This is a genomic window from Microbulbifer maximicatervae (SeqCode), from assembly GCF_052467385.1.
In genome coordinates, this window is the sequence record NZ_CP174311.1 from 379,650 (window position 1) to 437,320 (window position 57,671).

The window sequence follows — 57,671 nt, forward strand, 5'->3', positions numbered from 1 at the left end:
GCACGATTCAATTAAAGAGAGCTTGCAGCTCAACATGGGGCCTGTGTTCTTAACTTCGATCACTACCGCCATTGGCTTTTTGTCGATGAACTTTTCCGATGCGCCTCCCTTCCACGATCTGGGTAATATTACCGCGATGGGTGTGATGGTGGCTTTCTTCTTATCGGTTACCTTACTGCCTGCATTGATGGCGATACTGCCAGCCAAGAGTCGCGCCAGTGAATCCAAAATTGGACGCTCCATGGATACTCTGGGAGATTTTGTGATTCGCCGCCAGCGCCCGATATTACTCGCGGGAGTCATTGTCTCGTTGGGATTACTGGCAATGATTCCAAACAATGAGATTAATGATGACTTTGTTGGTTACTTTGATGAATCTGTGGAGTTCCGAACCGATTCAGATTATATCAATGACAACCTATCTGGTATTTACCAGCTGATTTACTCGATCGAATCCGGTGACAACAATGGTGTTAGCAATCCGGAATTTCTTGCCAATCTGGAGCGTTTCACTGAGTGGATGCAGGCCCAGCCCGGGGTGCGCCATGTCAATACCATTGGCGATACTTTCAAGCGCTTGAACAAAAATCTGCATGCTGACGATCCGGCCTACTACAGGTTGCCCGAAGACCAGGAATTGGCAGCCCAGTATTTATTACTGTACGAGCTGTCTCTCCCCTATGGCTTGGATTTAAATAATCAGCTGAATGTGGCTAAGTCGTCGACGCAGATTATTGTAACTCTCGATAATCTCAAGTCGAAAGAACTCAAAACGGTAGCTGATGCCGGCAGTAATTGGCTGGAGAAAAACATTGGTGTAACTGCCTATGGTGTAGGTCCGGCGATCATGTTTGCCAATATTGCCGAGCGCAATATGGAGGGCATGTTGGTGGGCACTCTGGTTGCGCTGGTGTTAATTTCTGCACTGATTGGTATTGCCCTGCGCAGTGTTAAACTCGGTTTCTTAAGCTTAATTCCCAATTTGTTGCCGGCCGGCCTGGCATTTGGCCTCTGGGGTGCACTGGTAGCTGAAGTCAATGTGGCTGTCACTATGGTGACCGGTATGGCACTGGGTATTGTGGTAGATGACACAGTGCACTTCCTCAGTAAATACCTGCGCCAGCGCCGTGCAGGCTATAACGTGGAGGATGGACTGCGTTACGCCTTCTCTTCAGTGGGTGTAGCGATAGTTGTGACCTCAGTCATTCTGATTGCCGGATTTATGGTGTTGGCCCAGTCCTCCTTCGGTATGAATTCTTCCATGGCACTTCTGACCGCAATTTGCATTTTGATGGCCTTGCTGGCGGATTTCCTACTTCTTCCGATTCTCTTGATGAAGCTCGATGCCAAGGCATACGACCCCGCTATTACCTCTATTGAAAATAAGGAGCAAAACTATGCAACCCAGCCGCTCTAATAAACCGTTTTTGACACGGGCCCTAGCAGGTGCCCTGGCTCTGGCAGCTTTATCTGTTTCTGCCAGTGAACTGGATCTGGCCGCAGAAAAAGGTCTGGAAATTGCCAAGGAGGCGGACCGCCGCGACTTGGGATTCGGCGATCTCAGCAACAGCCTAACAATGACCCTGCGCAATAAATATGGTGAGGAGAGTGTGCGGGCTATGCGCACCAAAACTCTGGAGCAGGAAAATGACGGAGATAAATCCCTGGTGATTTTTGACAACCCTCGGGATGTAAAGGGCACAGCATTTTTGTCCTTTACTCATAAAGTGGGCTCCGATGACCAGTGGCTCTATTTGCCTGCTTTAAAGCGAGTAAAGCGTATTTCCTCCAGTAACAAGTCTGGACCATTTATGGGTAGTGAATTCTCCTATGAAGATATCGCCTCACAGGAGGTGGAGAAATACACCTACAAATATCTGCGCAACGAGTCTTTCGATGGCCGCGATCACTTTGTTCTGGAGTTGGACCCGGTTGATCCTAAATCCGGTTATTCCATTCAACACCTTTGGGTTGATACAGAGGAGTACCGCGCATGGAGAACCGACTATTATGACCGAAAAGGGGACCTGATGAAGACCCTCACGATTTCCGACTACAACCAGTACGGCGATCAATACTGGCGAGCCAATAAAATGGAAATGGTTAATCATCAGACTGGTAAATCCACAGAGTTGTTGTACGGCGACTGGGTATTTGGCAATGGTTTTACCGATCGCGACTTCACCAAAAATAGTCTCTCCAGGGCGAAATAGGGATTGCGCCCATGGTTAACCGAAAAATACTCACTTTGTTGCCACTATTGGCGGCGTTGAGTCATATGGCTGGAGCAAATGAGTTGAGCGGTTATGCGGGCCTGGAGGCCCGCGCATTCACCGCAGACCCTTTGGATTCAGCACAAAGTGATGCCGGTCTTTCTGCGTCTTTAAATCTCGAGTACTACCGGGATTTTGACGATGGAAACCAGCGTGTTGTGGCCAGTGTCTTTGGGCGCTGGGACAGTGAGGATAGCGATCGCAATCACGCGGATCTCGGCGAGCTTTACTGGTGGAAAGCTTACGATAGTTTCGAGCTTTACGCCGGGGTGCGCAAAGTATTTTGGGGAGTTACTGAAACCGTGCATTTGGTGGATGTGATTAACCAGGATGATGCGCTGGAAAATATCGATGGTGAAGACAAGCTTGGCCAACCCATGATTAACCTCCTGATGGAGCGTGATTGGGGAACACTGGAGGTGTACGGTTTACTGGGCTTTCGCGAGCGTCAGTTTGCTGGCCGGGAAGGGCGATTGCGTGCTCCGCTGCCGGTGGATAAGGATGCTGCGGTCTATCAATCTGACCGGGAGGAGAAGCATATAGATTGGGCCTTGCGTTACAGCCATGTACTTGGAGATTGGGACCTGGGCCTCAGCCATTTTTCCGGTACTAATCGGGATCCATTATTATTGCTTACGGAAGATGGCTTGCTTGCGCCTTACTATGCACAGATCGATCAGACGGGTGTGGACATCCAAACTACCCGTGGAGATTGGTTGTGGAAGTTTGAAGCTATTTCATTTAAACCTCGCGGTGAAGATCGCCAGACAGCGGCTGTCGGCGGTTTCGAATATACATTTTACGGTATTGGCGAAACGATCTCAGATCTTGGGGTATTAATGGAGTATCAATTTGATGATCGTACCGGACCTTGGTCTACGGCCAGTCAAAATGACATTGCAATAGGTGCGCGATACGCCCTAAATAATACCCAGGATACGGAGCTTTTATTTGCCGTAAGTACCGATTTGGATAACGGTAGTCGTTTTTCCAATCTGGAACTGACCCACCGACTAAATGACCGCTGGTTAATGGAAGCAGAGGCGCGTTTTTTCGGTAATGCCGATGAAGAAGACCCTACCTACAATTTGCGCAACGACGACTATTTTCAGTTGGAATTACGTCGCTATTTTTAAAAGTTAATTCTCACAGGAATACCCCCATTCCCACCCCAAAGAGGCAAGAAGTTTTGGGGTGGGCTTTTTTTAGGGAAGTGTATACTGGTCCAGAATTGTGGATAGCTGTTGGTAACTGTTTTTGCCTGCTGTAGTACTGCCCGTGCCTTTATTCAGGGCCACTACGCCACGGCTTACCGCCATAACCATCGCGGCGAGGGCGGCACAATCGACACCGGCCTGCAATTGGCCATCGTCAATAGCCTTTTGCATACGGGTTTCGATCCGGTTCAGCATATCATTGGTACCCTTGGCTACCAGATCAGCGAGAAATCCTTCACTGGCGCCCACCTCCATAGCTGCCATAGTAGCGATACAGCCTTCAGGAGTTTCAGAGCTCTCCATACCTGACTGAAGCATTTCCAGGAAGCCGCCCATGGCTGTGCGGAAGTCCGGGTGGTTCAAAGTATCCATAGCATCGCAGGCATATTGGGTGTGGAAATGTTCCAGACAGCGGCCGTACAACCCTTCCTTGCTTTGGAAGGTGTTGTAGATACTGGATTTATTCAGTCCCATGGCCGATTCAAGATCCGACAAGGAAGTTGCTTTGTAGCCTTTTTCCCAGAAAACGCGCATGGCCTTGTCTAGTACTTGTGACTCATCGAACTGCTTGCGCCCACTCATTTATCGTTACCAAACCTCAAAAAAATGATAGTGACACATCAATCTGGGGTGGGCAAGACAGGACAGGTTTTTGACTGATATTTCACTAATGTGGATGGTTAGTCAGAGAGCTTGGCAGTCTTTGAGCCGGGAGAGCGTGACCAAGGCTTCTGAATTAGAGGGCAAGATTGTCGATGGTGGCGGACCAATTTGGAACAAAGGTATGTTCAGCATTTAGGTTAGGGGTGAGTTACCGTATGGAGTGTTACTATCCAGTTTCCTCTCTTTGATATTTCACCTATGATTTCCCCGTTCAATAATTAGGGGAGAGAGGAAGCATTATGGGAATTTTTGAAAAAGCTAAGGAGCTTGGTGAAAAAGTTAACGAGTCAGTAACTGCATTCAGTAGCGATGAAGTCCTAGCAAATACTGTGATTAAGGCTGTTGAAAAGCAGGAAAAGGTCAATGCTATTTTGAAAGCCAAGGGTTGTAATTACCGGGTTGCCGATATTGACCTGGGTATGGGAATACCGCCGACGGTAACTTTTGGCGTAAGGCGAGTGGATGAACCTGGTGGTGAGACTTGTGATGAAGCAGTCAGTGAAAATTCACAGGTGCAAGTGGGGGCTGACAGAGAATAATAGTTATCCTTGAATCATAAATCGAAATGTGTAATTAGAGTGGCAACTGTGGATATTTTTCGAAGTAGAAAATTTACAGGTGAAGAACCCTGGGCATCTAAATTAATCGCCAATATGAATGGCATTACTACCCGGTTGCATTGGACTGATAAGCCTTATGTTTGGCATATCAATGATGGACAAGAAGTTTTTGCTGTACTCGATGGCTGCGTGGAGATGTTTTTTAAAATAGAGGGAAGGATAGAGTCCACCCTGTTGGAGCCTGGTGATATATTTTATGCTTCTGAAGGCACTGAGCATGTGGCACATCCTATCGGAGAGGCCCGCATTTTGGTAGTCGAGTCTGAGGGTAGTATTTAAGGGGAAGTTTATGTCCTGCTGGGCCTTAAAGAAGACATTACACTCGAAATATACTGTGAAAGCATCCCTGTCGGCTCACAATTGGGATCTGCATTCAAGCGATCTCTAGCGTAAGGTGTCTGCTTTTTCAGGATGACTGTATAGGTCGATTTCTTGTCATTTAAATACCAATATTACTGAATGTAAAGCGGTAGAATCAGTAATATTGGAAAGTGACTGTAGACTGTATAGGGCTAGGTATAAATAGACGATAAATTGAAAAATATCAATTGGGCTAATTTTAATATCCAGCTTATCCGATATGAGGTTCATACTGCTCGTCTGCAGATTTTATTAGATGGTACTAATTACAATACTTCAGGTAGTTTTAAGAGGTGAAATGGGTCGGAGTTATGAACAGATATTGAGAAAATAAGGCTCTTAGATCTATTTGGTGCAGTTCCTGCCCATGGAAGATGTAGTGAAAGTTATTTTCGTTCGAATTTCCAATTAAAAACTACAAAGAAACGTCATACTCACGCTACTTGCTGTACCGATGGTACTTTCAGGAAAGGTGACATTTCTGAACGTGAAACGGTACAGTTTAGCTAATGAGAAAATGCAATCGTCGATAGCCTCGTCGTAATTTTTATTTCGGTAAGTTCAATGTAGAATTTTTCAGGCAGACGTTCCCAAGCAACCATGAATATATGGTTGTTAAAGATGTCGTTTTTATCTGTAAATCAGAAAACACGACTGAGAAATCAGGCAGGTATTACAATGATGGTTTCGGAGCCTCACACCGTGGCCTTGAAATCTCTATGATTAGCGTCACTGACCTGAAGTCGAATACTGTTAATGCCATGGATGCCCAGCAGGTACTGTACGAAGAAGGTTTATCTCAAATTGAGCTATATACTCACCATACTTTCTAATATATACCAAAATTCCTTTATCTAAATATTAATTATCTTGCTGCAGATACTTTCTACACCAGGGCGAAATATATTTTGGTCATTATTTCAGTCAGGTTAAATCTCGTTGTTAAGTAGCGATCTGACGCTGACTTGCGGTAGCTGTATGAAAGTGCTTACAGCAGCACAGGTTGACCAAGAAGATACGATGGAACGGTTGACTTTGTTGCCAATTTGAGTCGTTTTAAACATGTTGGCGCTCCGAATAATATAATTGAGGTTTACGCAAAGACTCCTATGTCAGCTTATTGAAAAGAGCTACTCGGGTTGTGATGCTAAAGTTTATTAATGGCGACAAAGATGATCGCTCACTGCTGTATTCGACAGGCGCAGAACTGGATGACCTATTGCAAGTCAAGATTTCAAATAGAATTTTCATTTAGAGATGCCAGACAGTATCCAGGTCTAATCTACTGCCAGTCATCACGAAAATAGGCTATCAATCTACAGGTAAATGCAGCATTGACATTCCTAAATTTAAATAAAATAGAAGAAATAGACGAAGCAACGGTTATTAAATTGCCTGTTGGAAGCGCCATAAGTTTAACTGGCATCTCATGGACATAATTTTCAACGACTTAGATCTGGGGCTAAGATGTGAAAAAATTGCCAGTATTTACGAACTGCATAGTGATTACGGGGCTATAGGCGGATAGCGCGATCCGAAGTATCACGATTTAAGACTAAGAAGATAGTCCTGCTGTGGTTCCGAGGGGCTGCTATAACAGTTTTGTTTCATCGATAACCTTAACAACTAAGACTTGAGTATGGCTGATGATGGAGATGGCAATGTGGTAAATTACCTGTCAACAAATATCAGCGCGGCTCTGGTTGTTGTCGACATGCAAAACGATTTTTGTTGCGCGGGGGGCTATTACGACCGTAGGCGACAGGGTTCCAGCAATATTGAGCTTGAAACTCCGTCACCAAGTAGAGATTGGAGTCCGCGGATCATCCGCAAAGGTGATGATCTGAAAAAGGTAGTTAATAATATTATTTTATCTATGAGGGTTGCCAAAGAGAGAGAGATTCCTGTTCTTCTGTTGAAGACAGTTATTAAGCCAGATCATAAATATCGTAATTCTTTTCTTCGTGGCGAGGAAAATAGAGGTAGGTGTCACTACCCGTGTAAGTTAGGTACTTGGGGTGCGGAAATAATAGAGCCTATTTGGCAGATGGCAGAAGAGGGTGTAGTTGTAGTTGATAAGCATGTTTATAACGGCTTTGTTGGTACCTCCCTGGAAGAGGAATTGCTAAGTTTAGGGGTTGATACGGTTTTTATTGTTGGCGTGGAAACACACATATGTGTCCTGGCTACTGCGCAAAGTGCTTCATTTCGCTTCAAGACGTATGTTTTGGAAGATGCTGTTTGGAGTGCCAATTGTGAGCTTGCTAAGCATGCACTTTCAATATTTAAAGATGGTTATGGTTATATCGCTGACCACAAGATTTTGTATTTTGTGGGGGTATCACATGGCTCGCCATAAACAATATTTTAGAGTTGGTTTATCTTGAATATAGTTTTCTGTCTAAACTATTTCGAATAGCTTGCCATATCCTAAAAATTTTGCGCAGTTTTAGGCGGTAAAGCAGGTCGGTCCTTGGGTAGGCCCTGAGGAAAATAAGGTTCGATCCTTCCGGGTACCTCGCTAAGATAGTAAAACTGTCAAGCGAGGTTAAGTATGAAAACAAAAAGTACACGAAAGAAATTCAAGCTGGAATTCAAGAAAGGTGTCTGAGCTCTAGTCTCTGAGCAAGGATATTCATTTTTTAGGACTGCAGAGGCTGTAGGAACCAATACCAGCAACCTGCGACGTGAGGTAAAGCAGTTGTGTATGGAGATAATTTCTTTCATGGGGAGGTTGTCTTCCTGTCGATATTACTAATGAGCCCACTCCCCGATCTCTGAAGACCTTTTGCTCTGCTGGCGCGTCAGTATCCTATGCATTGGCACTACTTCAGTGACCCCCCGGTGGGGATTAACCTTAAACAAGGCGGCCTCGGTGTGTAGCCATTTTTTTTATCGTGTTAGTTTTTTGTTTGTCCTTATCAGTGCAATTTAAGACGGGGATTCATTGCACGGTTGGCCTTGCTAAGTAAATAGAGCAGTATGGCCTTGGGCCAGCCGTGGATCGCCGCCAAGTGCATTTGGTAAAGGGAGTGGTAGGCCAAACTGGCAATACGGCCCTCAAGAGTAAGGTTTCTTCTTACAAAAGGACCCCTTAAGTTTCCTACAGCAGTGTTTGTACTAAGAGAAACAAGCGAACCACGATCCCGGTAATAGAAGTGCCCCAGGGATTTATTTTCTATCAGGGCGATCAGGTTGCTGGAACAGAGCTTGGCCATCTGTTGCGCAGCTAGTGCACGTGATGGTACACGCTGCTTGTTACCGTCGATACAGCTGGCACAATCCCCTATAGCAAAGACATTGGGGTCATTTTTGCTTTGCAGGGTGGTTTTCACCTCTACCTGGTTGAGTTGGTTGGTGAAGAGACCATCCAGCTGAGTGAGGAACTCCGGTGCCTTAACCCTGGTGACCCAGGCTCGAATTGCTGCTGGTATTTCTCTGCCGTCATCGGTAGTGAGGCTGTTGGCACTGACACTGGTAATATGGGAGTTAGTAAGTACACGAACCCCCATTTTACATAGTTCGCACTCGGCGCTTTTGCCCAATTTTACCGGTAATCTCGGTAGTAGATGAGGCTCGGCTTCGATTAAGGTAATGTCAATGGCACCGGTATGGATACGCCCATATTGACCAATCTGTCTAATAGCCACCACCAGCTCGGCAGAAAGCTCGACCCCGGTACAGCCACCGCCGATAATAGCAATTTGTAATGTCCTATCGGGGTGTGTTTCTAGACATAAAAAGTAATCGAGCAGTTGCTTGTGAAATTTGTGTGCCTGCTCAATGCTGTCGAGAGGAATGCAGTGCTCGCGCACCCCTTGTGTATTGGAGTCATCGCTTATGCTGCCAACACAGATCACTAGATAGTCGTACTCTAGCTCGCGCGGAGGTATTAGCTCGCAGCCTTTGTCATTCAGCACCGCCCCTAGGGTCAAAATCTGGCGCTTCCTGTCGAGGGATTGCAGTGAGCCGAGCTGGAATTCATAGCCATTAGAGCTGGCGTGAATATGGTAGTTAAGAGCATCCATGCTGGTATCTAATGTGCCAGTGGCCACCTGATAGATTAGGGGCTTCCAGATATGGGTGCGATTCTTATCGACTAAAGTGATCTGAACAGATGGGGCCTTACGCTTAAGCCCAAACATCCGACTGGAATTAAAATGGCGTCCAAGTCGAGTTGCTAAATGAAGGCCGCTGGCTCCGCCACCGATGATCACAATCTTTTTCATGAAGGTTGGTCATCCTGTTTATTACTTAAAAAGTTGACTCACTAATCTTTTTATAACTCTTGTTGTATATAGGTGCTTGTCGGTGTGAATTTTGACGTCATAAAACTCAGAATTAACGGCGATAAAGTAATTTAGGCTAGTACGGGATTATCACACTTGGCTGTGTTCCGCTTCGTTATCGCGGGTAAGTAACTGCCGTCATTAGCCATTTCTACGCAGGTTTACCTTTGGGTGTGGCTTCTCATTGCTACTGATCACATCAATGATAGAGGCTTGGCTGCAACTCTCTACGGTAGTGCGCACACACAGGGCTCCACTTTGTCTGCCGCCTCTGCAGCGAACAGGCCACCACAGTCCTATGGATCTATGAACAGGGCCCAATGTCGCAGGGATTGCCATTCTTGCAGGTTTTATTCAAAAGCCGCGATACAGGTACGCGCCCAGCAACGGGTTAGTAGCCCACATTCACAACGCTATGGCGTGGGCGTGGGAAATCTATCTCTATTGAGTAGACGCCAACCTTTTGGATAGGGTAGGAAAAAAATGGTGAAAATACAGAGTGAAGAACATGTATATTGAATACACAAGAGATTTCAAAGTTAGAGTGGTAGTTCTCATTAATCAACTGAAAGTAGAGAAGGCAAATTGGTCGAGAGGCCCAGCCGTAGAATAAGTATGACAAAGGCAGCGAAATCTCAATCTCAATCTCAATCTCAATCTCAATCTCAAAATGATGATAATGAGATAAAATGTTTAAGAAAATAGGTTAAGAAATTATAGAAGGAGGAAGCTTCCCTAAAAAGTGGGAAGTATTTCTGAAAGATTCGCGTGGGCAGCCCTTAATCCGTAGGGAATTGGTGTCAGGTACCTATGTAGATATTTGAGCGATTCACCCCAGGAGTTTTATAAGTGGCTTCACCGTGATGAGAGTGATCGAGACATAGAAAATTGGCGAACTCTAGAAAGCACTTTCTCTCATGAGAATGCTATAGAAGGAGCGCGCGTAGCTTCCTACTGTGAGTATGAGTCAGTTAAATATACAACTTGGCTTCAGGTACTATAAAGGAATTATTGATTTTCTGAGCTAAGAATAACTAAGCTGTATTAGTTCAGACCAAATCTGACACATCCTCTTGAAAAAGAGGGGTTTACCGGTTTTGATGAAGGTGCCTAAACCTAAAAGCAAAACCAAGGATAAACCCCATGATCCATACTAATGATCGCATCATCAAACACAAGACCGGATTGCTAAATCTGGCAGAAGAACTCGGCAATATCTCCAAAGCTTGCAAGATGCTGGGTGTGTCGAGAGACACTTTCTATCGCTATAAGGAAGCCGTTTCAAGTGGCGGTGTGGACGCCCTTCTTGAGAAGAACCGGCGTGTGCCCAACCACAAGAACCGTGTTGACACAGTCATTGAAGAGGCCGTGTTAACTTATGCCCTCCAAGAGCCTGCCCATGGGCAGGTTCGAGTTTCCAATGAACTGCGTAAACGCGGTGTATTTGTGTCCCCTAGTGGCGTTCGGAGTATCTGGTTACGGCATGACCTGGCTAACTTCAAATTGCGATTAAAGGCACTTGAGGCCAAGGTCGCTGAGGAGGGACTGATCCTCACAGAGTCACAGGTTCAGGCTTTGGAGAGAAAACGGCATGATGATGAAGCCTGCGGTGAAATTGATACTCAACACCCAGGTTATCTGGGCTCTCAGGATACCTTCTATGTAGGAACCTTTAAGGGCGTCGGACGTGTTTACCAACAAACCTATGTCGATACCTATGCAAAGGTGGCTCATTGCAAGCTGTACACCACCAAAACGCCAATCACTGCGGCGGACCTCCTGAATGACCGTGTACTACCGTTTTATGCCTTACATGATCTACCAGTGCTGCGTATCCTAACTGATCGCGGTACGGAGTATTGTGGCAAATTGGAACAGCACGACTACCAGTTATATCTAAGTGTGAACGAAATAGAACACACTAAGACAAAAGCCAGACATCCACAAACTAATGGAATCTGTGAGCGCTTCCATAAGACCATTTTACAAGAGTTCTACCAACCCTCATTACGCCGCAAGATCTATGGATCAATAGAAGAGTTACAAACGGATCTGGACGAGTGGCTCACATATTACAATAATGAGAGAACTCATCAGGGTAAGAAGTGTTGCGGTCGAACACCGTTAGCAACTCTTGAAGATGGAAAAAGCATCTGGAAGGAAAAGCTCGTAAACTGAATTTGACCTGACAGAGCATCTCCTGAGAAACCGGTAACTGTCAGATCAAGTCTGAACTACTACAACTAAGCCTCTGTACGCATTCTCCTTTCTATCGTTCCTTCCTATTAATTTTCCTTAAGATCTCGCATTTGTTTTTGTAGGCTTTCCGAATCTGTATTAATACTCTCTACCGGTTGCCCTGCGATAACAAGAACTTCGGGAAATAAGCGTCGTTTTCTTTTCTTTTTAAACTGCTGCACTGAATTCTCGGCTTGGGAACCGGCTCCATGTAAGGCAATGGGAATAACCGGAACAGACTTGCGCTTTAAAATTTCCTCAAGGTCTTTCAGAAATGGCTGCAACTCGCCATCTTCGCTGATTTTTCCCTCAGGAAAAATACAGAGTAATTCCCCATTTTCCAGGCTCTCCACTATGGTTTTGTAAGTGCGTTCACGGCTATTTGGATCATCGAGATCCAAGCCTATGGGAATGGCATCGCTCATATGCAAGATACAGCGCAGTAAGCGGGATTTATAGATTTTAGGATGTGCGATAAAGCGCACATAACGCTCGACGGTATCCGCTAATATTATTGGATCTAGAAAGCTGATGTGATTACTAATAATCAGGGCGGGTCCTTCCCTGGGGATTTGATCTAGTCCTTTCTGGTTGACTCGATAGAGGATTCGCGCAGGTAGCAATAGCAGCCCGCGCATGATGAACTCTGGCAGCTTGGCAAAAATCAGGGTGACCACAATCAGATTTAGTAAAGCGATAATGATGAAATATTTGGGAATAGAGATCTTTAGGATATCCAGGAAAGTGATACTCACGAGAGTAGCTGTCACCATAAATAACGCATTGACCATATTGCTGATTGCGATAATCTGCGAGCGGATCTTTACACTTGATCGGTCTTGGATCATTGCGTACAAAGGAACAGTAAAAATACCGCCAAAAATACCAAGTAGCGCCATATTGAGAAGGATCCAATAGGAACCATGATGGTTAAAAAATTGAGTCGGGTTTGCGTTGGGAAGTGTTTGAAAACTATCGGATTGGAGACCCAGCGCTAATCCAGCGCAAGTGATGCCAATAGCACCCAATGGCACTAAACCCGATTCGATACGACCTCGGGATAGCCAGTTGCACAGCAACGACCCCAAGGCAGTGCCTACAGTGAGGCTGCTCAGTAAGAACGTGATAACATCTTCGTTTCCACCAAGAGTATCGCGGGTAAAGTTGGGAATCTGCGCAAGGAATGCGGTGATTGTCAGCCAGAACCAGGAAATAGCGAAAATGGAGTAAAACACTGGAGGTGTTTGCCATGCCAAGTACATGACACGTATGACGTGTGCCACCGGGTTCCAATTGATGTGCAGTTTAGGGGATGAAGGCGGGGCTTTGGGAATTGCGCAGCTTGCCAGAAAACCAATGAGGGCCATGAATATCAAAATGACCGCGATAAATGTCAATCCGTGTTGGCCGGGATGGGTAAATCCGACCAATATAGTGCCGACAATTGTTCCGGTCAGGGTACCAATAAAGGATCCCATTTGGATCAATGCATTGCCAGCAAGTAGCTCACTTCTATTTAATTGCTGGGGTATCAGGGAAAACTTTGCCGCACTGAAAAGTGTTGAGGATGTGCCATAGCAAAAAAAGACCACCAGGCTCAGGGCATAATGCTGGGTAAACATCGCAATAATTCCCACGATACCTATGCCTATTTCGGTCAATTTGTAGATTCTGATGAGCTTACTTTTATCGAACTTATCGGAGATTTGTCCTGCCAAGGAGGAAAAGAGGAAGTAGGGAAGAATCATTAGGCTAATGGCAATATTGATCAGCGTGTTAGCTTCCTCTTCAGCCATACGAAATGCCAGTATGACTATTAACCCATTTTTGTACATATTACGACTGAAAACTGCAACAATCTGGGTTACAAACAGCGGCAGGAAACGCCGCGTACCGAGCAGCTTAAACTGGTTTTGAGCCATTATTTATCGCTCTTGTGGGCAGTGCTCCGCATGGTGGCTGTGGCGCTATAGATTGCTGGTTAAAGGCTCAATGAAGCCTATGGCAGCTATGGCATTTTGGCTGAAATCCGAATCTGTACCTGAATATAGCGAATTCAGTAAACTGCCCGAAGTGTTGTAATTAAATTCTACGGTATAAAGCTCAGGGACTGATGGAAATTATCGGTTTGGATAAAGGTTTTAAGTTAGGATAGGTAATTCATGTTGGAATTAAGGCCAAATTGCGAGAGCTGTGATAGAGACCTACCACCGAGTTCAGAAGAGGCGATGATTTGTACTTACGAGTGTACCTTCTGCCGCTCCTGTGTTGAGGTGCTGCTAAAAAATGTGTGCCCAAACTGCGGGGGTAACTTTTGTTCACGACCGATTCGCCCGCAAAGTGCACGGCGCAGTGGGGTGGGCATCGAATATCAGCCTGCTTCAAAAAAGCGGGTGAATACGCCTTACAGCCAGGAAGAGATCCAAGTATTCGTTCAGCAAGTAAAAGGTATCCCGCCAGCGGACAGGTAAAAAGGTGACTGAAAGCATTTAGGTAGTTTCGAGCAATGCATTTCGGCAGGTCTATCTGTATCAAGCTGGGGTCATGCGGTTTCTTTATAGGGTGAGTTGTCCTCTGTAGTAAGCTTTGGGGCTGGCAATATTTTGTCTGACGCCTTAAGTTATATCGCCTTTTTTAGGGGGAAGTTAGAAGGATAACTATGACGAGTATCGTAGCGGATATCGGTGGGACCAACGCCCGATTTGCCATCGCCAAGCCTGTAGCAGAGGGTTACCAGCTGGAAGAACTCAAAGTCGTTGATTGCCAACGCTTCGAGGGATTTGATGCAGCACTACAGCACTGGCTCGATGGGTTAAACCAGCCGTGCCCGGAAAAGGCGTGTATTGCAGCAGCCGGTCCGCTGGAGATGACTCCAACAGGTGGAAAGGTTTATATGACCAATCTGGGCTGGACTATTGACGCCGGGGAGCTGGCGCAAGAGTTTAGCTTTCCCCACCTAGAGCTGATTAATGATTTTGCCGCCTTGGCTCAGTCTCTGCCCCGTCTGGCCGAATCAGATTACCAGGTACTGCGCGATACTCCCCGGCAGGCAGGTGCCCCTATGGCGGTGCTCGGTCCCGGAACCGGCCTCGGTGTTGCCGGACTGGCTGAAGCCGATGGCCGATACCATGTGCTGGCGGGAGAGGGTGGGCATGCCAACCTGACAGTCTCCACTGAGCGTGAATTGCAGTTGCTGCAAATCCTGATGAAAACCCAGTTACCCGTTTTCAATGAATGGGTTTTATCGGGCAATGGGCTGGTTAATCTCTATCGCGCAGTTTGCGAGCTGAACGGAGAGATTGCTGAGGACCTGACGCCCCCCGATATCAGCGCCCGTGGCCTTGAAGGTTCAGATCCGCTGTGCCGTGAAGCTCTGATAGATTTCCTCAATTTCCTCGGCAGTGCGGCCGGGGATGCGGCTTTGTATATGGGCGCGCGTGGCGGGGTATTTTTGGGTGGTGGTATACTGCCCAGGATCGCTGAATTGCTACCTGAGAGCGAGTTTGAGCAGCGTTTCCTGACGAAAGGGCGTGTCGCTCAATGGATGGAGGCCGTTCCGGTATACGCGTTGAATGCGGGTTATCAGGCCTTGATTGGCGCTGCAGTACAGCTTGAGGGGTAATTGCCCGGTACTTTTGTTGGGTTATGGCCTGACAAACGTGTATTAAATACACCTGTGATTGATCTCACACTTTTTCCCGTCTCCTCCCCCCTCGGGGGAGGATGTTATGGATTAGGGGCCGCCCTAGGATGCAGGGTCTCAACATAACGATAAGTCCAGGGAGAAGATGATGAGTCTATCCAATAAAGGTAAAGGGGCGCTCAGACCCACTTTGCTATCTGCTGCCATCGCGGCCTCCGTGTCCACCTCGGTTGGGGCCTATGCGCAGGAGCAGGAAACACTGGAAGAAGTAACAGTTACCGGTATTCGCACCAGCGTTTTGGACTCCGTTGAAGCCAAGCGCGCCGCCGATGTTGTGGCCGATGTGGTAGATGCGGGCGCTCTGTCATCTCTTCCCGACCAATCAATCGCCGATGCCCTGGGTCGTCTGCCCGGCGTAACCACCGTGCGATCCAACGGTCAGTCCTCACAGCTAAATATCCGCGGTATGAACGGCGACTTCCTGCAGACCACCCTGAATGGTCGTGAGCAGGCCTCTACCAGTGGTTATACCGAAAGTACTCGCTGGATGTCTTTTGACCAGTACCCTGCTGAGCTGATTAATCAGGCGGCGGTTTACAAGACTCCGAAAGCCTCTCATATTGAAGGTGGTGTAGCGGGCTCTGTAGAGCTGAAAACAGCCAATCCTCTCGACGCCGACAAAGAACACAACTTTAATGCCAATGTGCGTATGTCGTATAACGACGCAGCAGACGACGTCGGTGCCGACGAATTCGGTGAGCGCGTCACGCTGTCGTACATGGGTAAATTTATGGATGACAAGGTGGGCGTAGCCCTGGGTTATTCTCACCTTGAGCAGCCGAACAGCTTTGTAAAGTCCCGCACGGGTGCAGACGGCCAAATCGGTTATGAGCCGGGGAACGATTTCGATGGTGATGGCAGTGAAGATGCTTTACCGCGAGCGTTCCAGTGGCAATCCGGTGATGGTACCGATACTCGTAATGGTTACCTGGCCAGCGTCGTTTTCGAGCCTACCGATAGCTTCAAGGCCCAGTTAGATTATTTTAAGTCTGACTTTGAGCGTGTTGATACTCGCCACGGTATTACGGTTGGTGGCCTGGCCAATACAAACTTTTACACCCTTTCCGATACCGAAGTGAATGGCGGTGTGGTTACCGATGGTACGGTAATTATTACCGACCCTAAGACAACTGATGATTCCAGCCCCTGGTTTGAATCCCGCTCTGAGGATCAATCCACCCAGGCTGACAGCGATAGTATTGGTCTGAACCTGGAGTGGAATTTAGGTGATCGCCACACCCTGGCCGTTGACTACTCCTACAGTAAGGGCACCAAGACGCGCAAGGACCAGATTGTGTCCATGCACGCTTACGACCTGACCTACGATGACGATGGTAACTTAGATACGTGGGAGGAAGCTGCTGGGCAGAGCTTTGCCTATTCCCTTAATGGCGACGGTATTCCCTCAGGCGTTTTCTCCGGTGTAGATTTCACCGATCTGGATACCATGCGTTTGTCGCGCTACGAAGAATACCCCCACGAGTACACTGATAAGGTTGAAGCCTTCAAGTTCGATTACAAGTTCGATTTGGAGTGGCGAGCCATTGCCTCTATTGAGGCAGGATTCCGTGTCTCTGAGCGCACTTTTGACTCTGAGCGTGGAGCCTTCCTTTACGGTAGCCGCGATGGCCAATTCAATGGCTACTGTGCGGATAACCTGTCCGACATCGATTGTGAGCCGCAACTACTGGACGGCTATGTCAGTGTTGAATCCACCAGCGGGATACCACAGTTCGTAGTCAACGATATGGATGCCCTGGCTTCCAGTATTTTTGGAGCCGGTAACTACGAAGGTAAAAAGGTATTTAGCCAGGACTGGACTTTCGTTGAGTCCGGGACGATGAAAGAGGAAGTTTTTGCCTACTACTTGATGGCCAATATCGATACTCAGCTGGGGAGCATTCCAGTAACTGGTAATTTCGGTGTACGGGTTGTTGAAACCGATGTGAAGTCCAGTGGTATCCAAAATGTGGGTGCTGGCAATGGTATCGAAATTACTGATGACGTGGGTGTAACTTCAGATAGCTTCGACTATGTTGAGTACGGCCCCGAATACACAGACACCCTGCCTTCCCTTAACTTGAACTTTGAGCTGACCGAGCAGGACTACATTCGCTTTGCTGCAGCTAAAGTGATGGGTCGTCCACCGGTTGGGCAGCTGAAAGGCGGCGCTGGTTCCTGGAACAGCGTTAATAACGAAACGAACGATACTGAATACAATGTATGGACCAAAGGTTCTCCCTACCTCGATCCTTTCCGTGCAAACCAGTTTGACCTGGCTTATGAGCACTATTTTGAAGATGGCGGTGCGGTAACTGCAGCCATTTTCTGGAAAGATATCGAAAGCCTGGTAGAAAAGCAGTATATCTACCTGGATAGCCAGGCAGATCGAACGGCGCTGTTTGATTCCCTGGGCATTGAAATTCCCGTTGGTCTGGAAGCCGGCGCTTTCGAAACTTACGTGAACAACGACAAGGGTGGTTATATTCGAGGCATTGAGCTTGCGGGTACCAAAACCTTTGATCAGCTGCCGGGTATTTGGGCTGGCTTGGGTATGACCGCCAGCTATTCATATACTGAGAGTGAAACCGAAGTGAGTGGCGGTAACCTCTATGGTGAAAACCTGCCGTTGCCGGGCCTCTCTGAAAATGTCTGGAGTACTACAGTATTTTGGGACATCGGTAATTTCAGCTCCCACGTCAATGTTCGCTATCGGGATGAATTTATCCTGATTATGCCGATACCGGGAGGCTCTACTCCGGCCTTAGCTGAGGCGTACACTACTGTTGATGCTCAGATATCCTATGCATTCGATAATGGTATCGATGTGGTTTTCTCAGCGAACAATCTTACTGATGAGGCTGATGTGAAATCATATGGAGTAGATGGCGTCCTCGGTGAATACACTGAGTTTGGGCGTCAGTTCTACCTCGGCTTGAATTATAGCTACTAAGTATCGCTGATTCTTTCGGTGTAAAACTGAAGGTGTGATAAGAAACCGCCCGCTGAGCTACGCTTGCCGGGCGGTTTTTTTTTTAATATTAAAGGGCCCGACAATAAGTGCGGTACCGAGTTTTTGAGAGTCGCCATGAGCAATCAACGCAAAAAAATAATTATTCTTGGCGGGGGCACCGCTGGCTGGATAACCGCTAATCTGATGGCGACCCATTGGCAGAATAAAGGGTTTGAAATCACCCTGGTGGAATCACCGGATATTGGAATTATCGGTGTGGGGGAGGGATCAACTCCGCCGCTAAAAGGTTTTATGGAAACTATAGGAGTTAGCGAATCTGAGTGGATGCCAGCTTGTAACGCTACTTACAAAGTGGGAATTACCTTTAGGGGTTGGTCGGTTAAACCGGGCTTTACCGAGTATGTTCATCCCTTTGTCGGCCAGCCTGATCAATTTACTATCCCGGCATTTTTTCATAATAGTTATCTGCGCAGGAAAGGCGTTGATTTGGAGGGACATCCGGATCACTTCTTTCTGGCCACAGAGATGATCCGGCAAAAATTATCTCCAGTCGCGCCGGAAAATTTCCCTTTTGAAATTGCCTATGGCTACCATTTTGATTCTGGTTTATTGGGCCAGTTCCTGCGTCGTGTTGCAGAACAGAAAGGCGTTCGCTATAAGGTGGCGACAGTGGCTGGCGCCATGCTCGATGCACAAGGGAATATTGATTACCTGAAAACTACTGATGGTGAGGTTCTCAAAGCGGACCTGTATGTGGATAGTTCCGGCTTTCGTGGAAGTCTTATACAACAATCCCTGAAGGTTCCTTTTATTAGTAGCGCTGAGAGTCTGTTTAACGATTCTGCGGTTGTATTTGCTACGGACCAGGAAAGGGAGTATGCACCGCACACTATTTCTACTGCGATGAAATATGGCTGGGCCTGGAAAATCCCCCTGACTAATCGCAATGGCAACGGCTATGTTTACAGCTCTCGTTTTGTCGACGATGACAAGGCAGAAACGGAATTTCGCGCTCACTTGGGTTTGCTGGACAGTGATGTCGAGGCGCGTAGATTAAAGTTCAAGGTGGGACGGGTTGCCCAACATTGGGCCAAGAACTGCCTTGCGGTGGGGCTCTCCCAAGGCTTTATTGAGCCTTTGGAGGCAACGGCGCTTGATATGGTTCAGGAGACTGTTGTGCGCTTTATAGAAGCCTATAACAATGGTGATCATACTGATACATATAGGGATGACTTTAATAATCGTATCAGCGCTCGTTTTGATGCGGTGCGGGACTATATCGTCTGTCACTACCGTATTAGTTCGAGAACAGATACGGATTATTGGATTGCCAATGGCACTAATGAAAAGATATCTCCCTCCCTGCGTTCAATCTTGATGTCCTGGATGGCAGGCAAGAATATTACTGATGAACTACTGGATCAAAAACTGGATGTCTATTTCCCGAATGTATCCTGGAATTGCCTGTTGACTGGCAAGGGTATTTACCCGGGACAGGAACAGTTACGTCCAGGTAATGAGTTTGCACACAAATATAAACTGGAAGAAATCAAGGATTTTAACCGCCGCTGTGCTCTGAACTTTATGCCGCACATGGATCAGTTAAATCAATTAAGGGTGAGGTAGAAGAAAATCTGGAATAGTGCTCGGGTTATCTCTGAGCACTATTCCACTTCAATCAGATAGGGAGGTGAATCGTTTTTAATTAATAAATGACTATTCGCTATCCTTTACTTCTATTTTCTCTGATTCTTTTATACGTAGTATGTGCTTTTCTCCACGCTCACCACGAATTTTAACCCGATCTCCAGATTTCATACCTTTGAGCTTGGCCTCATCGGCATCCAGGAAAAAGTAGCGGCCAGTCTGCTCATCTTTCAGGGAAAACTTACGCTCGGATTTTCCCGTTTCAAAATCTTCAGAGATAATTTCTTCCAAGGTGCCAGTTACAATCTCCTCTGCTTGTACAAACAGGGAGAAGCTCAATGCAAACGCTATTAGAATGAACTTTTTCATAGTATTTATCCTACGGTAACGGATTTACAGTCTAATCACTGTAACTGACTAAGATAGTGGCCGACTGTTTGTCTGAGGCCACAGATTGAAACTCAATGGTTAAGCCAATATTTGAGTCGGTAAAGCTATCTCCTGGCTCCTTGAGTTCTGCTACATGGTTAAAGAGTCTATTATCGAGATAATGAACGGATACTGAATTTTCCATATGAGACGATGGGTTCAGTATGTCATGGCTAACATGGTAGTTCACGTAGTAGTAGTCTTCTCCATTCCGACTACCCGCACTCTCAACTTTCAGCTGCTGGGGCAGATTTCCTGAGAGCTCTCCCGCAGTCAGCTCAATAGCCTCAATCTCCACCTCTTCTGTGCTGCCGGCGGTCTGGGTTACCGTTTGGGTATATTCGGGGAATAAATCATACCAGCCCATGTACTCTCGGTGACCACTGCCAAATAAGCGCGAAGTCCAGGCATTCCCCATAAAGCTCCCATCTGTTCCATACTCGCTTTCGCCACTATCGAAGGTATCGCTATCATTGTTGTCATCATTGCCGGCATGGCTGAGTCCAATGGAGCGGGCTGGTCAGCACTTAAAGTGCCACCGTCCAGGCTATCCGGAATGTTGTAACTGATACAGTCAATGGAGCTATCTTCATTGCTACCTTCTCCATAGCAGTAATGTTCCAGGGAGCTGTCACTGATGAAATGACCCAGGAATTTTAGATGTCCCAATGAATTCTATAGATAGGAATTATCGAGAGAACCCTCATCGAGGGTCATATCTGCAATATCAGAGATGTCAATAGTATACGTAGGTGCAGCATCAGAGAAGTTTATGAAAATGAATACGATACTGCTTTCATCTGGCTCTAAAGTGACAACATAGAAGATATTAGATTGAGTAGTGCCATCGCTAAGTTGAAATGAAATAGTATCTTCTGTGGTCTCACCATTATTAAAATTATCTACGGAGTCATTCAGGCTGTATTCCCAGTCCTCACTGCGAGATAATTCTAAATCACCGTATGAGCTGTGAATAGTTTTCTCAATGAACTCCGGTGTGTTCCCATCGAAACCCTCTCAATGGAATGTACTTGAAGCAATTTCCTTCCCTTCAACAATTAGAGTGGCCAGCGGGGTTAAAAGTATAGGTATCATAGTATTCAATGATGGAAATGGATATGGTCGCTTCTGAGTCACTGGAGCCAATGCCAATACTGAATTTGTCGATAGCTATTTCTGCGTCTGCAATGAGGTCGGATAGCTCACTGTTCAGAGTGTAAATCCAGCTGCCATGAGATTGTGATCTTGTCATCTTCATTGACGTTGCCACCGCTTATGCTAGGGGAGCCATCGCCCTTGGAGTTTGCTCCTGAATCGCTATCGCTGCTTACAGGAGTGCCGTCAGGTTCGTTGTCATTGGAGCTTCCGCCCCCACTGCAAGCAGCAAGAAATACAGATAAACTGATAGCCGTGAGTAACTTCAGTGAATAGGTCATATCGCCTCGATAGATCCGTTAAACCAAATGTAATTGGCGCGGAGTATAAAGAGCTGTCAGTCATATTCTGTGATGGCTGGCTTGCTTTTGAGGCTGATCTTTTGCTTGAGCAAAAAATGGTGCTATCGGTCGCACCTAGAAATTTTTGTCAATAAAAATAAAGAAAATAGGTCGGAAAATAGTTGGGGATTTTAAGGTAGGAAAAAGAGTGGTTTGGGAGGCTGTTGGCAAAATAAAGTTGAACGCGGTCAACTATTCGCTGTGAATAGTCGACCGCAAAAATAATCTTATTCTGCAGGGAGTCCACTCAGAAACTGTTTTAAGTGTGAGACATTGCACTCTTCTGTGTCAGTGCAGTTTTTCAGGAATTGTTTCAACTGTTGGTCGTCACTTTGTTCGGTAGCCAAATTCAAATAGTAACGTACCTGATCAAGGTTTTTGCCTGGATTTTCGTCTTGACTATAGGCCTCAGCAATTTTCAGTGAAGCTATGCCATGCCCTCTCTTTGAGGCTTCCTCGTAGAGTGACATTGCTCGATCTAGATTAACTTCTACACCAAGCCCCTGTTCATACATACGGGCTTGGTTAAAGTATCCATACTTTGAATTTTGATTCGCTGCCTGCTCGAACCAATGAAGAGCCTCGGGATAGTTATTGAAAGAATCACTACCGGAGTCCAAATATATGAGCCCCAGCTTATTCATAGCGCTTGCTAATCCCCTCTCTGCTGCTTGAGTGTAATAATAGATTGCCTGTTCCAGGTCCCTTTCTACTCCGTTACCTGCCTCGTAGAGTCCGGCCAACCTGGCACTGGAGTTGGCTGAGCCTTCTGCAGCTGCGAGCCTATAAAGTTGTGCTGCATGGGTCGGATTTTGTTCCACTCCATAACCATTTTCGGCGGAGTAACCCATATTGGTAATACACTCCAGGTGGCCGGCCCGTCCACACAATAAATACCAGGCATAGGCAATCTCGGCGTTGGCGTCTGCAATAATATTCTTGGAGTGCAGTATCCCCATTTTTAATTGTGCGGGAAGATGATTACGATATGCCGCAGCTTGATAGTCCCTGATAGATTGATTGATATTAGCCGGCTGGCCATGGGCGCCTAGTTGTGTGATACGCCCTCTCTCAAAGAGTGCGGCGGGATTGCCTGCAATTGCGGCCTCATTGAGAAGTGCCATGCCCTCACTGGCTTCTTTTTTCTCCTCCAGCAGGTAGCTGGCATAAAAAAACTGGGCTGGTGAAAAGCCATTACCGGAAGCTTTTTGAATAAGCTGTTCAAATTGATAGTAATTATTCTGCTCAAGGTAACCAATAGCCTGGGTAAAGTGGGCTACGGGGTAACCTTTATTAGCGCTGGCTTGCAAGAATTGTACAGCACCGGATTCATTAGCTGAGTTAAATTCCTCTGACGCAAAAAGGGAGTAGAGTTCATACTCCACCTGGCCTTTCTTCAAGTGTTGTTCGGCACTGGAGAGTAGTGAAGTTGCTAATTCTTTGTCCGGATCAATTCCCAGGCCCATAAAGGCTATATAGGCTAGGTAAACCTTCGCCTCTTCGAGCCCCAAGTCCGCAGCAGCAACAAATAATTGTGCGCACTCGTTAACTGCGAATTTTTCAGTTTTGCCACTGAGACACAGCCGCCCTAAACTGATATTGGCGGAAATGGACCCCATAACAATAGCGTCCAGATAAGCTTGTTCAGCCTGTGGATACTGCCCCTCCGCATGAAACACAATGCCTTCGGCATGTCGAGCGGCATAATCTGTAGAGGCTAGTACCTGGATCACATCTGTATAGAGCTGATCTGATGTGCCGGCAAATGGATACCGGATCGCGAGCAGTCGATGTAGAAAGCGGGCATTATCGAAGTAGATTTTCGATACCTGATAGCCGCCTACTTCCTTTACGTTATAAACGCGGTATATAGCATTGCGACTATTTGCAAATTCAAAATAGCTATCAATAATTTCATAGCCGGATATGGTGAGCAGGTCTTCTGCATCTGCCCAGCTCCCGACCTCAAAGGCACTGTAGCTATACTCACCACTGCGTCCGGAGAGGATACCAGTAGCAATAAATTCAAACAGGTTTTTATGGTAGTTGGCTGCTTCTAACTGTCCCACAGACTCATAGCATTCTGCAGCGCTGAGATGGGGCGTTAGTGACAGGATGTTGTTGTTTGTTACGGCCTTCCAGTCCACGGCTTCACAAGACTTATCCCCAGATTCAATCGCGGATAGCTCCGCCTGGTAGCGCTCTCTGGCCGCGATATTATTCAGGGGTTGCTGAGACTCAAGATAGGCAACCCAGAAATCCTCATAAGCAACTGTATCTGGAGCGCTAGCAACTTGTTCGGTTAGCCGCCTTATTTCACTATCGCCGGGTTCGATGGAAGTGTGGGCCGCACAAGAGGCCAGTAAGTAAATAACGGGGGCAAAAAGGAATTTTTTCATTATTTACTTCCTGATCAGTGACTTAACCAGGTTTTTCATTGCCTTGCTGGTTTCCTGAGTATTCGAATTATCGCCCTTGGCCCAGAACTGATATTGAAGTGCTTCATCCAGTTTATCGAGTTGCTCCATATACTCGGCAATATCCGTATTGCGGACATGGTCCGCTTTGGATTTAAAGGCGTAGTTCACCGAGATGTTATTGCCAATATGATCGGAGGTTCTGGAGAAGGTGAACCAGGGATTGTCTATCTGTAGATCCTGGGATTCCTCTCTCCATAAAACCTCTCCAGTAATTTTGGCTACTGCTTTGTGGTTGATATCCACAGGATGTGCCAGCGCTAATGGGCTCTGGCGAATACGCTTCTGGGGGCTGGTAATATAAGAGGCGATACTGGAGCCATACAGTGAGAAAATCTTCCGAGCAGAGTTCAACTCGGCAAAATCACTGATCTCATATAGCTCCGATACCTGAAGTACATTTTCACCCCGATTGTCCTGGTGCTTGATATTGGATGTGATTTCAATACCGGGGTAGTAAGTTGCCATAAAGTTTGCGTAATTACTCTTTATGTATTCAGAGTCTGCTGACTGGAAAAATTGACGCATCTGCTCCGCTTTGAGAGCGCTGTAGGTGGACTCAACAGTTAGCCCTGCGGTATTGGCACCGGCATTGATTTCAAAATTTTCGGTGACATCCAGTTGCAGAGTGCCGTTGGCGGGATAAATCGTGGTTACTTGTTTTAATGCTCGGGTTCCCTTTCGAATGGGGAGTGCCAATTCATAATCAAAGAAGCCTTTGCTCTTGATATTGGAGCCCTGTCCGGAAGCGGTGCCGTCAACCCAATAATCTTGTCCATTGAGCTCAATGACGCTGATTACATGATCAAATGAACTGGGAGAGGGGATATCATTGGCAAGGTCACGACCGCGTCCTGAAGACACTAAAGCGGGGTAAGAGTTAACCCCCAGGTGAGACAACATGGCGGTTATTAATATGGCCTTGTCTTTACAGTCGCCATAGCGCTTATCCAAAGTCTCTCTCGGCGTTCGCGGTTGGTGTGAGTTGATTCCAAACTCGATCCCAAAGTAGCGAATATCCTCCTGAACGTAGGCAATAGCCTTGCTGACAGCTCCCTCAAGGCCTTCCTCTGCACGCCATTGATCCAATTGCCGGGTGAGTTCCTGTGGCAGGGAGAGGTCAATATCGTAGAGTGTCATTGCCCAGTCGTTTACTTCAGCCCAACTGTTATAGCCTGAATATTGGATGTAGTTGAATGGGTCATGCCAGTGAGGGTATTCCCCTTCCTGAAGTATCGGAGACACCTGCTTCAGGTCCAGTGTGTACTGGTAAGTGTCGTTATTGCGGGTAACGTTCACCGGTACTTTTTCATTGTTAAAACGGTAATTGAGCTTGTTGTCACTGGTAATTTTTACATAGCGCCTGTCGATGGCATCCGGCCATGACAAGTAGAAAGTACCAAAATCCCCGCGTTCAAAAATAGGATTGCTTCCCTCGAGTGTATAAGCGTAGGAGATTTTGTCACCGGGTCGGATATCCTTAAGAATGTAAAGCGCATTCCACATTTCAGAGTAGAGTTTGCTGGACAGCTCCTGCTCAGACTGGAATAACTTGAAGTCCTGTTTTTCCAGGCGATCAATCACTTGATCATTGCGGGTGACGGTAATTTCGTGAACGACCAGCTGCTGGAATGCGGGGTAAAAACTAATGTTCAGTTCCGATACCTGTTTAACCCCCTGCTGATTGAGGGGCTCCATCACCAACTGAAAATAGTATTGGTGTTGTTCGTTCGTATGGGATATCTGGGAGTTGCTCAGGTGATACCTAACACTGCCTTCGGGTGCAGTGACACTACTCGAGAGGTCGACGGCATCCACCCAAGTGGGTGTTGGGGCTATGTTAATTTCAGGGGTAGCCTGGGCCAGCGACACAGCAAATAAGAGAGTCACAGCCAGAATTTGGCCGAAGGAACGATATTTCAAAATGAGCCTCGATTGTTATCTACAGCCTATACCGGCGGAGACAGAATAGATCTTGGGTGGGGAGTAAGCAGGAGGGGCACGCAGGGCACCCTACGATTGATTCGCTCCTGTTGAACCCTGGATCTTCCCTATAGGGCAGTGCCTGTTGCCGTTTGGCCGCGGCGCTCCGTTACCGCTTGGTGTTGGGATCGTTTAGTGAACAGCCGGTAATATACCCCAATGGCTATGGGCTGAGTATCGGATGGGTATGACCGCTGGCGTTTTGAATAAGTTTTTCGGCGGTTCAAATTGATGAAGGCAGGGTTTGTTGTGTCCAGGCGACAAAATGGTTGAAAAACAACCGAATCTTGAAGGTGGGAGGCCACCCAGCTTGTAAGCTGAGTGACCTGAGATCTGCTTATTGGGTTTGCTCCTGAACGGGCATTTCTTCGAGCTTAGCCTTTATCTCTTTCAGCTTTTCCTTAATCCGGGCTGCATTGTCGGGGCCCATGCGGATCATCAGCTTTTGTATTCCAGGGAGTTTTTCCAGTTTTGGGTCGGCAAATTTGTAATACACCGACGGGCGTATCAATTGAATTGGGCCTTCAACATCTGGCGCTGCCAGTACATTGTCGATTGCTCCAATCACCACCTGGTGGAATGACTTGTTGCGAATCCCCAGCTCGCCGTAGGCCTGGGCTAAACGGGGGTACCAGTACTGATACAAGGTGATGATTGCATCAGTGTTAGCCAGTGCGAACAATCGTACTGGTTGGTCGTAACGGCGATAGTTCTCCGGGGACAGCTGGTAGCCTTCAGCGGATGACCCGGTAACGGTGATGGGGCCGCGAATGGTTTTCAGCGGGCGATGCTTGTGAATCAGCTCACCACGGGATGCTGCGTTGGCAGCGGCCACCCATTTACGTATTACTTCGTCGGGTACCAGCCAGCGGGACAGGGCGCCGTCGGGTGCCAAGGACATTAATTCGTCATATGCGGCCTTATCGCTCTCGTTCAGGGGGGGAGGCGGCTCTCTGCCGGGCTCCTCTTCAATGACCGGCTCCTCGGGCGGTTGGGCTGGTTCCTGGCTCTCAGGTTGTGCCAGGGCTTCTGGCTCGGGAGCAGTTTGGGGTTCTTCGACAACACCAATGGTGGGAATATCTTTTTTCTTTTCCTCGCCGGTCCAGAGCCAATAGGCTGCTGCAGCGACAACGACCACCACAATAATGCCGATGATCCACCCTTGCCTAGATTGTTGTTCCGACATTCCCTGCCTCCTTTGACTGCTAACAGAATGTGACGCTTGGACCACGACAAAGCGCTGCGGTTTCTCGCGATCTGCTGGTTTTACATTACTCTGCAAAAGCGCCGCTCGCAAAATAGTTTTACTATGGGGTAATTGCACAACCTTATTGCCGGTCTTATACCCTGCGCAGCACCTACGCCCCCGCGCGGGAGGATGTTTGATTTACTGGGCCTATTAGAGTGACCTGGGGAGCTTCTGAATAATTCTGAGCGGCGAATAAAAGAGAGAACAATGGGAAAATTCACCAGCTTATTGATTGGCCTGATGCTGGGTGGTGTACAAGCTGCCGTGGCTGCAGAGCCGGTAGATCCTTTTTGGCGCAATGCGACAGTCTATTTTATGTTGCCGGACCGTTTTAATAACGGCGATAGCAGCAATGACTTCCCCTACGGCCGCAAAGACGATGCGGCATACCTGCGTGGCTTTGAGGGAGGGGATCTGCGCGGCGTTATCGAGAAAATTGAAGCGGGGTATTTTAATGATCTCGGAGTCGATGCTATCTGGATGGCCCCGGTGATTGAGAACATCCATGGCTACAATGAGTCCGATAAACGCACCTACGCTTTCCATGGCTACTGGCCTAAGGACTGGACTGCCGTAGATGCCAACTTTGGCACTGAAGCAGAACTGGCGGAATTGATTGAGGTAGCTCACAGCCAGGGGATTCGCGTATTGCTGGATGTAATTCTCAATCACACCGGGCCAGTCACTGAACAGGATTCCAGATGGCCCTCGAGTTGGCTGCGCAATAGCCAGCAATGCGATTGGTCCGACTATGCCGGCAATATTGAGTGTGCAATTCACACGAACCTGACGGATATCCTCACGGAGAGCGAGAAAGATGTCGAGTTGCCGCCGCAACTGGTGGCAAAGTGGAAAAAAGAAGGCCGCCTGCAGCAAGAGCAGCGTGAACTGGATGCCTTTTTCGAGCGCACTGGCTATCCCCGCGCCCCCAAATATTACCTGATCAAGTGGTTAACCGACTGGGTGCGTGAATACGGTGTCGATGGTTTTCGTGTGGACACCGTCAAACACGTAGAGCCACAAGCCTGGGCAATACTGAAAAACGAAGCGGATATAGCCCTGGCGGAGTGGAAGGCTGAGAACCCGAAGAAGAAATTGGACGATCGCAATTTCTTTATGGTGGGTGAGGTTTACCATTTCGGCGTTAACAACTTTGGTCCCAGTGTTGGTCGCTCTTACGATTATAGCGACCGGAAAGTGGACTTTTATCAGTACGGTTTTGACAGTCTGATTAACTTCGATTTTGCTCAGGTTGCGGGCAAGCCAGCGGAGGATATTTTCTCCAGCTATTCCTCCTCCTTGAACAGTGGTGAACTAAAAGGGCTCGGTGTCCTAAATTATCTAGGCTCCCACGATGACCATCACTCATTTGACCGCGAGCGTCAGCACACACTGAGTGCCGCAAGTAAACTGATGTTGGCGCCCGGTGCAGTGCAGATATATTACGGTGATGAACTGGCGCGCCCCATGATTGATGATCGTGCATTTGGCGACGCCTCTATGCGCACCAATATGAACTGGGATGACTTGGAAAAGCCGGAAACCCGTGCATTGCTGGCTCATTGGCAGAAGCTTGGGCAGTTTCGTCGATCGCACCCGGCAGTTGGCGCTGGTGTACACCAGAAGCTGGAGGATAAGCCTTATACATTCTCCCGCACCTTATCTGGTGAGCAGCCGGTAGTTGTGGCGATGGAACTGTCCGCGGGTGAGAAGAGCGTATCAGTTAAAGGTGTGTTTGCCGATGGTATCGAACTGACCGATTACTATTCGGGCAAGCGAGCCAAAGTTGAGGATGGCAGGGTGAATTTCGATACAGAGGGAACTCTGCTACTGCTATCGGCTAAATCGCAGTAAATCCAAAAAAGAAAGCCCCTGCAGATAGCACTGCTGGGGCTTTCAGCATCCTTGAAAATGGGATGACTTAATCGTTATCCATCGTTGTTGTAGTGAACTGGTTACATACCATCACATCAACGTCTAACTGGCCAATTACACGCTCGGCAGTATTGCCACGCAGGAATGAACCGGTCTCGCCGTACTGATTCATGGTTCCCATCACGACCAGGTCTGCATCGATCTCACGAGCCACTTCCTCAACAACATCGCTGGTATAGCCGCGCTTTACGTGAATGCGATGGGTGGGGACACCAGTTTTATCGGCAAGCTTGGCCAAAGCACCGCGATCTGGGTAGAGCATGGAATCCAGGAAGGCGTTTACGAGGTGTAGCTCTGCTCCGTAATGACCTGCGATATAGGTCGCGCGTTCGCTGATCTGGCGATTGAGCTCGCGCTGCTCGAGGGTTTTTGCCTGGTAGTTAACGGTAGCCAATACAACTTTGCGCTCGTCCTTGGCGCCGGGGCGAATCAATACTACTGGGCAGCGCGCTGTTTTCAGGACTCGCCATTTGGATTCGGCGAAGGTAAAGCGACGGCTGCTCTTCGCGTGTACTGGTAGGTAGATCATTTCTGCGTTGCAACGCTTTGATTCCTGCACGATGGCCGCCTGCCAATCACTGGACCAGCAAACAGTGATCTCACAGGAAAGACCAGCTTCTGAGATGGGTTCACGAATTTGTTCACGGAACCACGACTCATCGCGAAATAGGTGGTCGTTAACTGCACGGGTATCCACTGCTTCACCATCAACTGCGACGAATACAGCCAGTCGCGGCTGAGGATTGCGTCCACGTGAAGTGATCAGGGCTCGCTCCAGAGCTACATGCTTCTCATCGTTAGGGTCCACTACAACGAATACGGTGCTTTGCTGCTCCATTTTTTCTCCTCAACTAAGCGTGTTACTGGCCAGTGCGACCTGCAGTTGACCAAGAGGTCTAATCTATCATGATGGGGTGGTCAGCCCGAGTACCTGACTGTCCCATTTGTCGAATTTGGCGCCTATCTCATCGAATAATTTTGTTGCGCATAATGGCGAAGTTGGGGGTGGGGGTATTGAGGTAGATCAAGTTTATAGGTAGCGCGTGCAAGCCCTACTACAACCAAAATGCGGGTGACCAGAATTCGAAATGTATTCTTGCCTGGTAGCGTTATTGAGAGCTGGTTGGAGTATGTTGGGATTGGAATTACCTAGAGAGTGGGGGGCTAACTACAACACCATAAGTAACTATCGGCTACAGGCTCTTTGAGTTAAGCCGTGATCGGTTCTTTTAGTCTTTCCCAAAGAAACTTACTCGGTGAAGAGGGAGCGCGCACTATACGCGCGTCCCTAGTGCTCAATTCGTAAGGTTTAGACTTCCCGATACTGGTCAATGAGCGCTTTGATATTTTTCTTAAGTACAGCGCCAATATCTCCACCTGCACCGCCCACGGACAGATCACTATCGGCGTGAGCCTTGTATTTAACATCACCGGTTTCGGAGTCCTTAACAGTCAGGACAGAGTCAACGCCTCCCTTTCCTGCGCCAAAGCCAACAGCCCAGCGCAATGCGCGATTTCCGTATTGAACCTTCACATCAAGATTAACGAGCAAAGTCTTGCCTTCAGCTTCATCTAAGGAATTGACGAGTTGATAATCGCTCTCTCTGGCAAATTCCTCGAGTTCACTGCGGGTATGGAGCTCCCAACTTTTCATTTTTTCCTGTAGGGCACTATTGTTTTTGGCTGCACTTTCATTTGAGTACACCCTTACATCTTGTATTAATATATTTTTATAGTCTTCAAAACTTTGCGCTTGAACGTCTGTTTTTACGTGTGCGACACCACATCCGTATAAAGCTGAAAGTGTCACTGCAAGGCAAAACACCTTTATCCCTTTGAAAAATTTCATCCTTTTCCCCTTAATTTGAATATAAAAGCTGAAGCTTCATAGTAGGGATCGAGCCCTAGCTGTCTATTTCAGTTACCGGCTGAGCGGTTTTATAGTTAGTGCAGATGGAATGAACTACATGTTCACTGCCCGGTAAGTTTACAAGGAAAATACATTACTTTCTCTACTGATAAGGTGAGATCACACTTGAATGAAGCTATGGTGCCAAGTTGTAAGGCAATTTCCTTCAGATACACTATGCCAAAACTTGAGCCTGCAGTCTGAGGAACTAATCAAAATTGTCTACCGCAATAGCTTAGATGCATAGCAGGTTTTGTATGGCAGATTGCCACATCTGCTGTAGGAGGTAGGTAGATAAACTAAGTGATTTGGGTGTTTAAGTGACAAATTGAAGTGTTTTTAGAAAGGTTCTATGTTTAACGCCCGTCCCTCTTGCTAGCGACTGGTAGAGAGATCAAAACGCAAAACATGTATTTGTACCGTCGTTTGTTATATATTTTTAGCTACTGATTGAACTGACACAAATCCAGTTCCTGACCATTAAGGTAGCCGTACTGGGTACCTAAAACGTAGTTAAACAAAATGTAAGCCCTGAAATGTCTCAGAGGTGTAGTTCATTGGCTAGTTATATGCTATTTATCAATTAGCAATTTCTTTATTCATTCTACTTGGCTCATAACGCGCTATAAAAGGTTTAAGCGTTACAGAGAAACTGCGAAGTGAAGCTCCAGCCCTGTCGGAGTGACTTTCATTAATTTATTATGAATTTTCGATATTCCAGTTGTCTACGACATTTGAGTAGATTAATTCTCTAATGCTAATTATTAACGTCGATATACCCAGGGCTAGCGCACCTATACCCAGTTTGAAAGTGTAGTCGCATAGCGAACTAGATAACTCGACTAGCCGGAAGCAGTTTAACTTTTCGCTTAGCACCATTTCATCTTGTGCAACAGTAAATACGCCTTTGCAAAAATCTTTAATATCAAAATGAGCACAAGAAGATGCAGCACCGAGTGCGTACCATGCAACAAATCCAGATAATAAGGCAAGTGAAAGAAAAGTTACTTGCCGCTTGCTAAATTTCAATTACTGCCTCCATTTACACTTGTCGAACAGTCGAGTAATTTCTTGTAAGCCCAGCGCACATAATGCAGGATTATGTCGATTTTCTCGATATCCTTGATGCAATATTACTCTAGACTACGGTAAATAAGGCATTACTACAGCTATAACGGAGCTGTGTAAACATCCAAATCATATGGAGACGCTATAGCTATAGAGTTGGCTGAAGAGCTTGCTCGTGGAGATAGACCTTGAGGTCGGGCGATTGAACAGGTGGGGGAAGGTTGGGTGGCTGAAGAGGCTCTTGTTATTTCAGTTTACTGTGCCCTTAAAGCTCCAAGCTTCAAAGAAGCGTTGCTGATGGCTGTTAATCACGATGGCGATTTAGATTCTACAGGCTCTATTAGCGGAATCCTGATTGGTGCCAATTAGGGTGTGGGTGCAATTCTTGCAAACTGGTTGGCTCAACTTGAGCTATCTGATGAGATATCAGAAATAGGTCAGGATCTACTGGAGTTTCGAGATTGGCCTGTAAGTGAGTTTGATGAACACTGCGATTATGCTCATGGAATAACTAAGAAATATCTGGGGTATTAATTTCTATCTAACTAGAGTCATCGCTAAGAAGTGCTCACATACCGTCATTACTTCAAGCATTTAAAGCTAGAGTTGTGAGTGATTCTGTTTTCCCGTCTGTTTAAATTTTGGTCTTAAAAGCCAAATTATCTTCGCTATTTAGACCTGTAGCACAAATATCTACTACGCCCCCTATAGGGAGGATGTGCTCTCAAGCACTGATTATTAGCCTTCCAAATGCCCGAATAGTTGTAATTTCGGGTTTGCAGTAGCACAGGAGGTGCATATTACCGCTGCTGTTCGGTATCTGTTCACACACTACCGGTTTATTGATGCCTTTGGTGGTCTGTGGATATCTCAGGATGAGTGATCAATTGGCCGGGTATTGAAATCCAGCAGTTTAGATACTGCGTAGTTGGGGTTTCCAAATATCTGGCTTGAATTGCAAAAAATAATAAATGGTCACCTGTGATGATAAGCCTGAACTTTTCTTCGCCGCTTGCGGTGCTTCCCACAAATTCTTTTCTTGAGCGAATGCCTATTGGTTGTGTCGCCTGAGGAGAATATTTCTAGATCCTACTGTGGGGCGAATGCAATCCAAGTATTTGCAAGTGCCTGGGAAAAGGTGTGCTTATAAGTTGACCCTACTTATGTAGAAATGAAGAACCATTAATCATTGGTAGGCAACTGCCTCCGGGGTTCTCCTTACACAAAAAAGATAACGACTAAAGATGAGAGAAAAAGGAAAGCTAAAATGAAAAAACAATTTCCGTTAAAAGGGCTTCTGGGAGGCGCGAGTATCGTACTCGGAGCCATGTCCAGTACCCATGCCAGCGCAGGCACGGCCTTTGTACACCTGTTCGAATGGAGCTGGAATGATATCGCCAGTGAATGTGAGGAGTTCCTGGGGCCGAAAGGTTTTGACGCGGTGCAGATCTCCCCGCCCCATGAACATATCAGCCACTCCACCTGGTGGGCGCGCTACCAGCCGGTTTCCTACACTAACCTGACCAGCCGCAGCGGTACCGAGGCTGAGTTACAGAGCATGATCAGCCGCTGTAATGCGGCAGGTGTAAAAGTCTACGCAGATGTAGTCATCAACCATACGGCGGCCTGGAATGGTGGAGGCACGGGTTGGGGCGGTACCGAGTGGACATTGTTGAATCATCCAGGTGAGTTTTCCTCTTGGGATTATCACTCCGATTGCACTATTGATAACTATAGCGATGCGAATAATGTCTGGAATTGCCGCTTGAGTGGACTTCCAGATTTGGATACTGGTTCCAGTTATGTTCAGCAGACCCTGGCCGATTACCTAAATAAATTACAGGGTATGGGCGTTGATGGTTTCCGTGTAGATGCGGTTAAGCATATGTCTCCCAGCGATATGTACAGCATCATGAGTAAAGCTGGTAATCCCTGGATCTTTTCTGAAGTTATCGGCGCAGCTGGCGAAGCCTCTGAAATCCAGCCATCAAATTATACATTCCTGGGCCGTGTGACTGAATTTAAGTACGGCACTGATGTAGCGAGTAATTTTAACGGGCAAATTAAAAACCTCGCCAGTATTGGCGAGAGTTGGGGACTTTTATCTTCCAGCGATGCAGTTCACTTTATTGACAACCACGATCGTGAACGTGGCCACGGTGGTGGCGGTAACCTGACCTATCACGATGGCTACAAGTATAACCTGGCCAATGTTTTTATGTTGGCACACCCCTATGGCTATCCGAAGGTAATGTCAGGTTATGACTTTACCGATACCGATATTGGTCCCCCCAATACTGGTCCGGAGAGTTGTGAAAACAACGAATGGGTATGTCAGCACCGATGGGGCAATATTGCCAATATGGTGGGTTTCCGTAACTACACCGACGGCACCAGTATGGAAAATTGGTGGGATAACGGAGATAACCAGATTGCCTTTGGACGCGGTGATAAAGGCTATGTCGTTATCAATAACGAGGGTAATTCTTTCAGCCAGACACTGTATACAGGCCTTCCTGCTGGGGACTACTGCAATGTCCTGGCGGGAGATGATGAGTGCAGTGGCGATGTTATTTCCGTAGGCAGCAATGGCTATGCCACTTTCAATGTTGCAGCTTATTCCGCTGCTGCCATTCACGGTGGGCAGCTATCTGGTCCCTGTGGTGATGAATGTTCTGGTACAGGTTTCCCCAGCCTTTATTTCCGTGGCACAGCAAATAATTGGGAAGCAACGGCTTTTGAATTGGTAGCAGATAATACCTGGCAATTGGTGGTCAATTTTGATGGCCAGGCAGACCAACGCTTTAAGTTGGATATCTATGGTGACTGGGCCGAAAATTACGGTGACGATGGTGCTGATGGCACGCTGGATCAAACCGGAGAAGATATCTATACCTCTGTAACCGGTAACTACTTAATTGAAGTAAATGATGAGACTCTGGCCTATTCGATCACCGAGGTCTCTTCCCAGCAAGCACCCACTGCAAGTGTGACTCCAGTATCCAGCACAGTAGAGGTCAATCAGAGTGTCACCCTGGATGCCAGCAGCTCTACTGATAGCGACGGTAGTGTGATTTCCTATAGCTGGAGCAGTGGTGGTAGTTCTTCCTCGAAAACTTTGAGCTTCGCCAGTGCGGGCACTTATACCGAGACAGTCACTGTTACTGACAACGATGGCCTGACCGATAGTGCTACGGCAACCATTACCGTGACTGATCCCAATGCTGGTTATGCTCAAAACTTTACGGCATTAAATTTCCGCGGTACGCCCAATAGCTGGGGCACTCAGGCGATGACCCTCGTTGCAGATAATACCTGGCGTGCCACTGTGGTGTTTGATGGCAGCAGTAACCAGCGCTTTAAGTTTGATGTCAGCAGTGACTGGGCTGAAAACTACGGGGATAACAATGCGGACGGCTCTCTGGAGCAGGGTGGGGATGATATCTACACCGATGTATCAGGTACCTATATTGTTGAGGTTAATGATGAAACCCTGAGCTACAGCCTGACCTGTGCAGACTGTGGTAGTTACGCATCCAACTTTTCCTCACTTTATTTCCGTGGCACACCAAATAGTTGGGGTGCTGACGCTATGGAATTAGTTGCCGACAATACCTGGGAAATCCAGGTAAATTTTGATGGTCAATCCCAGCAGCGTTTCAAATTCGATGTTAATGCTGACTGGAGTGAAAACTATGGCGATAGCGACTCCGATGGCGACTTGGAGCAGGGTGGATCTGATATCTACACTTCTGTAAGCGGAAGCTACAAGGTGCAGGTGAATGATCAAACCATGATTTATAGTGTGATTGCACTGTAATTGATAAGAGCCTGCAGGCCAGGAAGTTGGTCTGCAGGCTTCTTTAGTTATTTATTTTCTTTTTCTTTAGCCAGCAGAGCTTGTTGTAGCGCCTGCAATTTTGCAATCTCTTCTTGATTTAACTTTGGGTTCGATTCACAACGAGGATCGGTTTTTTGCAGCAAGGCCAGTATTTCTTTTGTTAATGATATGGGTTCACAGCCGTGTCCGGTCTCGCAAATTAAATCCCACTGCGGTTTGGCCTGGACATGACAGGCAAAGCAGTTACCTCCAAAACGGTTAACTACATCAACAAAACCTCGGTTACGGATTTTGCTGCCTTCCTCAGAAACATCCAGTTCAAAAAACTCCCAATCTTTAGTGGCGGGGTTAAAGCCCTTTTGGTGTTTGACCATCACCTCCCCGGGGACTAACTGGACCACTGATCCAGGAGGATAAACACCTCCAGTGCTGGAGTTTGCGACCTCTAGAGTCCCATCCAGATCTCCCAGTAAATTATCCACATAAAACCCCCGCACCTTGGTCATATCTCGGATGCAGTTAAAAGTCTCGTCTGTCACCTGGATCGGTGCTTCGCTCTGTTCAGCCTTGTTAGTTTCAGCCAGTGCAGAAATTGCAGCTGATACTAAAAGTGCTGTTAAAAGTAGATTTAGTGGTGAAAAATAGCGGCTAGGTTGTCGGTTCATAATCTCCCCTTGCATATCAATTTCGGCTTTTATTTAGATTGTCCACAATATAATTGTGGGCAATATACATGGGGTAGTGTTTATGTCAAGCGAGTTACCTGATGAGTATGGTTAGGGATTGTCGGGATTATGTTGTGAGAAGGGGGGTAGGGTGGGTATAAATTGCTGTGCTTAAGCGTTCCTGGAGGGGAGTAGTCCCCTCCAGGGCTGAGTGGCTATTTCTAGGGAGCAGCGGATATTGCAAAGATATGGCTTTCGTAGGGGGCCAACTGGATCTTTGTGGAGGCTTGGTCTTTTTCCAAGATAAGGTTTGCCACCTTATTGGATATCTGGCTTTCAGCCAGGTAGCTGCCCGGTTGTAGTTTCCAGGCCTCTAGAAGTGCTGTAGGCAACTGAAAATCAAACTCCACTGCCCTGTTATCGAAGTTGGCGATTACCAACAATTTTTCATGTTCACTCCAGCGGGCAAAGGAGAATTGTTTTTCCCCATAGCCAGAGTTTTGCTTGCGGTTGTAGCTGTGCAAGTCCAGGTAATCGCCAAGTAAGGCCGGGCTCTGTTTGGAGAAATTAAGCAGGCGCTGGTAGAAGATGCGCAGCTCTTTTTCTTCTTTTGTCAGCAGTGCAGTGTCAAAAGCGCCCTCATTGTTCCAGCGGCGCACACTGGGTACTGACCAGTAGTCGAAAATGGTGGTGCGGCTGGCTTTGCCGAAGCCGGTATCTTTGTTGGCGGGTTCTCCTAACTCCTGGCCAAAGTAAACCAAGGTAGGGGCTGGAGAGAGCGTGGCAGACACCAGTATTGCAGGTTTGCCTGCCTCTGGGTTGCCAGAAAATTGTGGGCTGGCAATACGCTGCTCGTCGTGGTTCTCCATAAAGCGCAACATATGAGAGGAAATATCTACCAGGCTTGCCTGTACCTCTGCGATTTTATCTGCGCTGCCCTTGTTCTCCATGACCGCACGAATAGCGTCGTAAGTACCGACTTTATCGTAGAGATAATCCATTTTGCCCAGATGCAGATAATCCCGATAGCGCTCTGGAGTATAGATTTCGGCAAGTAACAGTGTGTTGGGGTTGCGCATTTTGATGGAGGAATTCAGGTAGCTCCAGAATTCTACCGGCACCATACCGGCCATATCATAGCGGAATCCGTCCACGCCAAAGTCCAGCCAGTAGTGGGCGATATCGCGGAATTTTTTCCAGGTATCCGGGACTTTCTTGTCTGCCCAAAACTGGGCGTGGGCCCGGTAGTCGCGCTCGGCATACTCCTGGGGTAGCTCAGAAAAGTTCTTGCTGTTATCGGGGCGAACGCCAAAATTAATTTTGACGGTTTCATACCAGTCGTGCATGGCAGGTTGTGCACTGCGCGCGCCATTACCGGTCCATTTAGCTGGACTCTCTACAAACTGCCCATCGACAAGATCATTGGCTTCGCCATTGAGTGGCTGATAACTGTCTTCTGCAACGGGCACGCGGAAGTCTTCGCCCACCACATAGTAGAAATTGTTGTTGCGGGCGTAGGTGACCTGGGTGTTGTCGCCAGCTCCAAAATCCTGCACGCCTTGGGGCTTATCGAGAGAATGATAGGCGCGGGCTACATGGTTAGGCACTATATCGATAATTACTTTCAGGCCGGCCGCGTGGCTGCGTTCCACCAGTGCGCGGAATTCCTGTAATCGCTCTGCTGGGTTATTGGCCAGGTCCGGGTTTACGCTGTAGTAATCCTTGATGGCATAGGGAGAGCCGGCGCGGCCTTTGACCACATCTGGATCATCGTTACTGATACCGTATTCCGTATAGTCGCCAACGAGCGCGTGGTGCAGGGCGCCGGTGTACCAGATATGGGTGGCGCCCAGCGCGTGGATTTCATTCAGTGCTTTTGGGGTAAAGTCGGAGAACTTGCCCACACCATTCTCTTCGAGTGTGCCCCAGGGTTTGTTGGTACTGTTAGTGTTGCCAAATAAGCGCGGTAGCACTTGGTAGATAACGGCTTTTTTCTCCGCAACTTTTTCAGCGGGCTGTATTTCTTCCGGGCTGCTCTCCTGGCTGCAGCCGGCAGTGCCGAATAGAGCAGCGCCCAGTAGGGAAGCCGAAAGGAGTTTGGCAATAAACAGGGAATGTAACTTCTTCATTGTTTCCTGATGACTTTAAATTTTTTTGTCAGTGAACAGCGGTTTGCTGAATTATTGATTTTTGAGCACTAAATCCAGCGGTTCTTTGTGCCAGTCAAATTTAACCAGCAGTTGCTGCTTGCGCTTGTTGTACCAGGCCCCACGGGGTGCCTGAGCAAAGTCTTTTTCACTGTCGAAAATAGGCAGGGATTCGCCGGTAACATCGAGCTGCGCAGGCACTTGTTGCCAGTTGTGGATCTTTAAATTGACCTTGCGGGATTCCGGCATACCGGTATAACCGTCTCCTTCACGCTTAAAGGCGAAGGTTAAACCCTGCTGTTTGTTTTCCGCTGAGAAATGCAGCTTCTCGTATTTGCCTTTTTCAAAAGCCTGCGCGGTAGCGCCATCATCTTCATAAACATAGCGCTCGGACTTTGCTGCTGATGGGTGCGCGTAGTAGTCCAGGATCAGGTTTTTACTGGAGTAATCGCGGCTGCTGTGAATATCGTCAATGGTGGGAATAATGGCGCCGGCCCGCACCAGTACAGGGATCGTTTTCAGGTTCACCTCTACCAGGGCCTGATCGCCAGAATATTGTTCATCAGTCCAGTAATCGAACCAGGTGCCGCCGGGCAGTTTTACCGCGACCTCATCCACATCTTCTTCCACGACCGGGGCAACGAGGAAGTCCTGTCCCCACAGGTAGGCATCCTTGTAGTCCAGGAGAGACAGATCACTTTCGTTTTCGAAAAACAGCGGGCGCATCAGTGGCATGCCGGTCTGGCTGTTTTCGAAGGCGAGGGTGTAGTTGTAGGGCAGCAGGCGATAGCGCAGTTTTACATATTCGCGCAGGATATCGCGGGTGCGGCGATCGTGGAAAACCGGTTCAGAGGCAATATGCTCCTGGGCGTGCGGGCGGTAAACCGGTTGGAATACGCCGTACTGTAACCAGCGGATGTAGAGTTCGCGGTCAAATTTCTCACCGCCGGCAAAGCCGCCCAGGTCTGAATGGGTGTAGCCAAAGCCCAGCAAGCCCATACTCAGAGCCAATTCCACCTGGGGCTGTAAGCCACCCCATTCCCGAGCGACGTCGCCGGTCCAGGGGATCATGCCGTAGCGCTGGGAGCCGGCAAAACCGGAGCGCATCATAATAAAGGGGCGACGCTCAGGGTGCTTTGCCGTTTGGCGTTCGTGCAGTAATTGCGCCCAGGCGTGGCCGAAGGCGTTGTGGATTTCATCGGCCATACCGATTGCGTGAACGGTATCGGAGGGGTGAACTTCCGGTTCACCCAAGTCGCCCCACCAGCCGGCTACGCCCTGTTCCAATAACCCGTCGTAAATATTCCAGAACCAGTCGCGGCCATCTTCAGAGAAGACATCGATCAGGCCGGTATTGCCGAAATAGAAATTAAAACGCTTGGGCTCTCCGGCCAGGTTTTTGGCCAGGGCATTATTCGCCACGGCTTCCTGCCAGCGCTCGGAGGTGGAGAGGACAAAAGGTTCGGTCACCAGGATGGTATTGATGCCGCGTTTTTTAAGGTTGGCCATCATCTTTTCTGGTTCGGGAAAGGCTTCCTTGTCCCAAGCCAGGTTGCCCATATGGCCTTTGATATCCGGGCCAAACCAGTAGAGGTCCAACACCAGGGCGTCCAGGGGGAAATCTTCTTCGGCAAACTTATCCACGGTTGCGCGGACTTCAGCTTCGCTGTGATAGCCAAAGCGCGAGGCGAAGTTACCCAGGGCCCAACGGGGTGGCAGGGGCTGTTTGCCGGTGGTGGATACATAATTTTCCAGCAACTGTGGATAAGTCTCACCGGCTACCACGATGTAAGCGGTGCGCCCGGCTACAGCTTCAAATTGCAGGATATCTTCTTCGTTTGCGCCCAGATCCAGGGTGCCGGTGGCAGAGTTGTCGAACAGCAGAATGTATTTGTTGCTGGACAGTACTGCTGGCAGGGAAAAATACATCTGGTTGGATTCGGTGGTGTATCCGTAATGGGCACGGTTATATAGGGGCAGGCGTTGACCGCGGCGGTCCATCCCCATAACCCGCTCTCCGCCACCCAGCAGTTTTTCCTCTGGCGACAGTGCGAAACGGAATCCGCGCATCGTCTCGGTGGCAAAGAAACCACTCTCTTCACTCAGGATTTGTTCGCTACCGCGCAAGTACTCGATTCGGAAGGGAGACTTGTGGATGACTGCAGTAAGCGAGCCAGTGCGGTAAACGAGCTTGTCCCCTTTTTGCTTCAGCGTAGCCTCGTGTCGGCCGGCAGAATCGCTGGCCAACGCAAATGAGGGCAACTGCTTCAGGCCTTCGCGGCGATAGTGCACCGATAGCGCTGACGGACCAACCGGGGTGAGGGTGACCTCGCCCTCACTCGTCTGTACAGTTAGTGAGTCTTCGCTCATGGTGTGATCGCGGTAGTTGCGCTGTTCAGCGGCCAGGGATTGAGCGCTCAGGCAGAGTGTAGCTGCGAGACACACCAGGCGCAGGAGTGGGAGTTTTAGGATCATCGCGCGGGACTTCAGTTGCTTGATTAGGATTCACAGTTTCGTGTTGGCCCGGTGTATACGCATGGGCCTGAGTTTATCCTAAAGCGAAGGATCTGGCCCGCATCCTCCCCTATGGGGGAGGATGGATGCTCCGGGAGTGCGTGTGAGAATGGCAGAATAAGCATAACTAGTGATGCGGTGACCTCTATGACCCAATCAGCAAGCAGCGCCGTTGCGCCGCAAGCCCAGCAACCGCGCTTGCCCTTTTGGCAGGTGTGGAATGTCAGTCTCGGTTTTCTCGGGGTGCAATTTGGCTTTTCTCTGCAAAATGCCAATGCCAGTAGAATCTTGTCTGATCTGGGGGCGGACCTTCACTCCCTGTCTCTATTCTGGATAGTGGCGCCGCTCATGGGACTGATCGTACAGCCGATCGTGGGTTCAGCTTCGGACCGGACCTGGAGTCGCTTCGGTCGCCGCAACCCCTTTATCCTTTTTGGTGCCATCGCCGCAGCCCTGGGGATGGCGTTTATGCCCAATGCCGGGATTGTGGTGGCGATAGTGGCCCCAATTATTTTCGGCGGCGTTATGTTGGCCCTGATGGACGCGGCCTTTAACGTGACCATGCAGCCTTTCCGCGCCCTGGTATCCGACATGGTGCCATCAGAGCAGCGCACCCTGGGTTACTCGATACAGTCTTTGCTGATTAACATTGGCGCCATCTTCGGCTCCATGTTGCCATTCATCCTGACTAATGTGATTGGTCTGGAAAATACTGCCCGTGCGGGAGAGGTGGCGCCCTCCGTTATATGGGCTTTCTATATCGGCGCCACAGTGCTGCTGGGTAGTGTGTTGTGGACTGTGCTGCGTACCAAGGAGTATCCGCCAGAGCAGTACAATGCCTATAAAGGTCTCGACTCCGCGCAACTTGAGCGGGAGAGACAGCAAAAAGCCTCACTGCCAAAGCGCTTGATCGGTTTTTTCCAACTGCTAATTAAAATGCCGCGCACTATGCGCCAGCTGGCCCTGGTGCAATTCTTCTCCTGGTTTGCCCTGTTTATTATGTGGGTTTACACCACGCCTGCGATCACTCAGCATGTTTGGGGAGTGGAAGCCAAGTGGTTTGATCCCGCCTATCTGGAAAGCGTCAAAGAAATTCCCGCACATATCGCTGCCGCTAAGGGTGCTGCCGGTGACTGGGTAGGAATTATTTTTGCTGCTTACTCCCTGTTTGCAGCGATCTTCTCTATTGTCCTGGCCCGTTTGTCTCAGGTGCTGGGGCGTAAGCTCACTTATTCCCTATCGCTGGCACTGGGCGGTTTGGGATACATCAGCTTCCTGTTCTTCCAGGGGGGCGATCCCACACAGGTGAATCTGTTGATTACAGAAGTTTCCGTACCCAGTGGCGCCCTGGGATTATTGCTACCGATGGTGGGTGTGGGCATTGCCTGGGCCGCTATTCTGGCGATGCCCTATGCGATCCTCTCCGACTCACTGCCGGCGGATAAGACCGGTGTTTATATGGGGATTTTTAATTTCACTATCGCCGCACCACAAATTGTTTCTGCCCTGGTAGCTGGCTTGATATTGAAAACAGTTTTCGAAAACCAGGCAATTTACATCATTGTTCTGGCGGGGGTGTGTATGTTGCTTGGCGCTATATCGGTGGCGCTGGTGAGGGAGAGTTCAGAACCCGAGCCCGCATTAAAGGCAACTACTACAGCTTGATAAAAAGTTGTAAAAGATTGTTAAAAAAGCCCCTATTTGGGGCTTTTTTATTGCCGGGATTCCAGGTTTTCCTAAAGTTTTCGCATTTATGAGGCTGCGGAGTTTTATGGCGGCATTTTGACAGTCTGGTGTGAGCGTACCTAGACTGGGCGAATCTCACCGGAAATGATTTAAATTATGTCGATATTCCCTGCTATTGATCAGGCATTAGAGGCTTTTGCCAGTTTTGTCTGGGGTCCCCCCTTATTGGTGCTACTCGTTGGTGGAGGCCTCGCGCTATTAATCTATTCTCGTGGCCGTCCCTACCGCCATCTTGGGCACAGTATTGGGCTTTTAAGTGGCCGATACGATGACCCCAATGACCCTGGACAAGTGAATCACAGCCAAGCGCTATCCACAGCGCTTTCGGGAACCCTGGGACTTGGCAATATTTCTGGGGTTGCCATCGCAATTACGATTGGTGGGCCTGGGGCGATTTTCTGGATGTGGGTAACCGCCCTGGTGGGGGTCGCTACCAAGTTTTATACAGCGACGCTGGCGGTGATGTTTCGCGGTCGCGATGCCTCCGGGGAACTGCAAGGTGGCCCCATGTATGTTATTCGCGAGGGGTTGGGCCGACGCTGGATGCCGCTCGCGGTACTGTTTGCCGTGGCGGGACTCTGCGGTATGTTGCCGGTGTTTCAGTCCAATCAAACCACGCAGCTATTGCGAGAGTCTTTTGCTGAGCCCTTGGGTTGGGTAGCACCCGGAGGTTCACTCACTTTTGATTTTGTTATTGGCTTATTAATTGCTGTTGCATCGGCCTACGTTATTGCCGGTCGTATCCAGCGTATCGGTAAATTCTCCGCAAGAGTAGTGCCGGGCATGGTACTGTTTTATCTGGGCATGACCCTTGTGGTGATTGCCAGCTTCTGGGAGCAGGTACCGGCAGCATTTGCGCTGATCTTCTCGGATGCTTTCAGTGGTCAAGCTATTGCTGGAGGTACTCTGGGTTCGGTAATCACAGTAGGGGTAAGCCGGGGCGCATTTTCCAATGAGGCGGGTATAGGCACGGAGTCTTTGGCCCATGGTGCAGCGAAAACCCGCGAGCCAGTTCGAGAAGGCGTGGTTGCCATGCTGGGCCCCATTGTAGATACACTGGTTATCTGCACTTGCACTGCCCTGGTGATACTACTGACTGGCGCTTGGCAGCAGGAAGGGGATATTGCCGGCGTTACCCTGACTGCACAGGCATTTTCTCAGGTGTTTGGGCAGTTCGGCCCAATTTTGCTACTGCTAATGGTCCTTCCGCTGGCTTTCAGCACTATCGTTACCTGCTGGTATTACGGCATGAAATGCTATGTTTTTCTTTTCGGTGGCCGCTGGCAGGGTCTTTATACCGGACTCTACATGGTGCTGATTATATTGGGTGCGGTGGCTTCTTTAAGTGCCGTAAACAGCATCATCATCGGGATGTATGCAGTAATGGCGATTCCAACAATGGTGTCTACTTTATTACTGGCGAGGCATGTTAATCGAGCGGCTCACGATTATTTTACCCGTATGGATTTAACAAAGAGAAAAGAGGCCGAGGCTTCCTAATTAAAAAAGGCGGACTAAATAGTCCGCCTTTTTTATGCGTGGTAAAAATTTACCTGTTACTTCCAACTTAAGGCACCACGGACACCTTGGTACCAACCTTGGCGTGGGCATAAAAAATCTTAGCCATATGCCAGGGGATACGAATACAGCCATGAGAGGCGGGATATCCCGGGACGTGGCCGGCATGCATGGTAACGGGGCCATTGATACGCATCATGTAATCCATAGATGCCCCGCGGAATCGAGAACCCGCAGGTTTGCGGTGGCGGCGCACATCCACATTGCTGCGCATTACATAGCCCCGTGGGCTGATGTAGTGACCGTACAGATTTGATCGATGGCTGTATTTCTTCTGTGAAATACGGAAGTTACCGGTAGGTGTGCGGTGTCCGGGTTTGCCAGTAGATACTGGGGACATACCGGCCAGACGCCCGCCCTTATAGAAGTATGCCATTTGATCACTGAGGTCGATCACAATACGCGGTGTTCCCTGAATATTGGATTTAAACCACATATGGCGGCTATGCCGTGGATTCGCCGCGTATCTGGAATGAGTTCCGTATCTGGAGTGAGCCCGATAATTCCTGTTGTATCGGGAATGCGCCCTGTAATTTCTGTTGTATCGGGGGTGTGCTCTGTAGTCCCGGTTGTGCCTTGAGTGCGATCTGTAATTCCTGCTATGCCGTGAATTTGCTCGGTAGTCCCTGCTATACCTGGAGTGTGCTCCGTAGTTTCCATGTCCATGTTGAGCGCTGTATCTCGAGTTATAGCGGGAATTGGAATAATCCACGGCATAGGTCAGTGGGGCAAGAATTGCAGATCCCACAATCACTACGGCAGCGGCGAATGATGATTTTTTGCGTAGAGATCCCTTCTGTTTCGTGGAAATGGATTGATGATTTTGCAGCGAAGATCGGCTATGCATTACACACCTCTCTACTACCAGTGGGCCGTGTAAACAACCGTGGATTTTGAATCCAGCTACAGTTTGTCTTAGGGCAAGTACTTCTGCCCTTCTACAGGGACAAGTCCATAGCTGGTGATTTCCCCAAAGCAGATAACCGTATACTCGGCCTCGGCTGCGGGTTGGTACTGCGGCGGTATGAACCACTACAAGTCCAAGGGATGGTAAGGTGGGTCTTAAGGGCTGGTGACAACAAAAAGGAATATACTGAGGTTCTCTTAGAGGATGCTCTTCTAGTTGTTAGTGATTTTGAGGAATTTTGTCTTAGTTGTTAAGGTTTTATGAGTTATCTACCGTAACTTGCGAGTCAATTTCCAGCGTTCTTGAATCACACCAGAATAATAGAAATAGCTTTCAAAAAGTTATTGTTATTTATTTCATCTTAGTAAGTGTCGCAACTATACCGTTATCCACATTTATCCCATTTCTCATATTTGTTGTGAAGGCCTTTGCGCATTAGAAAATTTAATAAAGAAATTTTCTTTTCGGGATCGCTCAAAATATTTCTTTCTGGTTTGAAAACCAAGTAAACGAATCCACCCTTTTTGCGTTATGTGATAGCTGATTATTGGAAGCTCCCCTGAAAATGAAATACCAGGGTAGGGATGATTACTTTTAATATTTATTAAATAGGATTTGGCTATGACTGGAAGATCGAAGTTACCCATATTTTTTCTAGTATGTATTGTAATGCTGTACAGCAATCCGGGCGTGAGTGTTGAGGTAGAGCAAGCGAATGAAGCTCTGCTTGCTTTGGATGACGAAGTAGAATTAATCCTTTCGATGCATCCACTAAATAGTTTAATGGTGAATGCGCAAGTATCGACTAGCAGTGAGTCGCGAGTGGCGATCAGGATCAACTCGGCGGTAACCGACCGTCGGCGAACAAATTATACCGACTGGGGCACAGAGCATGATATGACCCTAGTAGGTTTAAGGGCCGATACCACTTACCGTTTTACTGCACTGGCAATGCTGGAAAGTGGAGACGTTGTGCAGAGTTCGACTATTTCTTTCAAGACTGGTTCGTTACCTGAAGGCGCTCCCCCAGTTGAGGTAACTACATTTACAGAGCAAAGCGAAGGAGGTGTAACTATTTTTGCACCTTCAGGTGACAGGGATAATACCTTTTGGGGATTCGATGAAGAGGGTGAGGTTGTTTGGTACCTCCACGGAGACATTCCTCTCACCGGAGCTCCGGTTGTGCGCAATTTACAGGATGGCAATTTAATGTTGCTGTTGGATCAGGAAGCAAGGATTATCTCCTTTGCTGGTGAAACGCTGCAATCATTTGAGCTGCCAGCCTATCACCACGATGCAATTCTTCTTGAAAATGGAAATCTACTGGTATTAACAAACGCCTATGAAACAATTGATGGTCAATTGATAAAAGGAGATGCGATTCTTGAAGTGGATGGGCAGGGCAATACTGTATGGGAATGGTCTGCATTCGATCATCTCGATACTCAGCGTTTCCCCGGTGAGTTAGCCAGTCGAGAAGCGAGCAATGGTGCGCTGGATTGGACTCACTCTAACTCGTTACACTATATTTCTGCCGATAATTCGATTTTACTGTCAAGTCGCTCTCAAAGCTGGGTGGTCAATATTGATCATAATAGTGGCGAAGTAAACTGGATTATGGGTAGGGATTTGGATACTTCCGAGGGATTTCTTGAGAAATTATTTTCATTGCAAGATGGCACCTGGATGGCTTCTCAGCATGCAGCTATGCTTGCGTCAGACGGAGACATTCTGATTTACGATAATAGGAATGAGTCCGAATACAGTGGTGAGGTCTATAATAGCCGCGCAGTGAAATTCTCTTTAAACACAGAGGAAATGGTGGCAGTGCAAACTTGGGAGTACGTTGCACCAAAGTACACCAATTCTTTAGGGGATGTAGATGAACTTCCCGGTGGGAATATTCTACTTTGCGCGGGCGGCCCATCCAGTGCTAGTACCGGCAACAATAGAGATGCATATATTGTTGAAGTTGCCGGCGATCAGACTGCAGAAACGGTTTGGGAGATGATAGTCAATGATACGAGTGTATATCGTGCTGAGCGTTTTACTTGGAATGATATATCAGTGGTAAGTGATTTATCGCTTTAGATCCTCTAAATAGTTAGGCGCCAGTAACATACTTTGTTGCTGGCGATTCTTATTAAAGGACTTCTAACCAGATTTGGCAATCAGTGCTCTATAGCATTGATTATGTTTCTAAAGCGGTATTCCCCCAGTAACTGTTGAATATCACTAGATAGGGCTTGAAGTGTTTTAATTAAATATGGCTTTAGCGTGATAATGTTAGGCTTTTTTTTGGGAAGTGTATGATTTGATGGAAACAGTTCTTCACCTCCTTCGAGGAACTCATCATTTATTTTTTTATTTTCCTGTGAATATCGATCTAAAAAATTAGCTCTATCTTCATCAGAGTTCCATAGGTGTGGTGATCTTGGTAGTGTTCGCTTGATTATATTTTGTGTATTGCTAGATTTTATCCATTTCAATAGTTTTGCATTTTCAGATTTTGAGTGTATTTGCTGGTTTAATATCTGTTTTAAAGCGGCCTCTTCATTTGATAGGCTCTCTCTTATGATTTTGTTAGAGTTTGGTAGGCCGGAAATCCCTAGAGCACGAAAGAAATTAACTGGTAGGTCGCCATTACATAGCTGCTCGTAAATGAGTATTTGTATATTGGGAAAGAACTTTTTGAATGCTGCTATATTTTTATAAAAGTTCAGATTTCTACCTTCTATCTTTGATAGGAACTCCTTGAATGACAGTTTCGCTAGTGGAGATACTCCTTTCATAATATGTTCTTTGTAGAGAGACTGGGCAAAATTATCTTGTCTGCGCAAGGTTAAGATGATTTTAGTTTGCTCTGGGGGTAATGTGTTGGAGAGCTGTTCTAAATAATGGTGCCGAGACTCAATCCAGGAGCAATCTTTTGTTTTATAAGTATGTCGACAAATAGGCTCTGCACTAATTAATAGATCAAGGTTGTTTTTCTGCGATTTTGACTTCCAATCATATGCTAGCAACTTTCCTCTGGAGATAGGTGGACTTTCAGGGTGATCGGAAAATGAGTGTGCAAAAAGATGGTGACCCTTATCTATGCTAATTAAATTTCGATGAATAATGGGGTATAAAATACCTTTACTTCTTAACAGCCTTCTATATTTATAGGCGTAACATTGTATTGCTGTGGTGCCGGTTTTATGTAGCCCTGAATGTAAATATATAGTCATTATATGTTCTTTGTGTTTTATGGATCGTGATCTGGTATCTGCTGCTGTTTAATAGGTGCTCATATCTATTTCGAATGATCTATTTTATATTTTATGTGAGTGTTGTGTTTTGGGGGCGTCAAAGAGCCAATATTGAAGGTTTAGTAAAAGATATTCTATTTTTTGGTCTCGGGCTCATTTTGATTTCGGTTGGCGTATGTTTTTCTATATTAATCCCGATCGTGGAGCCCATTAGTTCTAGTATAGTTGTATTTTTGTAAATTTTCGTTCATGCCGATTTAATGTTAGGGGAGACTTATGGGTAATTTTTTCACTCAACTACCAGGTGATCACTCTAGGGAGCATTTTGAGAGTTTGCTAGAGGGGAAAAGCTGCAGGGTTGAGCGGATTATATCTTACGGGCAGTCCTCGCCGGAAAAAGGGTGGTATGATCAAGATGAGCATGAGTGGGTGTTAGTACTTTCCGGTTATGGTGTTATTGAAATGGAAAATGGTGAGAGGCACCACCTGGGGAAGGGGGATAACTTGTTGATTAGGGCAAATCAAAGGCACCGGGTGGTGGAGACAGCTGCAGATGAGGCCACTATATGGTTGGCAGTTTTCTTTCAGTGAAGCAGTTATCTTTTAAGATATAAATCTTATGAGCTCCTATCAAGAGTTCTATACCTACCAATGTAAATCGGATCTAAAGTCCTCTGACGAGTTAGTATTGTTAGCTTTAAGACAGGTGTGTCTACTGACTAGCAGGTCAGCCTGTGCATATCTCCATATACCGAAGAGGCCTGTTAAAATTTTCGGGGCTTTGCTTAAATTGGATAGCTTTAATTTGGTCTGATCGTTTGATACCAAGTCAAATCCTTTTCTGCCAGGTAGTTTATACTACCTGGTTTTTTATTTTAGTCTTACGTCAAGCAGTGATATCTGCATAGATTTTATAAAATTTTATTTTTGGTTATCTATAATCAGATCGACGGCTGGAGTATCTAGCGGTTATACCCTATGTATGTCTATTCGAGAGGTCTTTTTTATGGGCTAGGCCTTGGGGTGAATTTTTTATAGAAAACTATGCTGCAGTATATTTAGTACTAGGACGAAAAGCTTCAATAGTTATGGGTGGATAAATTCTGCGATAGAAGATAATTTCATTATCCCTGATTATGAATTTGGGTGAACGATATACAGTTATTTGCTACTGATAACAATTGAATACTTATTTGGGGTCAGTGGCCAGAGGAAAATGATACTGCAGCTGATTTCGTATTGAGGCAGAGTGACTTTGTATAATTTATTGAGAATGACGGCGAGCTGCCCAGCGCATCCACTTTAATTCCTCTGATAGAAATCTATGATTAAAAGATAACTTGTTTATTAAAGGTTTAAGGAATAATAGAACCTTAATTTTTTAGCTTTTAATTTGTTAAGAATTCTTAAGTTGATGATACTTGGTTTTTATCTCTTCCAGGTTGACAGTGGGGGCAGGGAACTGTGGATTTAATTTTTTTAATGCTTCAGAAATAATCGAGGCTACGGCCAAGTCCCGGAACCATTTGTGGTTTGCGGGGATAACAAACCAGGGCGCGTATTCGGTGCTGCATTGATTTAGCATATCTTCAAAAGCACATATATACTCATCCCAATATTTTGCCTCAGTATAATCACTTTCGCTGATTTTCCACTGTTTGGCGGGATCATCAATACGTTGCTTGAATCTATCCAACTGCTCATCCTGGCTGATATAAAGGAAAAATTTCAGTATTATTGTGTTGCTTTCAGAGAGTAATTTTTCAAAGTTGTTAATTTGTTCATAGCGTTCGCTCCAAATGTCCATCGGAACCAGACTATGCACTCGCTCAATCAGTACGCCCTCATACTGAGAGCGGTTAAAGATTGATATATGCCCCCGGGCAGGGGTTACTTTGTGATATCGCCATAAGAAATCATGCTCGCTCTCTTCTTTTGAAGGTTCCTTAAAGGAAGTCGCTCTACACATTTGTGGATTTGTTGCGCCTAATACATGCTTGATGGTGCCATCTTTCCCCGAGGCATCTATTCCCTGCAAGCAGATAAGTAGAGATGTTTTACGCTCAGCGTAAAGCTTGTAAGTGAATGAACGTATCTGCTCATCTATACGCTGGGTATCTGGGAGTGCCTCTTCACGACTTTCGTAACAATGTTTGAAGCCCGGATCTATATCGGAGAGCTTTATCTTGCTGTCAGGCTTTACCCTGAAATCTTCGAAACAATTCATAGTTCGACTGCCTACCTTTTTAGGCTTTTGTAGATGGCTCAGATATCACTTAATCTTCGATAAAGAAGTTTCTTGACCAGGTCCAGGAAAAACATCCAGATAATCATGTATAGCCATACCAGACCGATTATGGTCCAGGGTATTGCCGGTACCAGCCAGCCGAATCCGCACATCAGTACGGTAAATGCTTGGGTACCAACAATTGCGATAAACAGAGGGAATGCGGGTAGTGGTTTGGAAAAGAAAGCTGTACGAGAGCGCACAACGAATAACAGTAGATGTCCACCCGCTACGATCTGTAAAAATACGATAGTTTGAATTTGCTCTTTATTTAATGCGATCCAGGACTGCCAGTTGGTGTTATTGAGCCATTCCATTCCAATAAAGAGAATACCCATTGTTTGAGCAATAGAAAAAAGGCCGATAATGCTGGAGCCCAGTAATAGGTCTCGCATTTGCCAATGCACAGGTTCCTTGGGAAGCAGAGTATTATCGTAGGCAATGGTCATAATGGGGATGTCATCAAGAAGAGCCACTAGTACGATCATAACCGGGGTTAGGGGCGAGAAGCCGAACATTATGGTAGCAAAGACAACCACCACCATAATATCTAGAGTCATGGATACCCGGAAAAGTACGTAGTTAATAATGCGTTCAAATATTTTTCGGGCTTCATCGATGGCATCGACGATGGTAGATAGTCCGGGAGAGGTCAGGATAATGGCTGCAGCCGCGCGTGCGGCGTCGGTAGCTCCGCTAACGGCGATACCACAGTCAGCTTGCTTAAGGGCCGGCGCATCGTTCACACCATCACCAGTCATGGCAACCTGGTGACCCCTGCCCTGCAATGCTTTCACAATGGCATATTTATGTTCGGGAAACACTCGCCCAAATCCATCTGCACGCTCAACGGTATCGACGATAGTAGATGGCAGGTGGTCCATATCCTGGGACTTTGTAAACACACTACTGGCAGCGAAAATATTTGTTCCAATACCGACTTGAGTGGCGATTTCCTTGCCGATAGCCACATCGTCGCCCGTAATCATTTTTACTTGAAGCCCGTGTTCCCGTGCGCGCTGAATAGTGTCTTTGGAGTCATCCCGAGGTGGGTCTTCAAGAGACAGAATACCCAGGAATTGCCACGGTGAGCCGTTTGCCTTCTGCGCAACACCCAGGGAGCGTAGCCCCCTGGAGGCCTGTTGTTGCACACAAGCAGTGGCTTTGTCGGCCTCGGCACCACTCAAGCTACATAAGTCGACAATAGCCTGGGGGGCCCCTTTGCTGAAATATAGGGTTTGCCCATCCTGATTCTGAACCTTGACTTCAGTGCGTTTGCTCACCGGATCAAAGGGAGTGAATTCCTCAACCTTATATTTCTTCAGTTCTTCCTTATTTTTCAGGCCGGCAAAAATTGCTTGATCAATTGGATCACTGGAGCCTGCTTCAGATGCGATAGCGGCGGCAAGAATTAACTGGTCGTTCTTTTTCGCGCTGAATAAGGTAGGTTCTTCGAGACACAATTGGTTCTTGGTGAGGGTGCCGGTTTTGTCTGAGCAGAGGATATCAACACCAGCCAACTCTTCGATGGACTCCAGCCGCGAGACGATCGCTTTTTTACGGGATAGCGCCAGGGCACCGAGAGCATTGGTCACAGTGATGACCGAAGGCATGGCAACGGGAATCGATGCGATCAGCAACACCAGTACAGTGCGGAGAATATTGATGATATCTGACCAGTGCCATGTTTCGGCGACCACGATATCGCGGTATAACTCTGTGCCCACCAGAATAACGGCCAGCACCAAACACAGCACGATGAGGAAGTCACCGATATGGGTGACGGCTTTCTGCGAATGTGAGGCACTTTGCCCTGCGCCGGCAACAAGTTGGGCGGTGCGCCCAAAGAATGTATTGTGCCCGGTACCAATGACAACAGCGGTCATCTCCCCCCGTTTGGCGATACTGCTGGAATAGCCAATATCACCGATGCTCTTACTGACGGGTAGAGATTCTCCGGTAAGGGCGGCCTGATCAATACTGATGGATTTCCCTTCGGTAAAGCGCACATCAGCAGGCACGACTTGCCCTAGCTTGATTCGCACTATATCGCCTGGGACCACCATCGCCGCATCGATAGATTGATACTCCCCATCCCTTAATACATTGGCTTTGGGGGCCATGCTGGCCTTCAGTGCTGCCAGCGCATTGGCAGCTTTGTGTTCCTGCCAAAACCCGGCAATCGCGTTGTACAACAGCAGGGCCATAATGATGGCGAAATCGGGCCAGTGGCCAATTAATGCAGAGAGCAATGCGGCCGCTTCAATCATCCAGGGAATGGGGCCCCAGAAAAATCGCAAAAACTTAGCGAGTGCGCTTTGCTCCTTCTCCTGAATGGCATTGTGACCATATTTTTGCAGGCGGGCGCTAGCTTCATTTTTGGTGAGGCCGACGGGTGATGTGTTTAGTTCAGTGTAAACTGCATCAATATCAGTGTTCTGCAAATCCAGCGATTGCTGGTCGCTGTTGTTTTGATTATTTGGCGATGATTCTTGACCTTGCACTTTGGGTTTCCCAATGACAAAGGTTTACCTGTGGAGTCTGTTCCAGCACTAGATAACTTAATCTAGCAGTTTGCGCCATTCGCTATGTGGACATTGGTGACGGTGGTAAGAGAAATTTGAAGGTGTAGAGTTAAAGGTAAAATAGCCGGCATTAAGCTGGCGTGAAAAACCATTATTTCTGCGGGCTATTGAAAGGGATATATCCGTGACAACTGATTAAGCTGCAGGGTCAGCCTATATTGATAACGTCGCGGTTTTTCTACGGGGTTTCGAATAGCAATCCGTGCTGTAGTCCTTGGCCAACAAGCCTAAGGTATAGGCCATATGCAGGTGCTTTCAGTATATGCCTAAGTTCTATTTAGCTTATAGTGCATTTCATGATAGGCCAAAACCCAACTATATAGGGTATCTACTATTAGTAGGTAAGTCCTAACCCTAGTGTTTAGGCGAACAGCACTAATTTGTTAAGCATCTACTTTTCAAGAGCGATATTAAATCAAGGATGCCACGTACCCATCTCGGTTGCTTGAACCACTGGCCGTTAAGTGAGGACTCACAGCGATGACGATGGACATTTAGGTTGCTCTGTTATCATACCACTCGATCTATCCGTGAGTATTGGCTCTAGATCGAGATGTATCAAGGATCTGATACTATTTTAAAAATAGCGCGGCCCTCGATGAGGCCGCCTTCGAATCTGTAAACTGATTATTCAGAAATTATAGCTAAGCGCTAATGCAGAGAAAGATGGGGTTTCATTATCGACGTTATAGATTGTGTGTTCCAGGATTATGGCCCAATTCTGATAATTCCAACCTGCTGCTATCCCATAGTACCAATCGTAACCATCGTTGCGCCATTTGCTTGATTCTGAGTATTCAACAGGTCCCCCGCTACCTGGAGCACCAATAACAGTTGGGGCCGCAAGGTACTCCAAATACTCCCCTTTGAATTTATATTTAACATCCCAGCGCTGATATCCAAATCGAAGCCCTGTATATAATGCTTTTTTCGTATCAGTAGAAATAGATAAGCCTAGTGTCTTTAACTTAATCTCTGAGCTGAGGTTTTCTGTAATGCTAAAGTTAGTATCTGTACTTGAGTAGTGGTACATTCCACTAGATTTTCCTAAATCGCTAAATCCACCTTCTAAAGCGAGAAACCTATTGATCCGGTAACCGGCTGAAAAGCTCCAGCCTTCTGAATCTGACAGTGAATAATCATAACTATCTATAACTTCTTGGGCTTCAATATCTGTGTCAACGCTGCCATAAGATATTCTTAAGTAGTAATTGTCTTCCTGAGCGATGGTATTACTTGTGGCAAATAGAGCGAATAAAAAAAAGGTTGTTTTTTTCAAGAGTTTCTCCGTAAGTAACGCTTCGCACAAAGAGAGCGATTGCTGCGACTTGTATGGTTGTTCTTAATCGATTCTGATGTTGAAAATCCTTTTCGCTAACGGGTAAATTGAGATCCACCTTCTGCGGCCACCGAAGGCCTTGTTTGTCACAGTTCGTTGCTGCGCCGGTTTATAAAACAAGTAGGAACGTGACAGACACTCACTAGGCATAACTTGAATAGTCATGTGGGCCTCTAGCCTGGATAGCAAGGCGGAGATAGCTTATCTTATGGAACCTCAAGAGATCAATGTCAGTATCGATACCGGTAGCAAACAACTGGATATTTATGTGAGACCTACTGATTAATTCTTTAGTTTTACCAGTGATAAAAATGGTATTAAGGATACCATTAAACAACTACAAACTCTTCGCCATACAATACGATCCCATGCCAAAGCCGATGTATAAGCGATTAGTGGACTCTGGCAAACCTAAAAAGGTGGCTCTGATTTTCTGCATGAGAAAGCAGATTACGACCCTGAATACGATGGTAAAAAATAACACCTATTGGAATGAAAGTATGGCTTAAAAACTTGATGAGCGACCATAGTCACTTATTATGAGCTACTGTACTCTCGGCTAAAATCTATACCTCCGCGTAATTTGTAATTCAAAGCTTTCCCACTCTGTAAAATTGGTGCTTTACGAACGTACATTTTGAAACCTGTGGCGCTTATTTTAAATTCCCCTTCCTGGCAGTCAAAACGAAAATCGTACTCATCGAAGCGACCATTCTTTGTTTTTCTCTCATTCACCATATGCAGATCGGCGATTTCTAGCTCACCTTGCCTTGATTCAATGTCAAGTAAAATATTGCAAGCATTTTCAAATACCATCGTAACTGGAGCAACCCAGAACTTAAAATACGTTTCCCCTTCCCTTGGATGAATCCATTGAAAAATGTAATCGAGATCTATCATAAACTCGAAATTCTCCGTATCAGCCAGGAAACCCCATATTTTGGAGTCGTGCCACCCCATTAGGGAGAAGTCTTTCTCAGACCAAATGTTCTTTTCAAGTTCGTAGGTATACACTCTTATGCCTCATACTCCCCGCAATATGCAGGGCTTTAAAATCAAGGCGAGGCCGAAATGGAAAAGCCGTCGATGTGCCTGTGATTGTTATGTGGCTGCCTCTCTATCAGCTTGTAACCTTGGTAAGATTTGGAGTTGTCATCACTAACTACTGTCTGAACTTCTCGATTTACCATAAATCAGCCCCAAATAAGCTACCGGCCAAACGAGGGGGCCAACAATGTATCCTTTCAAAATGAGCGAGTAGTTGGTTTTTTCCTTTATCCAATCATCAAATAGGGCAAAGAGCATCGCAATTGTTATAACACTTAAAAGATAAATCAGGAAGGCTTTTACTACTGGATGTACCGATTTAATTTGCATCGAAAGCCCTTAGATAGTTAACATTCACCAAATGGCGGAGGTCCAGCAAATATGTGGTATTTGCAATTCTACCTACGCTTATCATACTTGATTATGATTAGCTTTATTCATGACAAAATGAATAAAGCTACGTGCAAATACTACGATAGCAAAGGCCAAAATTGAAATACCTAAAGTAGCACTATCGCCAACTATACCTACATCATAAATTGGGTTACTTTCACGCTCAGTTTGTAAGAAAAAGATAAGCCACAACAAAAACCATACGACAGTACAATAAATCAGTAGTTTTTGACCCCAAGGCAATACTAATGGGGAAAATACTGTCACCGAAAGAATGCCTAATATGAAAAGTGTCATGAAATCCCTTTACACAATACGTCTGTATAAACTGTGCCGAAGCGATAGTGTAGGCATCAATTTGATACATTTGCTCTGTGTTGATCTAGTTCGCAATAATAATTATAAGCTGGACCAGGATTAATTGGATTCCAGCCTTCGTTTATTGCACTCTTAATACATGACTCAATTAACTTTGGCGTCACAGAGTTTGGATAGCTAGTTATTGTAACATCTGGACGCAGCCACTTGAATTCAACCGATAACGTAGAACCTTTTTGGCTATCTAATTCAATAGCAGCAAGCATTTTCCCACCTTGACAAGCTTGTGTGTAAGTCGGCCGGTCTCGTACGATCCAACGGTACGAATTTCCTTCTACTACAATTTTTCTACTTCCCCTTTTAGGTATACTCACGATAACTCCTTTGACACAGAACGCCTTTAGCATGCGAGCACTATTTGTGTAGCCGAAAGGCGGAATGAAAAGTGGGTCGCGTGCCTGAGGTGGTTAAATACTCTTACCATAACGTTTTTTTATATAGTAAAACACATTAGATAATAGCC

General features: G+C 47.0%; 47 protein-coding genes (2 of these 47 cut by a window edge). 19 read left to right on the plus strand and 28 right to left on the minus strand.

Features of this window, described 5'->3' with window-relative positions; genetic code table 11:
* The 3 genes in view from ACJJIR_RS01750 to ACJJIR_RS01760 are tightly spaced (at most 11 nt apart) and all read left to right on the plus strand, a layout consistent with a single transcriptional unit that may run on beyond the window.
* Nucleotides 1-1,417: the 3' portion of an efflux RND transporter permease subunit gene (locus tag ACJJIR_RS01750; protein ID WP_444907108.1), read on the plus strand. Its footprint begins 941 nt before the window's first position; 1,417 of the gene's 2,358 nt are visible here — the last part of the coding sequence; the start codon falls outside the window, past its left edge; the stop codon is at nt 1,415-1,417.
* On the plus strand, nt 1,398-2,213 hold the full coding sequence (locus ACJJIR_RS01755; protein WP_413663521.1) for an outer membrane lipoprotein-sorting protein: 816 nt from the start codon (nt 1,398-1,400) through the stop codon (nt 2,211-2,213). Before ACJJIR_RS01750 ends, ACJJIR_RS01755 begins: the two co-directional genes overlap by 20 nt.
* Before the next feature lie 11 nt (nt 2,214-2,224).
* Nucleotides 2,225-3,409: a hypothetical protein gene (locus ACJJIR_RS01760; RefSeq protein WP_444907109.1), complete on the plus strand. Its 1,185-nt coding sequence runs from the start codon at nt 2,225-2,227 to the stop codon at nt 3,407-3,409.
* A 69-nt stretch (nt 3,410-3,478) separates the two neighbouring features.
* On the opposite strand, the gene ACJJIR_RS01765 is transcribed toward ACJJIR_RS01760, so the two are convergent.
* Entirely contained in the window at nt 3,479-4,072 is a 594-nt protein-coding gene (locus ACJJIR_RS01765) for a TetR/AcrR family transcriptional regulator (protein WP_444903287.1), read from the minus strand.
* A gap of 70 nt (nt 4,073-4,142) precedes the next feature.
* On the opposite strand from ACJJIR_RS01765, the gene ACJJIR_RS01770 reads away from it, so the two are divergent.
* The 4 genes from ACJJIR_RS01770 to ACJJIR_RS01785 all read left to right on the plus strand — a co-directional run bounded on the left by ACJJIR_RS01770 (nt 4,143) and on the right by ACJJIR_RS01785 (nt 7,492).
* Nucleotides 4,143-4,289, plus strand: a complete 147-nt coding sequence (locus ACJJIR_RS01770) for a hypothetical protein (protein ID WP_444907110.1) — start codon at nt 4,143-4,145, stop codon at nt 4,287-4,289.
* A gap of 103 nt (nt 4,290-4,392) precedes the next feature.
* Nucleotides 4,393-4,692, plus strand: coding sequence for a hypothetical protein (locus ACJJIR_RS01775; protein ID WP_444907111.1), 300 nt, complete (start codon nt 4,393-4,395; stop codon nt 4,690-4,692).
* A 48-nt stretch (nt 4,693-4,740) separates the two neighbouring features.
* Nucleotides 4,741-5,052, plus strand: a complete 312-nt coding sequence (locus ACJJIR_RS01780) for a cupin domain-containing protein (protein ID WP_444907112.1) — start codon at nt 4,741-4,743, stop codon at nt 5,050-5,052.
* A 1,720-nt stretch (nt 5,053-6,772) separates the two neighbouring features.
* Entirely contained in the window at nt 6,773-7,492 is a 720-nt protein-coding gene (locus tag ACJJIR_RS01785) for a cysteine hydrolase family protein (protein WP_444907113.1), read from the plus strand.
* Between the two features lie 562 nt (nt 7,493-8,054).
* On the opposite strand, the gene ACJJIR_RS01790 is transcribed toward ACJJIR_RS01785, so the two are convergent.
* Nucleotides 8,055-9,362: an NAD(P)/FAD-dependent oxidoreductase gene (locus ACJJIR_RS01790; protein WP_444907114.1), complete on the minus strand. Its 1,308-nt coding sequence runs from the start codon at nt 9,360-9,362 to the stop codon at nt 8,055-8,057.
* Nucleotides 9,363-10,565: 1,203 nt separating this feature from the next.
* On the opposite strand from ACJJIR_RS01790, the gene ACJJIR_RS01795 reads away from it, so the two are divergent.
* Complete coding sequence (locus ACJJIR_RS01795; RefSeq protein WP_444905427.1) at nt 10,566-11,600, plus strand: IS481 family transposase; 1,035 nt, start codon at nt 10,566-10,568, stop codon at nt 11,598-11,600.
* 107 nt (nt 11,601-11,707) lie between these two features.
* Here the strand turns inward: ACJJIR_RS01795 and ACJJIR_RS01800 are convergent, their stop codons facing one another.
* Nucleotides 11,708-13,582 (minus strand): MFS transporter, encoded by a 1,875-nt coding sequence (locus ACJJIR_RS01800; protein WP_444907115.1) that lies wholly within the window; start codon nt 13,580-13,582, stop codon nt 11,708-11,710.
* A gap of 240 nt (nt 13,583-13,822) precedes the next feature.
* Here ACJJIR_RS01800 and ACJJIR_RS01805 point away from each other — a divergent pair, with 240 nt between their 5' ends.
* The 4 genes from ACJJIR_RS01805 (at nt 13,823) to ACJJIR_RS01820 (ending at nt 19,963) form a co-directional block, all read left to right on the plus strand.
* The gene (locus ACJJIR_RS01805) at nt 13,823-14,131 is read left to right on the plus strand and encodes a DUF1272 domain-containing protein (RefSeq protein ID WP_444907116.1); all 309 of its coding nucleotides are present in this window, start codon (nt 13,823-13,825) and stop codon (nt 14,129-14,131) included.
* A 188-nt stretch (nt 14,132-14,319) separates the two neighbouring features.
* Nucleotides 14,320-15,282, plus strand: a complete 963-nt coding sequence (glk, locus tag ACJJIR_RS01810) for a glucokinase (protein ID WP_444907117.1) — start codon at nt 14,320-14,322, stop codon at nt 15,280-15,282.
* A 169-nt stretch (nt 15,283-15,451) separates the two neighbouring features.
* A complete protein-coding gene (locus ACJJIR_RS01815) occupies nt 15,452-18,316 on the plus strand; it encodes a TonB-dependent receptor (protein ID WP_444907118.1) in 2,865 nt (954 codons plus the stop codon).
* Between the two features lie 135 nt (nt 18,317-18,451).
* Nucleotides 18,452-19,963, plus strand: coding sequence for a tryptophan halogenase family protein (locus tag ACJJIR_RS01820; RefSeq protein ID WP_444907119.1), 1,512 nt, complete (start codon nt 18,452-18,454; stop codon nt 19,961-19,963).
* Between the two features lie 90 nt (nt 19,964-20,053).
* On the opposite strand, the gene ACJJIR_RS01825 is transcribed toward ACJJIR_RS01820, so the two are convergent.
* The 8 genes from ACJJIR_RS01825 to ACJJIR_RS01860 form a co-directional block, all read right to left on the minus strand.
* Complete coding sequence (locus ACJJIR_RS01825) at nt 20,054-20,353, minus strand: hypothetical protein (protein WP_444895935.1); 300 nt, start codon at nt 20,351-20,353, stop codon at nt 20,054-20,056.
* 31 nt (nt 20,354-20,384) lie between these two features.
* Nucleotides 20,385-20,780, minus strand: a complete 396-nt coding sequence (locus tag ACJJIR_RS01830) for a hypothetical protein (protein WP_444907120.1) — start codon at nt 20,778-20,780, stop codon at nt 20,385-20,387.
* Nucleotides 20,738-21,082 carry a hypothetical protein gene (locus ACJJIR_RS01835; RefSeq protein WP_444907121.1) on the minus strand — a complete coding sequence of 115 codons (345 nt, stop codon included), beginning with the start codon at nt 21,080-21,082 and terminating at the stop codon, nt 20,738-20,740. Before ACJJIR_RS01835 ends, ACJJIR_RS01830 begins: the two co-directional genes overlap by 43 nt.
* A gap of 6 nt (nt 21,083-21,088) precedes the next feature.
* Entirely contained in the window at nt 21,089-21,400 is a 312-nt protein-coding gene (locus ACJJIR_RS01840) for a VCBS domain-containing protein (RefSeq protein ID WP_444908397.1), read from the minus strand.
* A gap of 215 nt (nt 21,401-21,615) precedes the next feature.
* A complete protein-coding gene (locus ACJJIR_RS01845; protein WP_444907122.1) occupies nt 21,616-21,849 on the minus strand; it encodes a hypothetical protein in 234 nt (77 codons plus the stop codon).
* A 287-nt stretch (nt 21,850-22,136) separates the two neighbouring features.
* Nucleotides 22,137-24,308: a tetratricopeptide repeat protein gene (locus ACJJIR_RS01850; RefSeq protein WP_444907123.1), complete on the minus strand. Its 2,172-nt coding sequence runs from the start codon at nt 24,306-24,308 to the stop codon at nt 22,137-22,139.
* A gap of 3 nt (nt 24,309-24,311) precedes the next feature.
* On the minus strand, nt 24,312-26,309 hold the full coding sequence (locus ACJJIR_RS01855) for a DUF3857 domain-containing transglutaminase family protein (RefSeq protein WP_444907124.1): 1,998 nt from the start codon (nt 26,307-26,309) through the stop codon (nt 24,312-24,314).
* A 397-nt stretch (nt 26,310-26,706) separates the two neighbouring features.
* On the minus strand, nt 26,707-27,555 hold the full coding sequence (locus tag ACJJIR_RS01860; RefSeq protein WP_444907125.1) for a DUF3014 domain-containing protein: 849 nt from the start codon (nt 27,553-27,555) through the stop codon (nt 26,707-26,709).
* A 270-nt stretch (nt 27,556-27,825) separates the two neighbouring features.
* On the opposite strand from ACJJIR_RS01860, the gene ACJJIR_RS01865 reads away from it, so the two are divergent.
* Entirely contained in the window at nt 27,826-29,472 is a 1,647-nt protein-coding gene (locus ACJJIR_RS01865) for an alpha-amylase family glycosyl hydrolase (protein ID WP_444907126.1), read from the plus strand.
* 67 nt (nt 29,473-29,539) lie between these two features.
* On the opposite strand, the gene ACJJIR_RS01870 is transcribed toward ACJJIR_RS01865, so the two are convergent.
* From ACJJIR_RS01870 to ACJJIR_RS01880, 3 genes are all read right to left on the minus strand, one after another.
* Complete coding sequence (locus ACJJIR_RS01870) at nt 29,540-30,391, minus strand: universal stress protein (protein WP_444907127.1); 852 nt, start codon at nt 30,389-30,391, stop codon at nt 29,540-29,542.
* Nucleotides 30,392-30,862: 471 nt separating this feature from the next.
* A complete protein-coding gene (locus ACJJIR_RS01875; protein WP_444907128.1) occupies nt 30,863-31,402 on the minus strand; it encodes a hypothetical protein in 540 nt (179 codons plus the stop codon).
* A gap of 759 nt (nt 31,403-32,161) precedes the next feature.
* A complete protein-coding gene (locus tag ACJJIR_RS01880) occupies nt 32,162-32,491 on the minus strand; it encodes a hypothetical protein (RefSeq protein WP_413663504.1) in 330 nt (109 codons plus the stop codon).
* A 249-nt stretch (nt 32,492-32,740) separates the two neighbouring features.
* Here ACJJIR_RS01880 and ACJJIR_RS01885 point away from each other — a divergent pair, with 249 nt between their 5' ends.
* Together ACJJIR_RS01885 and ACJJIR_RS01890 are read left to right on the plus strand one after the other, a co-directional pair.
* Nucleotides 32,741-32,899, plus strand: coding sequence for an ADP-ribosylglycohydrolase family protein (locus tag ACJJIR_RS01885; protein ID WP_444907129.1), 159 nt, complete (start codon nt 32,741-32,743; stop codon nt 32,897-32,899).
* An 898-nt stretch (nt 32,900-33,797) separates the two neighbouring features.
* Nucleotides 33,798-36,350, plus strand: coding sequence for an alpha amylase C-terminal domain-containing protein (locus ACJJIR_RS01890; RefSeq protein ID WP_444907130.1), 2,553 nt, complete (start codon nt 33,798-33,800; stop codon nt 36,348-36,350).
* A 47-nt stretch (nt 36,351-36,397) separates the two neighbouring features.
* Here ACJJIR_RS01890 and ACJJIR_RS01895 read toward each other — a convergent pair whose 3' ends face one another.
* From ACJJIR_RS01895 to ACJJIR_RS01905, 3 genes are all read right to left on the minus strand, one after another.
* A complete protein-coding gene (locus ACJJIR_RS01895; RefSeq protein ID WP_444907131.1) occupies nt 36,398-37,036 on the minus strand; it encodes a hypothetical protein in 639 nt (212 codons plus the stop codon).
* A 221-nt stretch (nt 37,037-37,257) separates the two neighbouring features.
* Nucleotides 37,258-39,165, minus strand: coding sequence for an alpha-amylase family glycosyl hydrolase (locus ACJJIR_RS01900; protein ID WP_444907132.1), 1,908 nt, complete (start codon nt 39,163-39,165; stop codon nt 37,258-37,260).
* A gap of 51 nt (nt 39,166-39,216) precedes the next feature.
* On the minus strand, nt 39,217-41,658 hold the full coding sequence (locus ACJJIR_RS01905; protein ID WP_444907133.1) for a glycoside hydrolase family 31 protein: 2,442 nt from the start codon (nt 41,656-41,658) through the stop codon (nt 39,217-39,219).
* Between the two features lie 186 nt (nt 41,659-41,844).
* On the opposite strand from ACJJIR_RS01905, the gene ACJJIR_RS01910 reads away from it, so the two are divergent.
* Nucleotides 41,845-43,362, plus strand: a complete 1,518-nt coding sequence (locus ACJJIR_RS01910) for an MFS transporter (protein ID WP_444907134.1) — start codon at nt 41,845-41,847, stop codon at nt 43,360-43,362.
* A gap of 177 nt (nt 43,363-43,539) precedes the next feature.
* On the plus strand, nt 43,540-44,943 hold the full coding sequence (locus tag ACJJIR_RS01915) for an alanine/glycine:cation symporter family protein (protein ID WP_444907135.1): 1,404 nt from the start codon (nt 43,540-43,542) through the stop codon (nt 44,941-44,943).
* A 67-nt stretch (nt 44,944-45,010) separates the two neighbouring features.
* Here ACJJIR_RS01915 and ACJJIR_RS01920 read toward each other — a convergent pair whose 3' ends face one another.
* Both ACJJIR_RS01920 and ACJJIR_RS01925 read right to left on the minus strand, forming a co-directional pair.
* Nucleotides 45,011-45,457, minus strand: coding sequence for a L,D-transpeptidase family protein (locus ACJJIR_RS01920; RefSeq protein WP_238152069.1), 447 nt, complete (start codon nt 45,455-45,457; stop codon nt 45,011-45,013).
* The gene (locus ACJJIR_RS01925) at nt 45,415-45,738 is read right to left on the minus strand and encodes a hypothetical protein (protein ID WP_444907136.1); all 324 of its coding nucleotides are present in this window, start codon (nt 45,736-45,738) and stop codon (nt 45,415-45,417) included. Before ACJJIR_RS01925 ends, ACJJIR_RS01920 begins: the two co-directional genes overlap by 43 nt.
* Before the next feature lie 811 nt (nt 45,739-46,549).
* Between ACJJIR_RS01925 and ACJJIR_RS01930 the strand changes: the two genes are divergently transcribed.
* Nucleotides 46,550-48,019 (plus strand): aryl-sulfate sulfotransferase, encoded by a 1,470-nt coding sequence (locus tag ACJJIR_RS01930; RefSeq protein WP_444907137.1) that lies wholly within the window; start codon nt 46,550-46,552, stop codon nt 48,017-48,019.
* Nucleotides 48,020-48,099: 80 nt separating this feature from the next.
* Here the strand turns inward: ACJJIR_RS01930 and ACJJIR_RS01935 are convergent, their stop codons facing one another.
* Nucleotides 48,100-49,158: a hypothetical protein gene (locus tag ACJJIR_RS01935; RefSeq protein ID WP_444907138.1), complete on the minus strand. Its 1,059-nt coding sequence runs from the start codon at nt 49,156-49,158 to the stop codon at nt 48,100-48,102.
* A 297-nt stretch (nt 49,159-49,455) separates the two neighbouring features.
* Between ACJJIR_RS01935 and ACJJIR_RS01940 the strand changes: the two genes are divergently transcribed.
* Nucleotides 49,456-49,770: a cupin domain-containing protein gene (locus tag ACJJIR_RS01940; protein ID WP_444907139.1), complete on the plus strand. Its 315-nt coding sequence runs from the start codon at nt 49,456-49,458 to the stop codon at nt 49,768-49,770.
* Between the two features lie 805 nt (nt 49,771-50,575).
* On the opposite strand, the gene ACJJIR_RS01945 is transcribed toward ACJJIR_RS01940, so the two are convergent.
* The 8 genes from ACJJIR_RS01945 to ACJJIR_RS01980 form a co-directional block, all read right to left on the minus strand.
* Complete coding sequence (locus ACJJIR_RS01945) at nt 50,576-51,406, minus strand: polyphosphate kinase 2 family protein (RefSeq protein ID WP_444907140.1); 831 nt, start codon at nt 51,404-51,406, stop codon at nt 50,576-50,578.
* Between the two features lie 38 nt (nt 51,407-51,444).
* Nucleotides 51,445-53,970, minus strand: coding sequence for a plasma-membrane proton-efflux P-type ATPase (locus ACJJIR_RS01950; RefSeq protein ID WP_444907141.1), 2,526 nt, complete (start codon nt 53,968-53,970; stop codon nt 51,445-51,447).
* Nucleotides 53,971-54,682: 712 nt separating this feature from the next.
* Nucleotides 54,683-55,330 carry an outer membrane beta-barrel protein gene (locus ACJJIR_RS01955; protein WP_444907142.1) on the minus strand — a complete coding sequence of 216 codons (648 nt, stop codon included), beginning with the start codon at nt 55,328-55,330 and terminating at the stop codon, nt 54,683-54,685.
* Nucleotides 55,331-55,927: 597 nt separating this feature from the next.
* Nucleotides 55,928-56,290 (minus strand): hypothetical protein, encoded by a 363-nt coding sequence (locus tag ACJJIR_RS01960; protein WP_444907143.1) that lies wholly within the window; start codon nt 56,288-56,290, stop codon nt 55,928-55,930.
* A gap of 258 nt (nt 56,291-56,548) precedes the next feature.
* Nucleotides 56,549-56,767 carry a hypothetical protein gene (locus ACJJIR_RS01965; protein ID WP_444907144.1) on the minus strand — a complete coding sequence of 73 codons (219 nt, stop codon included), beginning with the start codon at nt 56,765-56,767 and terminating at the stop codon, nt 56,549-56,551.
* A gap of 81 nt (nt 56,768-56,848) precedes the next feature.
* Nucleotides 56,849-57,127 carry a hypothetical protein gene (locus ACJJIR_RS01970; RefSeq protein WP_444907145.1) on the minus strand — a complete coding sequence of 93 codons (279 nt, stop codon included), beginning with the start codon at nt 57,125-57,127 and terminating at the stop codon, nt 56,849-56,851.
* Nucleotides 57,128-57,183: 56 nt separating this feature from the next.
* Nucleotides 57,184-57,522 (minus strand): hypothetical protein, encoded by a 339-nt coding sequence (locus tag ACJJIR_RS01975; protein ID WP_444907146.1) that lies wholly within the window; start codon nt 57,520-57,522, stop codon nt 57,184-57,186.
* A 93-nt stretch (nt 57,523-57,615) separates the two neighbouring features.
* Nucleotides 57,616-57,671 carry the 3' portion of a hypothetical protein gene (locus ACJJIR_RS01980; RefSeq protein WP_444907147.1) on the minus strand. Its footprint extends 202 nt past the window's final position, so only the last 56 of its 258 coding nucleotides appear in the window; the start codon falls outside the window, past its right edge; its stop codon occupies nt 57,616-57,618.

Bases quoted from the DNA above. Each gene is read 5' to 3' on its own strand.
- ACJJIR_RS01785 (WP_444907113.1), top strand. From the start codon at position 6,773: ATGGCTGATGATGGAGATGGCAATGTGGTAAATTACCTGTCAACAAAT.
- ACJJIR_RS01900 (WP_444907132.1), bottom strand. From the start codon at position 39,165: ATGAAGAAGTTACATTCCCTGTTTATTGCCAAACTCCTTTCGGCTTCC.
- ACJJIR_RS01935 (WP_444907138.1), bottom strand. From the start codon at position 49,158: ATGACTATATATTTACATTCAGGGCTACATAAAACCGGCACCACAGCA.
- ACJJIR_RS01925 (WP_444907136.1), bottom strand. From the start codon at position 45,738: ATGCCGTGGATTATTCCAATTCCCGCTATAACTCGAGATACAGCGCTC.
- ACJJIR_RS01970 (WP_444907145.1), bottom strand. From the start codon at position 57,127: ATGACACTTTTCATATTAGGCATTCTTTCGGTGACAGTATTTTCCCCA.
- ACJJIR_RS01775 (WP_444907111.1), top strand. From the start codon at position 4,393: ATGGGAATTTTTGAAAAAGCTAAGGAGCTTGGTGAAAAAGTTAACGAG.
- ACJJIR_RS01910 (WP_444907134.1), top strand. From the start codon at position 41,845: ATGACCCAATCAGCAAGCAGCGCCGTTGCGCCGCAAGCCCAGCAACCG.
- ACJJIR_RS01960 (WP_444907143.1), bottom strand. From the start codon at position 56,290: ATGATAGATCTCGATTACATTTTTCAATGGATTCATCCAAGGGAAGGG.
- ACJJIR_RS01930 (WP_444907137.1), top strand. From the start codon at position 46,550: ATGACTGGAAGATCGAAGTTACCCATATTTTTTCTAGTATGTATTGTA.
- ACJJIR_RS01940 (WP_444907139.1), top strand. From the start codon at position 49,456: ATGGGTAATTTTTTCACTCAACTACCAGGTGATCACTCTAGGGAGCAT.
- ACJJIR_RS01895 (WP_444907131.1), bottom strand. From the start codon at position 37,036: ATGAACCGACAACCTAGCCGCTATTTTTCACCACTAAATCTACTTTTA.
- ACJJIR_RS01875 (WP_444907128.1), bottom strand. From the start codon at position 31,402: ATGAAATTTTTCAAAGGGATAAAGGTGTTTTGCCTTGCAGTGACACTT.
- ACJJIR_RS01865 (WP_444907126.1), top strand. From the start codon at position 27,826: ATGGGAAAATTCACCAGCTTATTGATTGGCCTGATGCTGGGTGGTGTA.
- ACJJIR_RS01800 (WP_444907115.1), bottom strand. From the start codon at position 13,582: ATGGCTCAAAACCAGTTTAAGCTGCTCGGTACGCGGCGTTTCCTGCCG.
- ACJJIR_RS01755 (WP_413663521.1), top strand. From the start codon at position 1,398: ATGCAACCCAGCCGCTCTAATAAACCGTTTTTGACACGGGCCCTAGCA.
- ACJJIR_RS01790 (WP_444907114.1), bottom strand. From the start codon at position 9,362: ATGAAAAAGATTGTGATCATCGGTGGCGGAGCCAGCGGCCTTCATTTA.
- ACJJIR_RS01830 (WP_444907120.1), bottom strand. From the start codon at position 20,780: ATGGGCTGGTATGATTTATTCCCCGAATATACCCAAACGGTAACCCAG.
- ACJJIR_RS01945 (WP_444907140.1), bottom strand. From the start codon at position 51,406: ATGAATTGTTTCGAAGATTTCAGGGTAAAGCCTGACAGCAAGATAAAG.
- ACJJIR_RS01805 (WP_444907116.1), top strand. From the start codon at position 13,823: ATGTTGGAATTAAGGCCAAATTGCGAGAGCTGTGATAGAGACCTACCA.
- ACJJIR_RS01920 (WP_238152069.1), bottom strand. From the start codon at position 45,457: ATGTGGTTTAAATCCAATATTCAGGGAACACCGCGTATTGTGATCGAC.
- ACJJIR_RS01760 (WP_444907109.1), top strand. From the start codon at position 2,225: ATGGTTAACCGAAAAATACTCACTTTGTTGCCACTATTGGCGGCGTTG.
- glk (WP_444907117.1), top strand. From the start codon at position 14,320: ATGACGAGTATCGTAGCGGATATCGGTGGGACCAACGCCCGATTTGCC.
- ACJJIR_RS01795 (WP_444905427.1), top strand. From the start codon at position 10,566: ATGATCCATACTAATGATCGCATCATCAAACACAAGACCGGATTGCTA.
- ACJJIR_RS01915 (WP_444907135.1), top strand. From the start codon at position 43,540: ATGTCGATATTCCCTGCTATTGATCAGGCATTAGAGGCTTTTGCCAGT.
- ACJJIR_RS01890 (WP_444907130.1), top strand. From the start codon at position 33,798: ATGAAAAAACAATTTCCGTTAAAAGGGCTTCTGGGAGGCGCGAGTATC.
- ACJJIR_RS01870 (WP_444907127.1), bottom strand. From the start codon at position 30,391: ATGGAGCAGCAAAGCACCGTATTCGTTGTAGTGGACCCTAACGATGAG.
- ACJJIR_RS01850 (WP_444907123.1), bottom strand. From the start codon at position 24,308: ATGAAAAAATTCCTTTTTGCCCCCGTTATTTACTTACTGGCCTCTTGT.
- ACJJIR_RS01820 (WP_444907119.1), top strand. From the start codon at position 18,452: ATGAGCAATCAACGCAAAAAAATAATTATTCTTGGCGGGGGCACCGCT.
- ACJJIR_RS01905 (WP_444907133.1), bottom strand. From the start codon at position 41,658: ATGATCCTAAAACTCCCACTCCTGCGCCTGGTGTGTCTCGCAGCTACA.
- ACJJIR_RS01815 (WP_444907118.1), top strand. From the start codon at position 15,452: ATGAGTCTATCCAATAAAGGTAAAGGGGCGCTCAGACCCACTTTGCTA.
- ACJJIR_RS01765 (WP_444903287.1), bottom strand. From the start codon at position 4,072: ATGAGTGGGCGCAAGCAGTTCGATGAGTCACAAGTACTAGACAAGGCC.
- ACJJIR_RS01845 (WP_444907122.1), bottom strand. From the start codon at position 21,849: ATGACCTATTCACTGAAGTTACTCACGGCTATCAGTTTATCTGTATTT.
- ACJJIR_RS01825 (WP_444895935.1), bottom strand. From the start codon at position 20,353: ATGAAAAAGTTCATTCTAATAGCGTTTGCATTGAGCTTCTCCCTGTTT.
- ACJJIR_RS01860 (WP_444907125.1), bottom strand. From the start codon at position 27,555: ATGTCGGAACAACAATCTAGGCAAGGGTGGATCATCGGCATTATTGTG.
- ACJJIR_RS01965 (WP_444907144.1), bottom strand. From the start codon at position 56,767: ATGCAAATTAAATCGGTACATCCAGTAGTAAAAGCCTTCCTGATTTAT.